Below are 56,841 nucleotides of genomic sequence, written 5' to 3' on the forward strand. Positions count from 1 at the left end.
CCGCTTTTTCATGTCGCGCCAATTGTCGGCAAGCGCGCCGAGATCGACGGTCAGCCTCAGCGGCGCATGTTCGAAAGCGTCGGTTTCGTGTTCGGAAAATGTGTCTTCGAAGTCGTCTGTCATGCCATGCGTCCGGTTGATTTGGAACCGGTTCGGACCCTAGCACTTTTGTTCAAGACGGTAATGACCGATTGGTTTAAAGTCGTTCTATGCACAATGTTTCGCAGGAACAGGCCATAGACGTCATGCCGGTTGCAGCGGCGGAAACGACGCGTTTCTGGCGCGACCCGCGTTTTGGCGGCATGGAATGTCTGAGCGCGACGTTCCTGACACATGAATATTCGCCGCACGCGCATGATACCTTCTCGATCGGCGCGATCGAAAGCGGCTCGCAGATTTCCACCATTCAGGGCACCAGGGAACAGACCGGGCCGGGGCATCTCTATCTCATCAATCCGGACGAGATTCACGATGGTGCGCCGGGTGGCGGCGGTTATCGTTATCGGATGATCTATCCCGACGCAGCGCTGCTGCGTGATATTATCGAGGATGTGACGGGCAGAGCTTTCCACGGAATGCCGTCCTTTCCAAGGTTTCTGCCGCGTGATCCGCAGATGGCCGCTGCTTTTCAGATGGCGCATCGCAGGCTGGAGGCCAAGTCCGGCGCTCTTGAGGCAGACGAGGGGATGTTCTCGGTTCTGGCGGCACTGTTCGGCAGGCATGGCAGCGCCATTATCCTGGCCGTTGAAACCCGCGAGAAGACGGCGGTCCATACCGCCCGCGACTATCTCTCCGATAATTACGAGACCGATATCGGCCTTGAGGAATTGGCGTCCATCGCTGGTCTCAGCCGCGCGCATCTCATCCGGGCCTTCCGCAAGGAGTTCCACATCACCCCGCATGCCTATCTGACGGATGTGCGCATAAGGCGCGCGCGCCGTCTTCTGCGTTCCGGCGAAATGCCGGCCGAGGTGGCTGCGCTGTGCGGTTTTGCCGATCAGGCGCATTTTACGCGGCATTTCAAGGCGCGCACCGGTGTCACGCCGGGACAATTCCGGACAGCGTGATTTTGGTGGCCATTCCGAAGCGCAACGTCACTTTCATTCAAGACTGGAAAAACTTGCAGGCGTAATCGCATCTCTCTGAAAAGGAGAATGCAATGTCCGTACTGGAAAAACGTGCAGAGCTTGGCGCAGGCCTGAGAGCTGCGGCACCCCTGCTGGTCGCCATGGTGCCGATCGGCGCCGTGTTCGGTGCAGTCGCGGTCGGCAAGGGATTGTCGCCGCTGGAAGCCTCGCTGATGTCGATTCTCGTCTTTGCAGGTGGCTCGCAATTCGTCGCCCTGGATCTGTGGACCCATCCGGCAAGCTGGAGCGCGCTCGGTTTTGCCGCGCTGCTGGTCAATCTTCGCCATGTGCTGATGAGCGCTTCCATCGCTGGCAAGCTCGATGATTTTACCGGCTGGCGAAAATATGCGGCCATGCTGGTGCTGACGGACGAATCCTGGGCGCTATCGGAATTCAGGGCAGTTGCCGGCAGGCTGACGGCCGCATTTTTCACCGGCGCTGCGCTGCCAATCTACCTCGTCTGGAACATCGCCACGCTCACGGGCGCGCTTTTAGGCTCGGTGATGGGCGACATGACGGTCATCGGTCTGGACTTCGCTTTTCCGGCCGTGTTCATCGTGCTGCTGATGGGGTTCTGGAAGGGCAGGGAAACGGGCCTGGTGCTGCTGGCAAGCGCTGCCGCCGCCTTTGTCACGCACGCGCTGGTCCCAGGCGCCTGGTACATAGCCGCCGGTGCGCTTGCGGGGCTTTCCGTCGCAGCCTTCGGCTGCGAGGACGAGGCGGAGCAGCCTGCATGACGCTTGATACGAACACCCTGCTGGCGATCCTCGCCATGATGGCGGCCACCGTTGCTACGCGTCTTGGGGGTCTGCTGCTGGTCAACCATTTCACCCTGACGCCGCGTCTGAAAAAAGCGCTCGGCGTGGTTCCGCCTGCCGTCTTGATGGCTGTGGTGACGCCAACGGCATTCTCAAGCGGAATGGCGGAAACAATCGCCTGCGCGGTGACGGCAGTCGCGGCGCTCCGCCTCAGCCTGCTCCCAGCCGCAACGCTCGGCGTCGTCACCGTGGCGCTTTTGCGCGGAATCGGATTGTGAGGCAATCCCGCCAAAGTTCTGAAAAGATTCTGCTTGCCCCGATCGCTAAAAGCCCGATCCCCCGCCAATCTCTTTTGTGCGTCATATTAAATATAAATCAACCTCCCTGAGACTGGGTTGAGAAGGGAGTGTCGAGCCGCTATCCAATGCGCGTAACATCTGTCAGGCAGCGCGGGCGGGAGAGAGTGATGACGGGCAATCGCGAAGTTGCATTCGGACCGCTTTCCCGCATCTATGCCGAAGATCTGAAGACGTCATGGCCGTCGATCATCTTTCTGCTGCTGACGATCCTGCTCGGGTCGCTTCTTACCACCGTCGGCCCTCTCGTGTTTTCCCGCCTGATCGACGATATGCCAGACGCACCGCTGCAATGGATGCTTGGATTTTCGCTTTATGCGGCCCTTACGGCACTGGCGACCGGCATTCAGCGCTCCACGCAATATATGTCGGTCATTCATTCGGAGCGGCTGGAATATGTTGCGACGACCCGCTTCTTCGAGCGTATCGTTCACAAACATCCCTCGTTCTTCAACGATCATAATCCCGCGGAAATTCAGTCTGCGCAGACACGCGGTGCTTCGGCCGCCTCGATGATCATGCAGATCGGCCTTATTTATTTCGTGCCCGGAATTGCCACGTTTCTGTTCAGCACCCTTTTATTGGGAGCGATCCTCAGTGTGGATCTGGTCGCCATCGTCATTCTCTATGGGGCGGCCTTCATCTCGCTTACGCTCGCCTCGAACCGTCTGACTTCGCCTTTTCTCGAAAAGGCCATCGAAGCCGGGCAGGAAAATGCCGGTTTTGTAGGAAACGCCATCGGCATGATCGAGCCTTTGCGGCATACGGGCAGCACGGCCTGGATGAAGCGCCGGTTTGCGGACAATGCGGGAGTGATCTACCGTAACTGGCGGGTTTATTCACTGCGCCGGATCGGTTTCGTCTTCACCATCTCGCTTGCACTCACGGCACAGATGATCATTGGCTTCTATCTCCTTTTGCCGCGTTATGAGGCGGGAGACTTGTCGATAGGCGATATCGTTCTGTTCAACACGCTGCTGCTGCAACTCAACATGCCTTTCGAACTGATCGGACAGTCGATCAGCGAGGCGATTCGGTCCTTCGCCCATTTCGCGCCCTATGCCCGCATGTGGAGTGCGCCGGAAGAGGAAGAGCCGCCGCATGTCAACCGCCTACGGCTATCGGGTAAAGAGATTGAATTCGATCATGTGGGTTTTCGTTATGAAAACGGTCGCGGCGTTGAAGGAGTTTCTTTCACGGCGGCGCCAGGACGCCTGACCTTCATCATCGGCGAAACCGGTTCCGGCAAATCCACACTTTTCCGGCTACTGCAGAAAACCATGGCGCCGCAATCCGGCCGCATCACCATCGACGGAATCGATCTGACTGCAATCGACCGGGAGGACTGGTTTGCCGCCGCTGGTATCGTTCCGCAGGAAGTGCAATTGCTAAACGATACACTGCGCAGCAATATCGTGCTCGGGCGGGTGCTAGACGAGGAAAGGCTGCGCCGCTCCGCAGAGCGCGCCGCCATACTCGACCGGATTCAGGCAATGCCGGAAGGGTTCGATACCGTCGTCGGCGAAAGGGGGCTGAAACTCTCCGGCGGCGAGCGCCAGCGGGTGGCGATTGCCCGCGCGCTTTATGGCGAACCATCCATTCTGCTCCTCGATGAGGCTAGCTCGGCGCTGGACGAGGAAACGGAGCGCGAAATCATGGATCAGCTAAGACGGGTCGACAGCGATATTACCATCATCGCCATCACCCATCGCCAGAGCAGCATCCGCGCCGGCGATCAGGTCATCGCGTTGCCGAGCGTAATAATCAATGAGTCGCATTCTGAAATTACAGCCCCAAACCCCTGAAAAGATTCAGCCTCATCCTGAAACAGATGGGGCGTAATTTATCAGCGATTGCTGGCGCGGTCGCGCGACAGCGCGGTCAATGCTCTTCGTACTGGCTGAAGCTCGGGTCGGCCAGATCCGCGAAGCGGGTGAATTCGGACTGGAAGGCGAGTTTCACCGTGCCGGTGGGTCCGTGACGCTGCTTGGCGATGATGACGTCCGCGGTGCCTTTCACCTTGTCGAACAGGGCCTCCCACTCGGCATATTTCGGATCGGAAATATCGCGCGGCTCCATGTTCTTGACGTAATACTCTTCACGGAACACGAACAGCACCACGTCGGCGTCCTGCTCGATCGAGCCCGATTCACGCAGGTCGGAAAGCTGCGGGCGCTTGTCTTCACGGCTTTCCACCGCACGGGAGAGCTGTGAAAGCGCGATGATGGGAACATTGAGTTCCTTGCCGAGCGCCTTAAGGCCCGTGGTGATCTGGGTGATTTCCTGCACGCGGTTCTCACCGCTTTTGCCGGCGCCGGTCATCAGCTGAATATAGTCGACCACCAGGACGTCAAGACCACGCTGGCGCTTCAGTCGACGTGCACGGGCGGAAAGCTGGGCGATGGAGATACCACCGGTCTGGTCGATGTAAAGCGGCACCTTCTGCATCATCTGGGAGCAGGCGACGAGCTTCTCGAAATCGGCCTCGGTAATGTCACCGCGGCGGATTTTCGAGGAAGACACTTCCGTCTGCTCTGAAATGATACGGGTTGCCAGCTGTTCGGACGACATTTCGAGCGAGTAGAAGCCGACGACGCCGCCGTTTTTCGCCTTGAACGAACCATCAGGCTGTACTTCCTGATCGTAGGTCGCGGCGATGTTATAGGCGATGTTGGTGGCAAGCGAGGTCTTGCCCATACCCGGACGACCGGCAAGTACGATAAGGTCGGAACGCTGCAGGCCGCCCATGCGGGCGTCGAGCGAGTGGATGCCGGTGGAAATGCCGGAAAGATTGCCGTCACGCTCGAAGGCGGCGCCCGCCATGTCGATCGCCAGCGCCACCGCATCGTTGAACGACTGGAAGCCGCCATCGTAGCGGCCGGTTTCCGCCAGTTCGAACAGGCGGCGCTCGGTGTCTTCGATCTGCGCCTGCGGCGGCATGTCCAGCGGCGCATCATAGGCGATGTTGACGACATCCTCGCCGATCTGGATCAGCGCGCGGCGCAGCGCCAGATCGTAAATCGCCCGGCCGTAATCTTCCGCATTGATGATCGAAACGGCTTCTGCCGCCAGACGCGCCAGATATTGCGCCACCGTCAGGTCGCCGACCTTATCGTCTGCGGGCAGGAAGGTCTTGATGGTTACCGGATTTGCGGTCTTGCCCATGCGGATGATGTCGCCCGCCACTTCGAAAATCTTGCGGTGCAGCGGTTCGTAAAGATGCACGGGCTTCAAGAAGTCCGACACGCGGTAATAGGCGTCGTTGTTAACGAGGATGGCGCCCAGCAGCGCCTGTTCGGCCTCGATATTGTTCGGCGCCTCGCGGTAATGCGGTTCCGCCGGTTGCGCGGGGGTGATCTTTCTCACAGCGTCGTTCATGGTTTGCACGATCTCCCTTTGCCTTGCCACTACACTTCGGGTTTGGCTTCCTTGGCCATGGCAGTCAATGATATTGTTGCAACACTCTATGGCAGCCTGACGTCCTGTCTGCGAAGCTGGATCACATCTTCAGTTGTCCCCAGCAATCCACAGGCGGGTGGGGACAAGGTGCGGGAAATTCCCGGCAACGTGATTCGCTGCCATGAGTTTATCGCATGGCAGACCCGACGTGAAAGAAACTTGAAAATCGGCAGGCTTCCAAATAAATAGGCAGAAAATAAGTAGTGTGCTAATTATAAGGCTTGCTGACATGTCCCGCGAAACCGACAAGGAACAGCTTCTGGACGAGGTGTCCGCCTTCACCCGCAAGCTGCGCGCATTTTTTGACGCGCGGGTAGGGGAAAGCGGCCTGACTCTGGCGCGTGCGCGTGCGCTTTTCGCGCTGTCGCGACGTGGGCCGCTGACCCAGACGGAGCTTGCCGAGGAAATGGAAATCGAAACGCCGACGCTGGTGCGCGTGCTTGACGGCATGGAGAAACAGAACCTCATCGAGCGCCGCTCCGACGAAACCGACCGCCGTGCCAAACGCATCCACATGACGGAGGAGGGCGAGAAAACCTCCGAAACGGTGCAGGCGGTGGCAAAATCGCTCCGTTCTGAAATCGCCGCCGATGTTTCCTCGCAGGATCTGGCGATGGCGCTGGATGTCATGCGCAGGCTTTCGGCCAATCTGCAAAATCTGGCAAGCGGGAGGGCGCAATCGTGAGTACCGTGGTGCCGCAAACGGCAGATGAGACCGCCTCTGAAAATGCCGACGTGACGGTAAAGCCGGCGGGCGCGCCGGAATCTGCTGCTGCGGCCGCCGCGCCGCAACCGGTGGAGCGGCCAGTGTGGCTGCGGCTGTGTTTCATCTTCGCGGGCCTGGCGTTCTTCATCACCCAAGGATTGGGCATGAACCTCGTCATGGCCAATCTATACCAGTTGCAGGGCGAATTTTCCGCCACGGTGGCCGAGGTCGCCTGGCTTTCCGCCGCCTATATGGCCCCCTATGCCACGTTTTCCATCGCGCTGTTCAAGGTGCGAACGCAATATGGCCTGCGGCCCTTTGCCGAACTTTCGATCATCGTCTTCGTCGTCGCCTCATGCCTCAACCTGTTCGTGACAGATTTGCATTCGGCGATCGTCATCCGCTTCCTCAGCGGCATGGCGGCGGCACCTCTTTCTTCGCTCGGCTTTCTCTACATTCTGGAGGCCTTTCCGCCGGCACGGAAATTCTCGCTGGGCTTCAGCATCGCGCTCACCGGAACCTTGCTGTCTGCACCGCTCGCGCGCATCGTCTCGCCTTCCTTGCTGCAAATCGGCGGCTGGAATGCCCTCTACACGATGGAAATGGGCTTCGCGCTGATCTCGCTCGCCTTGATCTACCTGTTGAAAGTCACGCCGCCGCCGCGGGCGAAAGTCATCGAGCGCACGGATATTCTGAGCTACCTTCTGTTTGCGGGTGGCCTTGGCTGTCTTGCGGTCATGCTCACGCTTGGCCGGTTTTACTGGTGGTTCGAAACATGGTGGCTGGGCGTGCTTCTGGCCACGTCGATCACGCTTCTCACGCTGATGGTCGTCATCGAGTTGCCGCGCAAGAACCCGCTGCTTGACCTGCGCTGGATTTTTTCGAAAACCAACCTGCATGTCATAGCGGTCCTTCTCATCTACCGTGCAGTTTCCTCCGAGCAATCCTCGACGGCGGTGAGTTTCTACCAGCAGCTTGGCCTTTTGAACGACCAGACGATCACGCTTTATGCTCTGGTGCTTTTGGCGACGGTTCTCGGCGGTGCGGCCTGTGCTTGGCTGATGCTGACGAAATATGTCGATACCGCTCATGTGATTGCGCTTACCCTGATTGCGGCCGGCGCTTTTCTGGACAGCCAGTCCAACAATCTGACGCGGCCAGCGCAGATGTATCTGAGCCAGATGATGATCGCCTTCGGTGCGGCCATGTTCCTGCCGCCCGTTATGGCAAAGGGGTTCGCTGCCGCACTTGCGCGCGGAGCGCCCTATCTGGTGAATTTCATCACCATCTTCCTGTTCACCCAGATCACCGGATCGATGTTGATGACCGGGCTGCTCGGCAGTTTCGTGACGCTGCGCGAAAAATTCCATTCCAATATTCTGGTGGAAAATATCCTGCTCACCAACCCATTGGTCGCCCAGCGCGTGTCGCAACTTTCCGGCGCCTACAGCCACGTCATCACCGATCCGGCGCTGCTGAAGGCCGAGGGGCTTTCCCTCCTTGGCCAGCAGGTTACCAAGGAAGCCTATGTGCTCGCCTATAACGATACGTTCCTGTTGATTTCCACCGTTGCGGCGCTGGCGCTCATGGCGCTTTTGCTCCACCTTGCATGGCTGCGCATCCGTCCCCGCTTTTTCCGGGACAATGTCGATGCCGCGCCGGCGCCACAGTCTTGAACCTCCAAGAGTGATAATATGCTGAAGAAGATTTTTACCCCCGTTTCCATTCTCGTTCTGCTCGGTGGCCTCGCCGGCGTCGCGCTGGTGCTCTATGCATGGCGCCTGCCGCCATTCCTTTCCACCGTCGAAATGACCGACAACGCCTTCGTGCGTGGTTACGTGACGACGATGAGCCCGCAGGTGAGCGGTTATGTCGTGGATGTGCCGGTGAAGGACTATCAGGAGGTCAAACAGGGCACGTTGCTGGCGAAGATAGACGACCGCATCTACCGCCAGAAGCAGGCGCAGGCGGGAGCCGCGCTGGATACGCAAAAGGCGGCATTGGACAATTCCCGCCAGCAGGAAAACGCCGCCAACGCCAATATCCGTTCCAGCGAGGCGGCTGTCGATAGCGCGCAGGCATCTCTGAAACAGGCGCAACTGGCATCAGACCGTCAGGACAACCTCATCAAAAGCGGTGCCGGCACCTCCAGCCTGCAGGAAGAGGCGCATGCTGCGCTTGAAAAGGCGAGGGCATCGCTCTCGCAGGCGAAAGCGGCACTTGAGGTCTCGCGGCAGGATTTGCAGACGATCATCGTTAACCGCAGTTCCCTGCAGGCCGCTGTCGCCAATGCCGAGGCTGCGGTCGAACTCGCCAGGATCGATCTCGACAATACCGAAATTCACGCGCCGGTGGACGGCAGGCTCGGCGAAATCGGCGTGCGCACCGGTCAGTATGTGACGGCCGGAACGCAGTTGATGGCGGTTGTGCCGCATGATGTCTGGGTCATCGCCAATTTCAAGGAAACCCAGCTCGCGGGCATGCAGGTCGGCCAGCCGGTGACGATCTCGGTGGATGCCCTGCATCGCCGCAAGCTCAACGGCCGCGTCGAGCGGTTCTCGCCCGCAACGGGATCGGAATTCGCTGTCATCAAGCCCGACAATGCCACCGGCAATTTCGTGAAGATCGCCCAGCGTCTCGGCGTGCGTATCGCAATCGACGCCGATCAGCCGCTGGCAGCGGATCTGTCGCCGGGCATGTCGGTGGTCGTGCATGTGGACAAGAGCGTGGCGCCTGAGGGGGCGGAGACGGCGGCGAGGTAGTCTGGCTATTGGAGTATGCCGAGAGGCGCCCCCTCTGTCCTCCCGGACATCTCCCCCACAAGGGTGGAGATCGAATTGTGGCTTGCGCTCGACAACCTCAACGTTGCGGCTATTAGCGATGTGGGATCGCCCTGCTGATCTCCCTCCTTGTGGGGGAGATGCCCGGCAGGGCAGAGGGGGGGGTAACCTCTCCGCACACTCCAGTCACAAAACCAAAAAAACCCCGGATGTCGCCATCCGGGGTTTTCCTTATGACCACAAGGCCAAATCTTATTCGTCGTCGTCGTTGCCGTCAGCTTCCGGATCGAAGAAGTCTTCCGGACGCAGGGCGTCTTCGTCAACGCCGTAGATGGCGTCGGCGGAGGTGAGGCTTTCGCCCTTGGACTGACGCTCGGCTTCTTCGGCAGAACGGGCAACGTTCAGCTCGACCTGAAGCTCGACTTCGGCGTGCAGGTGCAGGGTAACGTTGTGCAGGCCGATGGTCTTGATCGGCGTGTTCAGTTCAACCTGGTTGCGGCCGATGTTGAAGCCTTCGGCGCCGAGGATTTCAACGACGTCGCGAGCAGCAACAGAACCGTAAAGCTGACCGGTTTCGCCAGCCGAGCGAACGACGATGAAGGACTTGCCTTCGAGTGCTTCGGCAACCTTCTGGGCTTCCGACTTGCGCTCCAGGTTACGGGCTTCAAGCGTTGCGCGCTCGGTTTCGAAACGGGTCTTGTTGGCGGCGTTGGCGCGCAGCGCCTTGCCCTGCGGCAGCAGGAAGTTACGTGCGTAACCGTCGCGAACCTTTACGGTTTCGCCCATCTGGCCGAGCTTGTTGATGCGTTCGAGAAGAATAACGTCCATCTTCTTGATCCTTTCTATGTGTTGGTTTCGTTCGTATTGTCAGTTTTCCGCGTTGGGGTGAGGGAGATCGTGCTGCGCACGTCGCTCAATCCCAAAACGAGAATGATAAGCAGCGGGAAGACAAAGACCGCCGAGAGATAGGCGAGGATGAGAACCGGCAGACGCCAGTCCTTTCCACGCGCGCGTTTGTGCAGCGAGGCGTAACCCGCCATCAGGAAGCCCGCACCGAAGGTGCCGCAGACGACTGCGCCGACCATCGCGGCGACGCCCCCGAAGAACATGGCGACGATGCCACAGAGAAAAACGAAGATGGCGTTGCGGTGCATGCGCAGTGCGGAAGGAATGTCCTCGCGTGGGCGAAGACCCTTGCCGAAGGAACCGACCAGCCGGGCCGCGAAATAATAGGCAGCAAACAAAAGGATGACCCACAGGCCGCCTCTGAACGATCGGCAGCATCAGAACCAGCAGCGACTTCGTCTGCGCCAGTGCCTCGACATTGGGTTCGAACAGCGGTTCGCGGCTCTGCACGGAGGTCATCATCAGATCGACCATGCGCGCGACGAGATCGGGACCGTAACCGATCATCCAGCCGAGAATGACGACGGCAACCGAAACCAGAAGGCAGAGATGCAGGACGATGCCGGACAGCGGATACCAGGCAAGCAGGTCATCCGGGCCGCCGAGTTCCGAGGCCGGGCGCGCCAGATTGGCAAGATGCGAAAGCCAGCCCGCCGGGATCAGCGTGAAGATCGCAATGGTCAGCGAGAAAAGCGGCGATATGACGAGCGCGCCGATGATAGCCGTGGTGATGATCGCAACGACGGCTGCGCGATTGCCCCAGCCCATGCCGGCGATGAAGATGGGCATGGCGGAACCGGCGTAAAGCAGGAAGGAAAAGGACGACTGTGCCGTTGCGCCAAGCGTTAGAAACGCGGCGCATATGCCGGCGAGAACGCCGGTGATCAGCACTGTCTGGTTCAACTTTTGCACTTCGCTGTCCTGCTGGAAACTTGAGCAGTTAGAGGACCGGTCCAATCAGGATCGTCGTCCCCAACATGGGTTTTATGGTATCGATCCGCGCCCAACGCGGAAGGATTTGAACTCGCAACCTACTGATTAAAAGTCAGTTGCATCGTGGAAGACGAGGCCGCGCCAAAGCGCGGCCTCGTTTCAAATCATTACGCTACGACGTAAGGCAGCAGGCCGAGGAAACGGGCGCGCTTGATCGCCTGGGCGAGTTCGCGCTGCTTCTTCTGGGAAACGGCCGTGATGCGGGAAGGAACGATCTTGCCGCGCTCGGAAATGTAGCGCTGCAGGAGACGAACGTCCTTGTAGTCGATCTTCGGAGCGTTTGCGCCGGAGAAGGGGCACGTCTTGCGACGGCGGTGGAACGGGCGGCGTGCCTGGGAAGAGGATGTATCAGCCATTGGTCAATTCTCCTTATGCACGGTCTTCGCGCGGACGGCGCGGACGGTCTTCGCGGTCGCCGAAGCCACCTTCGCGCGGTGCGCGGGGACCACGATCTTCACGCGGGCCACGATCCGGACGGTCGCCATCGCGGCGCGGACGGTCGTCACGGTCGCGCTTCTGCATCATCGCGGACGGGCCTTCTTCGTGGGCTTCGACGGCGATGGTCATGTAGCGAAGAACGTCTTCGTTGATGCGCATCTGGCGCTCGATTTCGTGGATCGCAGGCGCCGGAGCGTCGATGTCCATGAGAGCGTAGTGAGCCTTGCGGTTCTTCTTGATGCGGTAGGTGAGGGACTTCAGACCCCAGTTCTCGACGCGTCCGACTTTACCGCCGAACGATTCGATAACGCCCTTGTACTGCTCGACAAGTGCGTCGACCTGCTGGGCAGAAATATCCTGCCGGGCAAGGAAGATGTGTTCGTAAAGAGCCATTTAAGCTTTGCCTTTCTTGCGTTTCGTCCTTCACCCGGCAACGGCGCTAAGCCTCAACGACTGCTCCTGGTTAGGCTGCGAAGCCTTAAAGCAAGAAAAGCGTTGTTCGAGACGGTCGAGAGCGGAGACACGGGAGGCCGGAAAAACCTTATGGTTCCTGCTGTTTCGTTACCGAAACCAGCCCTCCGTTCAGCCACCAGCCAATTGGACCGGGTGTTGTGAACAGCGCGCTTATATCCATTTTTGCCCGGAATGCAAGGACCGGAGGCGAAAAAGCGCGCTGCGCTGTCGTCAGATCGGCATCGGATACTGCCGATGGATCGCCGCGATGCCTTTCAGGACGTCGTCGGACAAGGCGACATCGGCTGCTGCGATATCCACCTTCAGCTGCTCCATGGTCGTTGCGCCGATGATGGCGGAGGCCATGAAGGGGCGTGTCAGGCAGAAGGCGATGGCGAGCTGTGCCGGATCGATGCCGTGTTGTGCGGCTAGCTCAAGATAGGCCTTGACCGGCGCTTCCTGATGCGGCTGCAGGCGACCGCCGAGGTCCTTGTTGATGGTGCCGCGCGAGCCCGCAGGGCGTGCGCCGTTCTGATACTTGCCGGTGAGCAGCCCCGCCGCCAGCGGCGAGTAGGCCAGCAGGCCGACATCTTCGTGATGGGCGACTTCCGCCATGTCGAGATCGAAGCTGCGATAAAGCAGGTTATATTCGTTCTGGATGGTTGCGACGCGCGGCAGGCCACGGGCCTCGGCAATATCGATATATTTCTGTGTACCCCAGGCGCTTTCGTTGGAAAGGCCGATAGCGCGGATCTTGCCGGCCTTTACCAGCTCGCCGAGCGTGTCGAGCTTTTCGGTTATCTCGGCAAGCGTGCGCTCCTTTTCCTGACCGGAAGCATCAAAGCTCCAGGCGCCGCGGAAGTGATAGGTGCCACGGTTCGGCCAGTGGATCTGATAGAGGTCGATGTAATCCGTTTTCAGGCGCGTGAGGCTGGTATCTACTGCCTCGCGGATGGCGCTCGCATCGATATCGCGCCCCGCCGCGAATATAGTCACGCCCGGAACCGGCGACCTTGGTGGCGAGCACGACCTGGTCACGCTTGCCGGTCTTTTCGAACCATGTGCCGATATAGTCTTCCGTCCGTCCCTGCGTTTCGGCGGAAACGGGGGTGGTGGGGTAAAGCTCGGCCGTATCGAAGAAATTGACGCCGTTCTCCAGCGCGTAATCCATCTGCGCATGCGCTTCGGCTTCAGTGTTTTGCGTGCCCCACGTCATTGTGCCAAGGCAAATTTCGGACACGGAAATGCCCGTGCGGCCCAATAGTCTCTGTTTCATGGAAATGTCCCGGTGCTTGGCCAGATATTTTGAAAGGTGGCATGAAAGTAATGGGGAATTGCCGCAGTGCAAGAAAAAATATGATGAAAAGAAAGGGGAAAATAGATCGGCAAAACCGCGTCGATGGGGTGCCGAAGGGCTTCAAGCCTTGACTCCGCAGGCCGGAATGTGAATGGAAGTCGAAAAGAATAAAGGCAAGGCCAGACAAGAAGGACCACATCCCATGGGTATTGCATTCACATTTCCCGGTCAGGGAAGCCAGGCCATCGGCATGGGCAAGGAACTCGCCGATACCTATCCGGAAGCACGGGCTGTGTTCCAGGAGGTCGATGACGCGCTCGGCCAGAAGCTTTCCGACATCATGTGGAATGGCCCGGAAGAAACGCTGACGCTGACGGCCAATGCCCAGCCGGCGCTCATGGCGGTGTCCATGGCGGTCATGCGGGTTCTGGAAGCGCGGGGTCTGAAGCTCTCCGACGCCGTTTCTTATGTCGCTGGCCATTCGCTCGGTGAATATTCCGCGCTCTGTGCTGCCGGCACCTTCTCGGTTGCCGATACCGCACGGCTTCTCCGCATCCGCGGCAATGCCATGCAGGCTGCCGTGCCGGTGGGCGAGGGCGCGATGGCAGCGATCATCGGGCTGGAGCACGATGCTGTTTCGGCAATCTGTGAAGAGGCTTCCATTCTCGGCGTCTGCCAGATTGCCAACGACAATGGCGGCGGCCAGCTGGTCATTTCCGGCGGTAAGGCGGCTGTCGAGAAGGCGGCTGCGATCGCTTCCGAAAAGGGCGCCAAGCGCGCCATCATGCTGCCGGTTTCCGCGCCCTTCCATTCCGCGCTGATGGCGCCGGCGGCGGAAGCCATGCGCGAGGCGCTGGCGGCTGTCGAAAAGAATAACCCGGTCGTGCCTGTTATCGCCAATGTGCGTGCCGCCCCCGTTTCCGACGCCAATGAGATCGCCGCTTTGCTGGTCGAGCAGGTGACGGGCCAAGTGCGCTGGCGCGAGACGGTGGAATGGTTCGCCGCCAACAATGTGACGCAGCTTTACGAGATCGGCTCGGGCAAGGTGCTGACGGGTCTTGCCCGTCGCATCGACAAGACGGTGAACGGCGTTGCCGTCAACGGCGCTGCCGATATCGACCAGCTTCTCGCCACTCTTATCGGCTGAGACGGGCTTCGCCCCGCATCGGCTTTTTGTTTTACGGTAATTCCCGATGCAATTCCGCTAAAAGGCTTTTTGCGGAATTGCTCTAAAGAAGGAACGGAACATGTTTGATCTGACAGGCCGCAAGGCTCTCGTAACCGGCGCGACCGGCGGCATTGGCGAGGAAATCGCCCGCCTTCTGCACAGCCAGGGCGCAACCGTCGGCCTGCACGGCACGCGCGTTGAAAAGCTCGAAGCCCTGGCGGCGGAACTTGGCGACCGCGTCAAGATTTTCCCGGCCAACCTTGCCGATCGTGCCGAGGTCAAGGCTCTGGGCGAAAAGGCCGAGGCCGAGCTGGAAGGCGTCGACATTCTTGTCAACAATGCCGGGATTACCAAGGACGGCCTGTTCGTGCGCATGAGCGACGAGGACTGGGACAACGTCATCGAGGTGAACCTGACCGCGATGTTCCGCCTGACGCGTGAACTGACGCATCCGATGATGCGCCGCCGTTTCGGCCGCATCATCAACATCACCTCCATCGTCGGCGTCACCGGCAATCCCGGTCAGGCGAACTACTGCGCCTCCAAGGCCGGCATGATCGGTTTTTCGAAGTCGCTGGCACAGGAAATCGCCACCCGCAACGTCACCGTCAACTGCGTGGCGCCCGGCTTCATCGAAAGCGCGATGACCGGCAAGCTGAACGACAAGCAGAAAGACGCCATCATGGGTGCCATTCCCATGAAGCGCATGGGAACGGGCGCCGAAGTCGCTTCGGCCGTACTTTATCTGGCTTCCAATGAAGCTGCTTACATGACCGGCCAGACCTTGCACGTCAATGGCGGCATGGCGATGATCTGACGCCACCTGAAAGGCGTCTTGAAACGATTGCGGCGCTGTTTCTGCACCTTGTTTGGTGTCGGGCGCCGCAAGACCCTCCATGCCGGTTTCCGGCGAAATTGCCTGTCATACGTTGTGCTTAGCGCGTTTTCAGGCTTTTCGACCGGTTGAAACCGTGTTAATCGGGCCAAGACTGTGAACAGTCGTCCCGGAGAGACAGGAAGCCGTTGCGATTTTGCGCGACGATGTCTAGCTTGGACCGGGTTGAACGGGTTTGCCAGCAGTGCCGGATTTGAACGGCGCATGAGGGCTTCTAACAGGGCAGGGTGCCGTAAGGCATTCCCTTCAAAATAAAGGTCGAGGAAACCGACATGAGCGATATCGCAGAACGCGTAAAGAAAATTGTAATTGATCATCTGGGCGTCGACGCCGACAAAGTTGTTGAAGGCGCAAGCTTCATTGACGATCTGGGCGCTGATTCGCTCGATACCGTTGAACTGGTCATGGCTTTCGAAGAAGAATTCGGCGTCGAGATCCCAGACGACGCAGCTGACTCGATCCTGACTGTTGGCGACGCTGTCAAGTTCATCGAGAAGGCCCAGGCCTGATCGACCTGTATTGGGGAGGTGTAACAACCTCCCGTCTTGGCCCGGCTTGTCCGGGCCAATATTTTATCGTGAAACAGAACGCGCCCGAAAGACGTGCGTCCTGACGAATGCATAAGTTTCCGAACCGGCTCCGGCCTGCGGAAGATTATGCGGACATTCAAAATGGTGCAGCGCCTGTTCCCGCCATTCCATGGTGTGTGGCGTTGCAAAAAGACCGATGATTTGGATAAGGGCGGAGCGTTGGCGATGAGGCGTGTCGTTATCACCGGTACCGGCATGGTATCTCCTCTTGGATGCGGAACGGAAATCACCTGGGAACGGCTGCTTGCCGGCCAGAACGGTGCCCGTCTCGTGACTGAGTTCGAAGTCGAAGACTTGCCCGCAAAGATTGCCTGTCGCATTCCCGTCGGCGATGGCTCCAACGGCACGTTCAATGCCGATGACTGGATGGAACTCAAAGAGCAGCGCAAGATCGATCCGTTCATCCTTTACGGTGTGGCCGCCGCCGACATGGCGCTTGCGGACGCCGGCTGGCATCCCGAAACGGACGAGGACCAGATCGCCACGGGCGTTCTGATCGGCTCCGGCATCGGCGGTCTGGAAGGTATTGTCGAGGCGGGTTATACGCTGCGCGACAAGGGGCCCCGCCGCATTTCTCCATTTTTCATTCCCGGCCGTCTGATCAACCTGGTTTCCGGCCACGTCTCAATCCGTCACAAGCTGCGCGGTCCGAACCACGCCGTAGTGACGGCTTGCTCGACCGGCGCGCATGCCATCGGCGATGCTGCCCGGATGATTGCGTTCGGCGATGCCGAGGTCATGGTCGCAGGTGGCGCCGAATCGCCGGTCTGCCGCATCGCGCTTGCCGGCTTTGCCGCCTGCAAGGCGCTTTCCACCCAGCATAACGACGATCCGCAGAAGGCATCGCGTCCCTATGACCGCGACCGTGACGGTTTCGTCATGGGCGAAGGTGCCGGTATCGTCGTTCTGGAAGAGCTGGAACATGCCAAGGCGCGCGGCGCAAAGATTTATGCCGAAGTCGTCGGTTACGGCCTTTCCGGTGATGCCTATCACATCACCGCACCGTCAGAAGATGGCGATGGCGCGTATCGCTGCATGGCGATGGCGCTGAAGCGCGCCGGCCTCACGCCTGACGATATCGACTACATCAACGCCCACGGCACGTCCACCATGGCCGATACGATCGAGCTTGGTGCGGTCGAGCGGCTGGTTGGTGACGCGGCGTCGAAGATTTCCATGTCTTCCACAAAGTCGGCCACCGGCCATCTTCTCGGAGCAGCTGGCGCTATCGAGGCGATTTTCGCCACGCTTGCGATCCGCGACAATATCGTTCCGCCGACGCTGAACCTCGACAATCCCGACGTGGAGACGAAGATCGATCTGGTGCCGCACAAGGCGCGCAAGAGGCAGGTCAACGTCGCCTTGTCGAACTCCTTCGGGTTTGGCGGCACCAACGCCTCCCTCGTACTGCGTCGCTACGAAGCGTAAATCACGACGAAAACCCGGTGCCGCAAACCGCCTAAAGCGGTGCGGCTCCCTCCCGCCGGGTGCCTGAGAGCGCTCTTCTTTGAAGAACGCATTGCGGCTTGCGAAAGCCATTTCGATTTTCGCGCCGATATTGTAGTCGTTTACGGAAGACGGTTTGCCGGTTTCGGAATGATTTCCTGCTGCGGGTGAATTTCCCGCCGCAGATGGCTTTCCTTGACCGGCTTTGCCGGAAACGACGATTCGTGAAGGAGGACAATGAGGTCTTCACGATGTCTCTATGTGGTGCAGGAAGGCATTCCGAACCTGTTTTTGCCGCATTACCTGCGCAAAAAGCGCTGACAACGCCGAACTGAAAAGGACCGACGGTGAGCGACACGAACCAGAACAGCCAGGGACCATACGGACGAGACGGCGCGGGTGAGGGCAATCGCGGCCCGATCATCCCGAAATCCCCGACCGAAGCGCTTCGGCCGGAAAAAGTGCCGGCTCCACCGAAGCGTTCCCGCAAGGCCCATGGCCAGCTGGTGATCTTCCTGAATTTTCTGATGACGCTTGCGGTTGCCGTCTGTGTGCTTGCTGTCGCAGCCTTCTATTACATGATCAATGCGTTCCAGGAGCCCGGTCCGCTTCAGACGAACACACATTTCACCGTGCGCAACGGCGCAGGCCTCATCGAGATCGCCAATAATCTCGAGCGCAATGACGTCGTATCCAATGCCCGTGTCTTCCGCCTGATGACGGGCAGCTACCTGCAAAAGGACCAGACGCTGAAGGCGGGCGAATACGAAATCAAGGCCGGCGCATCAATGAAGGATATCATGATGCTCTTGGAGTCGGGCAAATCGATCCTTTATTCCGTATCGTTGCCGGAAGGACTGACCGTCAAACAGATGTTCGCGCGGCTTGCCGCCGACGAGGTGCTGGACGGCGAATTGCCCGCCACCCTGCCGCCGGAAGGCAGCCTTCGCCCCGATACCTATCGCTTTACCCGTGGTACGAAGCGTGAGGAAATCATCAACCAGATGAGCGCGGCGCAGGAGAAGCTGATCGACATGATCTGGGAACGTCGTGACCCAGACCTGCCGATCAAGACGGTCGAGGAATTCGTGACGCTCGCCTCGATCGTGGAGAAGGAAACCGGCAAGGACGACGAGCGCGCCCATGTCGCTTCGGTGTTCTACAACCGGCTGAAGAAGGGCATGCGCCTGCAATCTGACCCGACGATCATCTACGGTCTCTTCGGCGGCGACGGCAAACCGTCCGACCGTCCGATCTACCAGTCGGACCTGCAAAAGCAGACGCCCTTCAATACCTATGTCATCAAGGGCCTGCCACCGTCTCCCATCGCCAATCCGGGCCGGGCCGCACTCGAGGCGGTTGCCAACCCGTGGCGCACCGATGACATCTACTTTGTTGCCGATGGCACCGGCGGCCATGTGTTTGCAAAGACGCTGGACGAACATAACGCCAATGTGCGCCGCTGGCGCAAGATCGAGGCCGAAAAAGCGGCTTCCGGCGCCAATCCCGATGTTGTCGTGGATGGTCAGCCCGGCGGCACCGAGGCGGAAAAACCGGCCAATAACTGATAGTTCTGACCGGGCCTTGTCATCGCAAGGCCCGGTTTTTTGCACGGCATGATGGGGGCTTTCTGAATATGACATTGCAATCGATGACCGGGTTCGCGCGCAGCGAAGGAACCTCCGGCCGTTACCGCTGGGCGTGGGAATTGCGCTCGGTGAACGGCAAGGGGCTCGATGTGCGCCTGCGCCTGCCAAACGGTCTGGAAGCGCTGGAAACGGGCCTGCGGGAAATCGCGGCACAGCATCTTTCCCGCGGCAATATTCAGGCGGGATTGACGCTGGCGATTGCGGAAAACCGGCTGGAAGCGGTGATCAACCGCGATGCTCTTGCCGCAGTTCTCGCTCTCAAGGAAGAACTGGGCGACGTCGTCGACGACAAGCCGCTGAGCTTCGATACGCTACTGTCGCTGCGCGGGCTCGTCGATTTTCGCGAGGCGGAAGATGACGCCGAGGCGCAGGCCGCGCGCAACGCCGACGTGCTTGCGGGCTTTGCCGCCGCCGTCGAGAAGCTGAAGGACATGCGCGAGCGGGAAGGGGCGTCCCTGTTTGCCATCCTGTCCGGGCAGATCGACAGGATCGAGCAACTCGTGAACCTCATCGAAAACGATCCTTCCCGCCAGCCGGAACAGATCGCTGCAAGGCTTGCCCAGCAGATTGCCCTTATTGGCGATGGCATGCACGGGCTCGATCGCGACCGTCTGCACGCCGAGGCCGCACTGATCGCTACCAAAGCGGATCTGCGCGAAGAGGTCGACCGGCTACACGCACATGTCCAGGCATCGCGCGAACTTTTGGCTCATGGCGGGCCAGTTGGCCGCAAGCTCGATTTTCTTGCACAGGAATTTAACCGCGAGTCGAATACAATCTGTTCCAAATCGAACGCCAGTGCGGTAACCGCAGCAGGCATAGAGCTGAAAGTGGTTATCGACCAGTTCCGCGAGCAGGTCCAAAATCTGGAGTAGACCCATGGTTCCGGTGAACAATTCCCCTGTTACGATTGCCCGCAGAGGGCTGATGCTGGTGATTTCATCGCCATCGGGCGCTGGTAAATCCACGATAGCGCGCAACCTGCTCGACAAGGACAAGAACATCAGCCTGTCCGTCAGCGTGACGACGCGCCCGCGCCGCCAGAGCGAGATTGAAGGCATCCACTACCACTTCATCTCCAAGCGCGACTTCGAACGGCTGCGTGACAGCGATGAGCTTCTGGAATGGGCCGAGGTTCACGGCAATTTTTACGGCACGCCGCGCGAGCCGGTGGAAGTGGCGATGGCGGCCGGACGCGACATGCTGTTCGACATCGACTGGCAGGGCGCCGAGCAGCTTCAGGACAAGATGAAGGCCGACGTCGTGTCGATCTTCATCCTGCCGCCAACCATGACCGAGCTGCAATCGCGCCTGCACCGCCGCGCCGAGGACACCGAAGCGGTGATCCAGACCCGGCTTCTCAATTCCCGCGCCGAGATCGAGCACTGGCGCGATTACGACTACGTCATCCTCAACGACGACCTGCAGGCGGCCTTCGAGGCCGTAGAAGCGATAGTCAAGGCCGAACGTGTGCGCCGCGACCGCCGCCACGGCATGTTCGATTTCGTGCGCGGACTGCTTGCGGAAGAACCGCAGCTCTGATTTGGCAGTTAAAGCGGCGTGTTATCTCTAATGCTGACGTAGCCATTGCCGGGACACGCGCTCGTCTGCCGCGTCTGTTGCCCAGCCGTGGCCTGTGTCGAGTGTCTCCAGTACCACATCCGCGCCCGCAATCGAAAATTGATCGGCCAAATGGGGCGCATCATCGCGATGCCGCCGCTCATCATGTGCACCTGCAAGCAGGAGCGCAGGATATCCGGTGAGCTTCGGAAAATGCTCGTTATTGCGTGGGGATAGTGGCCGAAGCAGAATGGCACCCCTCGACAGATGACGATCCTGGCAGATTGTTTCAGCCGCGATGATCGCACCGTTTGAATATCCCACGAGAAAGGGTCTTTGCCCCGTCTGCTGAAATACGAATTCGATAAACCGGCAAAGCCCGGCGGCTTGATGTTTCAGGTCGTCGATATCGAGTTGTCTATCGGGCTTTCTGCGAAAAAACGCAAAGCCATTTTCCCATGGCACAATGCCTCTCGGAGCATACAGAATGCCGTTGGGAAAAACGGTACGGCCAAACGAAGCGAGATCTTCCTCCGTTCTTCCCGAACCGTGTAGCAACACGACTGCGCAATCAGGCGATCCGACGGGCATGTGTAGCTTGTAGTGAAAACCGGCACTCTCCACGCGCTTGTCCTCTAATTCTGTCACCCGCGTTAGAAGTGCCGAAACGTCGCCTTCAATTACAGGCAGTTCGCCAGCGTCACAAATTCCTCGACCGACAGCGTTTCAGCCCGTCGTGTCGCGTCGATGCCTGCCTTTTCCAGCAGAACTTCACCGCCAAGGCTTTTCACGCTCTGGCGCAGCATCTTGCGGCGTTGGCCGAAGGCGGCTTCCGTTACCTTTTCGAGCTTCGCGACATCGCAGGGCAGCGGCTTTTCCTTTGGCAGCAGATGCACGACCGTCGAGGTAACCTTAGGCGGTGGGCTGAAGGCCTGCGGCGGGACGTCGAAGGCCATTTCCGAAACCGTGCGCCAGCCGGCGAGAACGCCAAGGCGGCCGTAATGGTTGTCGCCTTCTTCTGCCACGATGCGCTGGCCGACTTCCTTCTGGAACATCAGCGTCATGGAGAGCCAGAAAGGCGGCCATTCTTTCGGCAGCAGCCAGTTGACCAGCAATTGCGTGCCGACATTGTAAGGCAGGTTGGCAATGATCCGCACCGGTTCGCCAGCGGGAACCAAAGCCTCGAAATCGGTCTTCAGCGCATCACCCTCGATGACCTCAAGACGTCCGGGATAATGCGCTTCGATCTCCGCAAGTGCCGGCAGGCAGCGGCTGTCCCGCTCAATGGCGATAACCTTTTTGGCACCGAGCGATAGAATGGCGCGGGTGAGGCCGCCAGGCCCGGGGCCAACCTCAATGACCGTCACGCCGTCAAGCGGCCCAGCGGTTCGGGCGATCTTCTGGGTGAGATTGAGATCGAACAAGAAGTTCTGCCCGAGCGACTTCTTAGCGTCTAGCCCATGGCGCTGAATGACATCGCGTAGCGGCGGCAATCCGTCAATCGCGGCCATTATGCGCCGACCCGGCTGCGAAGAGAAATCTCCGCCGCCATCTTCAGCGCTGCGACAAGGCTCGTTTCGCTGGCAATGCCCTGGCCGGCGATGCCGAAGGCGGTGCCGTGGTCGGGCGAGGTCCGGATGAAGGGCAGGCCGAGCGTGACATTGACGGAATCGTCAAAGCCAAGCGCCTTGGCCGGGATAAGGGCCTGATCGTGATACATGCAGACGGCGACATCATAGCGCCTGCGGGCGGCATCGTGGAACATCGTATCGGCGGGCAGGGGGCCGAAAGCGTCGATCCCGTCTTTCCGCAACCGTATGGTCGCAGGGTGAACCACATCGCGGTCCTCCGTGCCCAATGCCCCGTCTTCACCCGCGTGCGGATTGAGACCGGCGACCGCCAGTCGTGGTGCCTCGATGCCGAATTTCTGCCGTAGATCAGCATCGATAATGCGGCAGGTCGTAACGATCAGCTCTTCCGTCAGCGCCGAAGGCACGTCTTTTACTGGGATATGGATCGTTACCGGCACGACGCGGACCTTGGGTCCGGCAATCATCATCACCGGCATCACCTGTTTGCCGGTCAGGCGTAAAGCCAGATCGGCGAGAAATTCCGTGTGACCGGGAAAACCGAAGCCTGCTTCGTAAAGCACGGATTTCGCAATCGGATTGGTGACGACGGCGGAAGCCTTGCCCTCGACCGTCAAGGCAACGGCGAGCTCGATCGCCTTGATCGTCGCATGAGCGGCTCCGACATGCGGCTGGCCGGCCTGAACCTCGAAACCGACGGGAAGAGGAAGAACGGGAAAAGCACGGTCGAACACGCCGACGGCATCCGCCGCTTCGCAGGTCTCGATATTGACCGGTATGCCAAGCAGCGCCGCACGGCTCGCCACCACATCGGGATCGCCGATGAAGATGAAGGGCGCCACGCCGTTCTCCCGGCGCTTGGCCCAGGCGGCAATGGCGATATCAGGGCCGATACCGGCTGGATCTCCCTGTGTCAGGGCAAGCGGCAGGGATGCATGTGTCACGGAAAGGCCGGCTCTCGTATCAGGTGTTGACGATCTGCGCCTTCTTGCGCAGCTCATCCATATATTTCTTCTCGTTCGGGTTTTCGCCACCCTTGGCCTTCATCAGGTCTTCGGACTTGAACACCATTTCCGCCGCGTAATCGTCGGAAACCTGACGCTGCTTGCAGATTGCCAGATATTCGACGCCCTTTTCGGTCACACGTGTTCCTGTGGTGCCGCCTTCCTTGGTCTTTTCCACGAGAGGCTTCCACTCTTCCGGCAGTTCGGGCGCCAGAATCCGTCCAAGATCCTTGATCGCCACGTCCCGCATGGTGGCCGCGAAAGTCATGGCCTGGTCGCAGCCCGGATAACGCTTGCGCGAGGCTTCAGCCTCGGCCTTGCGCTTGCCGGTGATGGCATTGCGCTTCGATTCCGGAATGACAAAGATCACCTGTTGCAGGAAATATTCCGTCGTTACCGGCTTGTCGCCGCGTTCCCTCAGGCGGGTGACGAGGTCCTGGTTAGACATCTTGCCACGCGCACCATAACGGGCGTTCACAAGGCGCGGCCAGCTCATCTGCACGGCGATGAAGGATTTGAAGTGGTCCGCACCGACACCGGCCTTGGAGAGGATCTGCGTCAGCTGTTGCGGGTTCATCTTGTTGTTTGCAGCAAAGCGCGCAAAAGCCGCATCGACTTCTTGGGTGCTGACGGACATTTTCACCCGGCCGATTTCTTCGCGCTTCAGCGCCTCATCAACTAGCTGCTCGCGCGCTTTTTCGGCGAGATTGCCAGATTGACGCTGCAACTTCAGAAAGGCGACGCGCTTGGCAATATCATCATTGGTAATGGGGGTCTTGTTGACGACGATCTTGACCGTGCTGTCGGCGAAGGCCTGGCTGGCAAAGGGCGCAACGGCCATGGGAACGGCGAATATCGCAAAGGCGAAAGCAGCGCCACGCAAAGCCGTCTTTCCGAAATTCATCATATCCTTCTCCCTTTCGTCGGGCGGGGGTCTGTTTCCCCGTCCCGCCAATCTGTTCTGTCTGCCAATGGGGAATATTCCTTACCCCGGCTTCTCAGATCTGCACCTGTGCATCCGCACCGCGAATTTGCCACGTATATATCATCGCGATCTGCAAGACGGCAATGTGTCGGTTTGTTGAAAGAAACCCGATGGTTCTATACCGGACGGACCCTGGCGCGTTGTTGCGGCAAAACCGTGACTTTTACTGGCTGGATGGCAAAAAGGCAGGCCACGATGCTGTATGGCCTGCCTTTAAACTCAGTAATTGTTCGGTTTCCAGCCGATATCCATATCGGCCCAGTCCTCGTTTGCGGAACCGATGCTGACATCGCCGAGCGTGCGGAATGCCAGACGGGCATTGATCGACCAGTCATTGGCGGCCTGCCGGCTGGAATTGATATTGCCCTCGTCGGAGTAGCTGACCGTCAAGATCGTGCATTCATCCTGATATGCGATGCCAATACGGCGCTCGGCGGCAAATTTTCCGTTCAGATCGTAGTTGATCGAGCCGAACAGCGACCAGTTGTCGTCCATGCGCAGCGTACCGGACGCCTGAACGATATCGCGGTCTTCATTGTATCCGTACTGCGGCTGCGCCTTGACCTGCGTATAGCTGAGCTTGCCGGTGAGGCGGCGGTCCGAATAGCTGACGCCTGTCTCGGAACGGTTGATCTCGAGATTGTCCTTGTCGAAGCGCAGGCTCGACGACAGCGAAAGACCGATCGGCGCATCGAAGGCTGCCATGGCGACGTAGTCCGACCGGTCGGATTCGAGACCGGAATTGGCACCAACATTGAGCAGATCGTAAGAGGCGAAGGAATTGTCGCCCGCCAGATGGAAAGACTGGCCGGCAATGGCGCGAATGCCGTAGCCATTGTCAAACGTGCCGTTGTAGCGCAGACCGATGTTTGCGCGCGTGCCGCCTTCGATCCGGTCGAAACCGGAGAACTTGTCACGTTCGAACAGGTTGGTCGCGTCGAACACGAAAGCCTGCGCATCTTCATTGGGAAAGCGGCCGGCATATTGTTCGTTCGGACGCACGAAAATCTGCGCAATCGGCTCGATCACATGGTTGCTGTTTAGCGCCGTGAACAGCCAGGGGTAACGCACTTCCAGACCGCCGGTTACCATGCCGCGCAACGCCGCATCGTCCTGCATCATGCCCTGATAGGCATAGGACGTGCCACCCGATGTAAAGCTTGCCGCCGACATATCCGTCCACAGCGCATCGCCACGGGCGGCCAGGATCGGCGTGATCTGCAGGCCGCTATCCATCGTGAAGGTGCGCTTCCATTCGGCTTCGGTGGAAAGACGCGTATAGTTTCCTTCAAGCCCGTTGAACCGCGAATAGCCTCCAAGCGCGTAGGCATCCTGTTTCTGGCGGGTGATGCTGGTCAGGTTGGTGGTCAGCGAAAGTTCGCCGCCATAGATCGGATCCGGTACGAAATAACGGTAGTCGACAACCGGATGAACGATGGCCTGCTTGCGTTCGTTGGATTCGTTGTTGTCCGTATCCTGAACGTTGAAATAATAGCCGCGGGCATCGAAGCTGTTCCGCTCGCCTGTGCCGGCCAAATAAATCTGATTGGTCTGGACGTCGTTCTTGTAACCCTTCAGCCCATAGGTGCGCGAAAAGTTGTTGTCGGTCTGCACCATGGCATCCCAACCGAACGCCCAGCGCGGATTGATGGAGAAGTTACCCTTGCTGGCAATCATGCCGCGATTGTCGTTGAGGGCGTCACTGGTTCCGGCAGTAAATGTATCGGACTTCAGCTGGCTGATGCCGGCGACAGTCACGGTGTGCATGCCGGTTTCGAAACGCTGGCGCAGTTCCGCCTGCAGAAGCAGACCCTGCGTCGTGTAATAGGTCGGGGTAACGGTCACATCCGAGGTGTCGGACAGAACCTGGAAATAGGGCACGCCGATGCCGAAACCGAGGTTGTCGGTAATGCTCATCTGCGGAAACAGGAATCCGGACTTCCGCTTCACCGTATTGTCCGGAACCGTCAGGAACGGGACGTATGCGATCGAATGGCCGAAAAGCTGCAAGCGGGCTTTTTCCAGCCGGATCGTATGGGTCTTGCCGTCCTGAATGACACGTTCAGCCTTGACCTGCCACAGCGGCGCCTTTTCGGGCCGTTCGGCGCAGGGCAAACAGGCGGTATAGACGCCGTTATTGAGGACCATGCGGTCGCCTTCGAGCCGTTCGGCGCTTTCACCCGCGATGCGGGTATTGTCCGGGGTCTCGACGCGCAGCGCATTGACGAAGCCCTGACCGAAATCGTCAGTGACATCCATCTCGTCGGCATAGATCTTGTTGCCGCCGGGCTCGATCAGCTCGATGTTGCCGTGCGCAATCACGCGGCCCGTCTGCTGATTATATTCCACTTGCTGGGCCACCATACGGTAGCCCGAATAATGCATGCGAACCACACCCTTTGCGATGACACGCTGGGAATCGCGATTATAGGTCAGTTCATTTGCCGTAAGCAGGAGTTTCGAATCGTCTTGGCTTCCGGGCGCAAGCAAACCACCCTGGCCGAAAGCGACCGGGCTGGATGCCAAATATGCGCACACAGCGGCACCTGTCAGAAGGGCCGTCCAAAGCCGCCTGATATTCCCGCGGTCATATACCGCCACTAGCCGTCCTCCTGATGAAGCAGAATGGTTGCCCCCAAAGCCAACGCCACGATGACTGGAACCCAGACCGCGACGGTGGGAGGGACAACGCCACCACTCCCGAATGCCCTTACGAGCACGGTTACTACATAAAGCACGAAGCCGGAAACGATTCCACCCAGAATCACGGAGCGCGACTGGGCGAAGCGGCTGAAACTTTAATGAAACTGTCGCGGCGATCAAGGTCATCGCAACCAGAAGCAGGGGCGTCGATAGCAGGAAATGATACTGCGTCTCAAGCGCTTTCGACGACAGTCCAAAAGACTTTGCAACTTCGATCTTGTGAGAAAGATCAAAGAAAGCAACGGTTTCCGTCTGCGTCATACGTTCCTGAACGAATTCCCGTCTCAGATTGGTACTGATCCGCGTGCTCTCTTGCCGAACTGGCACATGTCCCGCACGGGTTTCCGCGACGCCGTTAAGAAGCCAGTAACCATCTTCCAACTTTGCCGACTTCGCGTCCTGCCGGGAGACAATGTTTCCGTCCTTGTCGAGGTGGATCAGAACCACATCGAGAAGCATCGTTCCGTTGTCTTCGAAGCTCTTGGCGCCGATAATGGTGTCCTGGCCGCCGCTCGACTGGCGCATCCATGGAATGATGTCCTGCTGGCGTCCGCCGCTGCCTTCGTTACGCCAGCCCGCTTCCATCGACAGCGAGCGGTTCTGGCCCCATGCAGCGATTGGGTTGAGGACGAGGACGGACAGGATGCCGAGAAACACCGCACCAAGGACAAAAGGAAGGATGAATTGCCAGGCGGAGACGCCCGCCGCACGCGTGACGACGAGCTCGTAACGCCGGTTGAGCGAGATCAGCGTCGTCATGCCGACGAAGAGCGCGATGAAGGGAATAGTCTGCTGCAGGATCAGCGGCAGGCGAAGCGCGGTGAGGCCAAGTGCTCCTGGAACAGAATAGCCTGGCACGCTGGACATGCGCCGCGCCGTTTCGCTGAAATCGGCAAGATAGATAATTGCCGATACGCCGAGCAGGAACCAGATGGCCGTGATCAGATACCGTTTGAGGAAATACCGGGCGAGGGTGCTGAAAATCATGCGTTACCGCTCCCCGAGCTTCGCGCCAGCCGGCTGGAGAAAAGACGGCGCAGACGGCTGGCCGTATCCGTGATGATCTTCGGCATTCTCGGCTTGCGACCCGTGATGAGAATAAAGGCGGCGGCGGCGCCGCTGAGGCCCGGCACGGCATAGACCAGCGGAATGAAGGCCGCGCTCTGCTTCACCTGGTTGGTGACGTAGAAACCGAGCCAGCGCAGCATGAAGGCCGTCACCAGCGCAGCGACCATCGGATGCATCCGCGCTTCACGATGCGAGCGTGCATCAGCGGCTATGACCAGCGATATCAGTGCGAAGGCGAAGGCGAACATCCAGTCCGACAGGCGCTTGTGCAACTCACTGCGGAAGCTTTCGGGAGACCGCTTGTAACTCGCGTTGTTCTCGTCTGGCGAGAGAAGGAAACCGAGGCTCGCATCGCCCGGAGAAAGCGACGGTTCGGAAGTCTGCTTTTCCGACATGGTCGAAAGGTCGAAGGCATAGGACAGGAACTTGACGATGGAGACCTTGCCATCAGGTGTTTTCTGCTGGACTTCGCCGTCGCGCATCGTCAGCGACGTGCCGCTTTCATCGATCATGCCTTCCTTGGCGTAATAGATAAGATCGAAATTCGGATCGCGGCGATCGGCGACGAACAGGCCCTTGAGGATACGGCCCTGACGTTGGGCGATCTGCACATAGAGGCCGTCCTGAACAGCGCGGAAGGTCTTTTCCTCGATCACCGACGAGAGGAGGTCGGCATAGGCAGCCGCCACCATCTGCCTGGCCGAATTTCGGGCAGGCGGCTCGATGAAGTTGGTGATGGTGAAGGAAAGCGCACTTAGAACGGCAGCCAGAATGATAACCGGGCGAAACATCACAGAGCGCGACGATCCGGCCGCATCGATGATGGCAAGCTCGGAATCGTTGTTCATCGCCGTGAATGTCTGGGTGATGCCAATGACGAGGGCGAAAGGCAACACGACGGGAATCAGCGTCGGCAGGATCATCGTCGCCAGCGCCATGAAGGAGCCCATCGACTGGCCGGTATCGGTGACGAGGTTGATTCTCTGGAGAACCTGGATGGTCCAGATGATGGCCAGCACCGGCAGCAGCGCGACCAGAAACATCTGCGTTGTCCGTCGCAGGATATAGTTCTCGAGAAGCTTCATACTGCCCTTGTCGACATTGTTTTTCTGCGCGATCGCTCGCCGGATTTCCGCCTATCTAATCGCATCGTTTGCAATTGGCTATTCCGGCACGCTCACAAAAATGTTTTGCACGATGATTTTTCCACCGCCTGTGTCTTTTTGTGGAACAAGCTGTCGGTTTCATGACGCGATCGGCCATTCCACAAAAATGCCTTTCCTTTAGCGAATGTCGGCCTTTAAAGAATGTGAGCCTTTAAAAATGCAGGGTTGCGCCGGGGGCCGAAAAGGCCATGATCGGGCGCACACGCAAGTTATCCACGAAGAGCAGGAAAACATGTCCGCCAAATTCGATATTTCTTTCGCCAATTCCGCCTCGCTTGAAAATACCCTTGCCGTTGTGCTGCAAGCCTCGGGTGAGGCGCAGGCAGCTGCCGGCGCATCGGAAGCCGATCCGGGTGGCGTGCTTGAACGGGCGGCAAAGATTTCGGGCTTTTCCGCAAAGTCCATGACCACACTCGACGTGATTGCGCCGCAGGGTTCGGGCGCCGACCGGCTTCTCGTCATTGGCCTCGGCAAGCCGGCGAAACTTGTCGCCCATGATTGGTTGCGTGCCGGCGGCACCGCTGCCGCCAATTTCAGGAAGGCGGACAAGGTTGCCGTCTATCTAGATGCCCCGGGCGTCGATGTCGGTGCGCAGGCGGCTGCGGATTTTGCGCTTGGCCTGCTGCTGCGTGCCTATAGCTTCGATGCCTATAAGACCAAGAAGAAATCCGATGATGAGAAGTCGCCGAAGAAAGTAGAAATCGTCATCGTGACGGCAGTCCATCAGGAGGCGGAAAAGGCCTTTGCCGTGTCGGAGGCCGTCGCGGGCGGCGTTGTCCTGGCGCGTGATCTCGTCAACCTGCCGCCGAATGTTCTCGGTCCTGTCGAGTTCGCTGAAAAGGCGGAAGAGTTAAAGAAGCTCGGTGTCGAGGTCGAAATTCTCGGCGAGAAGGAGCTGAAGAAGCTTGGCATGAACGCGCTTCTCGGTGTGGCGCAGGGTTCGGCGCGTCCGCCCCGGCTTGCGGTCATGCAGTGGAACGGCGGCTCCAAGAAGGACGAGCCTATCGCCTTCGTCGGCAAGGGCGTTGTGTTCGATACCGGCGGTATCTCGCTGAAGCCCGGCCTTAACATGGAAGACATGAAGGGCGACATGGGTGGCGCTGCCGCCGTGACCGGCCTCATGCACACGCTCGCGGCCCGCAAGGCGAAAGCCAATGTGATCGGCGTCATCGGTCTGGTGGAGAACATGCCTGATGGTAACGCCCAGCGTCCCGGCGATATCGTCACCTCCATGTCCGGCCAGACCATTGAGATCATAAACACCGACGCCGAAGGCCGGCTGGTTCTCGCCGATGCGCTCTGGTACGCCAAGGAGCGTTTCAACCCGAAATTCATGATCAACCTCGCCACCTTGACGGGAGCGATCACGGTTGCACTCGGCAATCTTCAGGCTGGCCTTTTCTCGAATGATGACGAGTTGGCTGCACGTCTTTCGCAGGCAGGCGATGTTACGGCGGAAAAGCTGTGGCGCATGCCGCTGGGCAAGGATTACGACAAGATTATTGATTCCAAATTCGCCGACATGAAGAACAGCTCTGGCCGTCTGGCGGGCTCTGTCACCGCCGCTCAGTTCCTCAAGCGTTTCGTGGGCGAAACACCCTGGGCGCATCTCGATATCGCCGGCACCGCCATGGGTTCGCCGTTGACCGAGATCAACCAGTCCTGGGGATCCGGCTACGGTGTGCGGTTGCTGAACGAACTCGTTCGCGCCCACTACGAAGATTGATGCGACCGGAGCTGCAAGTCCGCAGATGACTGAAATCCTGTTCTACCATCTGACGGAATCGAAGCTGGAGGATGCATTGCCGCCCTTGCTCGAAAAATCGCTGGAACGCGGCTGGAAGGTCGCGATCCAGACGGTGGACGAGGAGCGCCGCGATTTCCTCGACACGCATCTGTGGACCTTTCGTGACGACAGTTTTCTGCCGCACGCAACGGATAGCTCTGCCGCGCCGCAAAACCAGCCGATTCTTTTGACGGCGTCGAATGCGAACGGTAACGAGGCGAGTGTGCGGTTTCTCGTCGACGGTGCCGAACCGCCGGCGGTGGAGGGCTATGAGCGGATAGTGTTCATGTTCGACGGATATGATGCCTACCAGCTGGAAATGGCGCGGAACCACTGGAAAAGGCTGAAGACCGAAGGTCATGCGCTGACCTATTGGCAGCAATCGCCGGAAGGCCGCTGGCAGAAGAAAGCCTGATCACAGTTTCCCACACAAAAAGACTGGCAAAAATTCGCATGTGGCGCAGCCTGCCGGTTTTCGCATTATGAGCCGAATCAGACATAGCTGTCTGATCCGGCCGACAGGTGACGGACGGTGGCGGCTGCCACAGACCAAACAGCAGAAGGACATCATCATGGGACAGGCGATTTCACGGCCCGACGGGGAAATAGAGCGTCTGGTCGCGGTGCGGTCAATCATGTCCGTCAAGAATGCCGAGATGCCGGAACTGGAAGTGCTGTCTCGATTGGGGCAGGGCGTCTTTGACGTCCCGCGTGCGGCCGTCCATATCGTCGATGAGGACTGGCTCCATATTGCCGAACAGGCGGGAATGCAACTTTCGGAATGCCCGCGCGATCTGTCGATATGCAACCGAGTAATTGCCAGGCAGGATGTCGTGGTCATTTCCGATCTGACCCAGCATCCGGATTTCCGCTTCATGTCCTATGTGAAGGGCGGTCCCGGATTGCGTTCCTATGCTGGCGCGCCGATCGAGCTGGAACCGGGTCTTGTGGTCGGCGCCTTTTGCCTTGTCGATACGGTGCAGAGAAAATTCTCTCAAAGCGAAATTGACAATCTGAAGCACTTTGCGCTGCTGGCGGCCGCACTCCTGCGTTTACAGAAGGCCAATTTCACAATGAGTCTGGCGGAGCGTGAATTGCGGGATGCGGTGATGACTGATCCGTTGACCGGCTTTTACAATCGCAAGGCGCTGGAGGCGATTGTCGATGGCCAGCTTGGCGCGGCTCTGCGTGAGAACGAGGCCTTCGGCGTGCTCTATCTCGATCTGGACGGTTTCAAGGCGATCAATGACACGTTCGGCCACCCGGCGGGTGACAGGGTGCTGACCGCTGCCGCCGACCGCATTCGCAATTCGATCCGCAGCGAAGATACGGTGGTGCGCATGGGAGGCGACGAATTCGCCATTTTCATACCCCGTCCCAGCAGGTCTGAGGTGATGAACGGACTGGCAGACAGGCTTCTGGCAGCCTTCCGTGAACCCTTTGATGTTGACGGGCAGGCGGTCGGTGCGCGTCTCAGCATTGGCGGCGCCATCGCCCCTCAGGCCGGTGCTGACCGCGCCACGCTTTTGCGCAGCGTTGACGAGGCACTGTATCAGGCAAAAAAGTCAGGGCGCGACCGTTTCGTCAGCCGCGCCCTTTGATGCACCTGTCTTCCGGAAGGCTTCCAAAAGCCTTTCGGGCTCCTCAGTCGTAGAAGGAATCCACGAATTTGTGGCGGCCGAGCAGGAAGGCATCGGCCACATGAGTCAATGGCGCAAGATCGACATCAGAGCGTCCGGCCTTGATGATTTCCGCAAAACGCTCGTAGAGCGCCGGATATTCCCGCTCGGGTTCCGACACTGCCTGCTCGCCATTGATGGAGAGCTTCGCGCCGCCTTCCGAAAGCACCATCTGCCCGGCCGCCGTTTCGGCAACGATATCCCAGCTCTGCTTGCCGGTCTGGCGCCAGTCGAACTCGGCGCGCACGGGCATTTTCGTAACGTCGGAAAAATGCAGCTCGGCAGCGATGGGCGCGTCGCGGTTTTCCGGGAACTCAAGCGTTGCCTTGGTCAGGAACAGCGCGCGGGGCAGGATGTGGGTGATGATCGACAGCGCGTTGATGCCGGGATCGAACACACCGAGACCGCCCGCCTGCCAGATCCATGCCTGGTTGGGGTGCCAGTGGCGCACATCCTCTTTCCAGATGACATGCACGCTGTCGATTTTTGTCGAGGCGAGAAACGCCTTTGCAGCTTCAACGCCCGGCGCATAACGCGAGTGCCAGCTTGCAAATAGCGAAAGACCCTTCGAATCCGCAAGGCGAACGAGATCCTGAACTTCCGAAAGCGTTGCGCCCGGCGGCTTTTCGAGGAAAACGTGCTTGCCGGCATTCAGCGCCGCATATGCAGCCTCGTAACGGTACTGCGGCGGCATGCAGAGCGATACGGCCTCGATATCCTCGACGGCCTCCAGCATGGTCTCGATGGTGCCGTAAGAAGCGACGCCATCCACGGTACCGTGGCGGCTGGCCGTGCAGATCAATTCAAAATCCGGATTGCCTGCGATGGCGGGAAGGTGCTGGTCGCGAACGATTTTGCCGACGCCGACGATGGCAAGCTTGGTGGCTGACATGAAGTGGGACCCATTTGTATGATGCGTGGGATAAAGTGTGACTTTACGAGTTTTTTAACAGAAACGCTCAAAGGAGCAAGGCGATCGTCCTTGCAGGTCTCGTCTTTTTTCGGTGCGTAACGGCATGGCAAAAATCGGTATGCATATTTTATGTTGCCTAATATTTGAAATATGAAAATATTGTTTCAAATTTAAAAGTATTGATTTTTATAACTTAATGCTTTTAAAATTCGAACTCGAAGTTAAGTTCCGAAATATTAATGTATATTTTATATGTAAATCAATTTCATTATTAAATGTATTATATTAAGTATTTAAAATAAATATTTATATGGATTTTTTAATTATTTAAACGAAGGCAATTGTCAACTAAATACATACAGCGTAATTCTTGCGTCTTTATCTACGCTAAGTTCTTTGGTGTCGACGTAAAATTCGTTAGTTAGACTGTCTCGATGGTTTTTTCGTTCGGTTGTTGGTTGGCGCTTCGCTTCGTTGCTTGATTTTCCTGCTCGGCATTGTGCGACGCCGGCGGTGAGGAGGTACTCGAACTCGTGTCTTGTAAGTCGCTTGCTGTTGGCACCTGTCCGGCGATTTCGCCGGGGGCAGCCCGCGGTGGAGCGACAGGTCGTGTGGAGCGATTGGCTATATGTACTGATTTTCCTGCGTAAACGCGGAATTTGTGAAGGTCAAACGCCGGAACCACGGCAAAAGAATAGTAATGACCGGGGGACATGCAGAGATGATGGAATTGATCGCCGCCCAGGCGGCCGCGGCAGCCGCCGAGTTGCCGTTCCTGCTGCTCCAGGCTGCGGCCCTTGTCGGCATGGTGTCGGTGCTGATCCTTCTGCAGCGAAACATTGCTCTCGATGACGCTCGTTATAAAATCTTTTACGGCATCATCTTCGGGGTTACCGGTTTCTTGCTGACGCTACTGGTATCCGAGTTCATCAAGCTGCCTTCCAAGCCCTATATCCGCTCTGACCTGCTGTTCCTGGCTGGCGTGTTGGGGTCCTGGCAAGGCGGCTTGATAAGCCTGGCGCTCGTCTCCGCAGGGCGATTTTTGTTTGGTGGTCCGGCACTCTTTGGGGCCGCTTTTCTGGATATGAGCATTATCTCGGCTTTCGGGATGGCAATGTATGGCTGGATGCGCCGGCGCAGTCTCACTGAACTCGGCGTCCGCGAGGTCTTCGGCGTATTCGCGGTCAGGATTTTTGCGGCGTTGTTCGCTGTTTGCGTGACCTATAGTCTCAGCATGATAAATCAGGACGTTTTTCTCAGTAACGTCGGACGGCGCATCTTCGGCTCGTTGGTTGGGTTGCCGATGATCGCCTGTCTGTTTCTGTTGCTGCGCAGCGAGGCGCGGGCGCGTGAAGAGGCAAGGAAACGCGATGCTGCGGCGCGGACGGATTCGTTGACGGGCCTTCCCAACAGGCGCGCCCTCAAAGACCATATCGAAGTCGTGATGCGGCAGGAGCCGGCCGTTCCGCACGCTCTCCTTCTCATAGAAATCGTCAATATGGCCGATGTCGCCGCCTGCCAAGGCGAGGATTGGGGCGATCTTTTCTGGCCGAGGCTGGCACAGGAAATCTGCAACGATGACAACGGTCTGCTGTCGAGTTCCAATGCACCGCGCAGCTTCATGTTCGGCGATACCACGCTTGCAGTCGTCATGTCCGGGATTTCGCTCGAGAAGTCGGAAAGCACAAGGCTGATAATGCGTCTCCACGACGGGTTAAGTACATTTTCACGGTCTGCGGATCCAGAACCGGTGCCGCATCTGAAAATCGGTGCCGCTAATCTGGATAAGCTTTCCCGGCAGAACGTGGCTTCCTTCCTCCGGCAGCTTAGTCTTGCGCTGCGAGGAAGCGAAAATCCGGTGCAGATATTCCCCTTCTCCTTCGCCGATAAGGCCACGCGCGACGAGGGGGTGCGCCAGATGCTGGTCAACTGGATCAGATCCGGCAAGCCGCCGATATTTTATCAGCCGAAATTCGAAATGCACAATCGCCGCATGATTGGCGCGGAGGCTCTTTTACGGGCGGTGGATGCGTGCGGACAGCCGCTTTCGCCCTATTATGTGCTGGAGATTGCCGAGCGTCACCGGCTGCTGGTGGAGTTTGAATGGTCGACGATCGAAGCCGTCGTCCGCGACCTCATCGACCTGCGGGGTCTCGACCCGGACTTTCATCTGGCGGTGAACATTTCCGCATCGTCTTTTGCCACTGCGGGCTTCGGAGAGCGGGTTGTGGCCTTTTTGAACGAGATGGGGGTCCCGGCGCACCGTCTGTCGATCGAAGTGACGGAGATGAGCAGGATACCGGCCATCGACATGGTGCAGCAGAATTTCGACAGGCTGAGCGAAGCGGGCGTGCGGCTGGCGCTCGATGATTTTGGCACCGGTTATGCGGCACTCACCCTGCTTGCGCGGTTCCCCTTTGAGGAGGTCAAGATCGATCACTGGATGACGTCCCGGCTTGAACAGTCGCGGTTCCGGGAGGCCATCGCGCTCGCATTCGAAAGCGCCGAACGTTACGGCGCCACGCTGGTGACGGAAGGTATAGAAACGGAAGAGCAGAGCAGGCTGCTCATGCAGATGGGAATCCGTTTCGGTCAGGGCTATCTTTATTCGCCCGCCGTACCGCTCGAGCGGCTACAGCCTCGCAGGGAATGCGCTTAGATTTTCGCACCAGCATCATGACGCCTCACTGCGTCATCGCATCCTCATATTCGCTCGAAAGCATCAGCCACTGCTCCTCGGCGTCCGAAAGCTTGCTCGCGGCTTCGCCACGCTCTTTGACTTTCTGCGCGGCCTTGGCAGGTGCCTTTTCGTACAAAGCAGGGTCCGCCAGTTCCTTGTCGAGCGACTGAATCATTTTCTCAAGCTTCGCCGTCAAAGATTCGATTTCATTGATCTTTTTCTTCAGCGGCGCAAGCTGGGCGCGTTTTTCGGCGTTGGCCTTGCGCTGGTCGGCTTTCGATGTCTGGTCGGCGGCGGCTTCTGTCTTCTCTTCCTTCTTTTTTCCGGAAGAGACGACGAGGTCGCGATATTCCTCCATGTCACCTTCAAAGGTCTTCACCGTGCCGTCGGCCACCAGCCACAGGCGGTCGACAGTTGCCTCGATGAGATGCCGATCGTGCGAGATGAGGATGACTGCGCCGTTATAGTCGTTCAGCGCCTCGATAAGCGCCCGGCGACTGTCGATGTCGAGATGGTTGGTCGGTTCGTCGAGGATGAGCAGATTTGGCGCATGGAAGGCCGCAAGTCCCATCAGCAGCCGGGCCTTTTCACCGCCGGAAAGGTCTTTCGCCGCCGTCGCCATCTTCTCCGTCGCAAGTCCCATCTGCGCAACCCGCGCCCGCACCTGCGCTTCAGACGCCAGCGGCATCAGCTTGCGCACGTGTTCGACCGGTGTCTGGTCCGGCACGAGATCGTCCAGCTGATGCTGCGCAAAGAAGCCGATCTTCAGGCCCGGGGCGATGCGAAGATCGCCCGCTTGCGGCGCAAGCCGACCGGAGATGAATTTCGCAAAGGTCGATTTGCCGTTGCCGTTGGAACCGAGCAGCGCGATGCGGTCGTCATTATCGATGCGGAGATTGAGCTGCTTCAGAATGGATTTGCCCGGCTCGTAACCCACGGCACCGCCATTGATGGCGACGATGGGTGAGGCGGGCTGCTTTTCCGGCTCCGGGAACGTGATCGGCTGGACGTGATCCTCGATCACGGCGGCGACGGTGCCCATGCGCTCCAGCGCCTTGATACGGCTCTGCGCCTGGCGCGCCTTGGTGGCCTTGGCGCGAAAACGGTCGATGAAGCTTTGCAGATGTTTGCGCGCGGCCTCGTTTTTCACCTTCGCCTTCATCTGCAATTCGTCTGCTTCGGCTTTCTGGCGCTCGAACTGGTCATATCCGCCGCGATAGAAGGTCAGTTTCTTCTGGTCCAGATGCACGATGGAATTGACGGCATTGTTCAGCAGATCGCGGTCGTGGCTGATGATGATGACGGTATGCGGATAACGCCGGATATAGTCTTCCAGCCAGAGCGTGCCTTCAAGGTCGAGATAGTTGGTCGGCTCGTCGAGCAGCAGGAGGTCGGGTTCGGCAAACAGCACGGACGCGAGCGCCACGCGCATACGCCAGCCGCCGGAGAACGAAGAGGCGGGGCGAAGCTGCGCCTCGTGATCGAAGCCAAGACCGGCAAGAATGCTGGAGGCACGGGCTTCGGCCGAATGCGCGTCGATATCGACCAACCGCACCTGAATTTCCGCGATCCGGTGCGGGTCTGTTGCGGTTTCCGCCTCGGCCAGCAGCGCGCTGCGCTCCTTGTCGGCGGAAAGCACGATGGAAATCAGCGATTCTTCCGTTCCCGGCGCTTCCTGCGCAACCTGGCCGATGCGCGCGAGTTTCGGGATCGTTACCGAACCGCTTTCCGCTGAAAAGTCACCGGTGATGACCCGGAAAAGAGTGGATTTGCCGGCGCCGTTGCGGCCAACGAGGCCCACCTTCACGCCAGCCGGAAGCGTCACGCTGGCGTGGTCGAGAAGCAGGCGCCCGGCGATGCGGGCGGAGAGATCGGTAATCGTAATCATGGCGCCGTTTTGGCCGAACTGCGTGGCCAAGGCAAGAGCGCGCGCGCCACACCAGATCAGATATGCAGCTTCAACAGCCGAGCTGCGCCAGATAGCTGCTGCGGCTGCGTTGAGCCACGTCCCGGGAGTATCCTATGACGCAATTGCGCGTGCCGCAGCGTGCGGACAGCAGGGCGAGCTCGGCATGGCTGAAAAATTCGGCTGATGTCGCGGTGCAGTCCACTGCCGCAACGCCGATCGAGACGGTCAAATGCTCGCCGTCGCCCTCACTGGTGACGAAACGCAGCGCCTCGACGTTCTGCCGCAACCGCTCTGCAATTGCTTCAGCTGTATTTTGCGAGACGCCGGCGAACAGAAAAGCGAACTCGTTTCCGCCGATGCGGGCAACGAAATCGTCCTTCTTGATCGTCTTGCGGAAAAGCGCTGCCAGCCGGCGCAGCGCCTTGTTGCCGGCGGTGGGGCCGTATTTGCCGTTGATTTCGCGGAAATGGTCGATGTTGAGCAGCACAAGCGATGTGGCTGATGCCCCCTGAGCGCCCGAAAACAGGTCGGCGAGCTTCTCGAGGAAAGCCGCCCGGTTGGGAAGCGCCGTCAAGGCATCACGCAGGGAATTCCTCTGAAGATCGGTCCTGCTTTTCTCAACCTCGCGGATTTTCATCAGCCCCATGGAAACGAAATGCCGGAGACTCGTTTGTTCCTCGTGAATATCGCCCATCAATTGCGCAAGCCGCTCCGTTGCAGGCAGCTCGGAGTGATCTTGCCCGGAAAGACTGGCAATAAATGTTTCGGTGCGTTGCAGGCCGGCTTCCAGTCGCGCGGAAATCTGCTTCAGCGTCTCGAAGGCCGTCGCTGCCATCTGCTCGGCCTCGATCTTCGAAAAACCCGGCAGATTGTGTCTCTGGCCGACAATATCGATTTCATGCTGTTGCGGCGCGTTGCCAAGGGCGAGAATATCGCGTCCCATCGCCGGGTTATGCCCCGACAATATTTCGTAGATCAGTTCGTAGTTTCGCGGCAGCGGTGCAATATTCATCTTGTCGATGAACTGAGCAATTTTTGTAAAGACGAGACCGTTCCTTGCCTTCTCGCGTTTTTTATCGCCCGCCGTTGACGTCACTGACAGCCCCAATACCAATAAATTATGAATGCACCGGTGATAACCGATTGTTGAACGCGATTATTCTTACAAGCAACGGTTTAAAATAGGCTAAACCTGACGAGGTTTTCATTGCCGTGAGACCCCAATTCTCGTGGAGGGGACGGTTGAGCGCCGGATGCGTTTTTTGATCAGTAGTATGACAAATCCTGATTTGATTTCAGGCGGCGGTCGTTTTTATATCGCATCATCGATGTAGCAGAAGAGGGTGCAGCCTATGACGACCTCCAGAACCTTATATTCACTTTGCGGAAGCGATAGCGCACGGCCGTTTTCTCCCCATTGCTGGAAAACCGTGCTTTCGCTTGCGCATAAGGGGCTGGATTTCGAGGAGCGTCCCTTGCCCTTCACGGTCATCCCGACGGTGGAGGACGGTTTTTCGAGGACCGTGCCGATCCTTCGTGATGGCGACCAGCTGGTGAGCGACAGTTTCGAGATCGCCCTTTATCTGGATGAGGCCTATCCGGAGCGGCCGTCGCTGTTTAACGGGGAAGGCGGCAAGGCGATGGCGCGTTTCGTTGAAAGCTGGTCGCAGACGGTGCTGCACCCGGCCATCACCCGCATTGCCGTGCTCGATATCCACAATATGCTTGATGAGCCTGACCGCCTTTATTTCCGCGACAGCAGAACGAAGGCGCTCGGCCGGACGCTAGAGGATGTGGTGGCGAACCGTGAGGCGGAAATCGCGGCCTTCCCAGCGCTCCTGGCGCCGATCCGCCGCATGCTGGGCTTCCAGCCTTTCATCGGCGGCTCATCGCCGCTGTTTGCGGATTACATTGTTTTCGGTGCGCTGCAATGGGCAAGGATTACCACCGGAGCGGATCTGTTTTCCGAAAACGACCCCGTCCGTGACTGGTTCGAAGGCTGCCTAGACCTCCACGACGCCAGAGGCCGCAGTGTGACAGCGGCGTGAAATGTCTGCAGCCATCGTCGCAATGTGGTTGATCCCCCTTGTTTTCGGGCCTTTGGGCGGGTAAAGACCGCCCACTTTCTCTATAGGAAAAGGAAACGGACACATGGCGATTGAACGCACATTTTCGATGATCAAGCCGGACGCAACCAAGCGTAACCTGACTGGCGCGATCACCAAGGTATTTGAAGACAACGGTCTGCGCATCGTCGCCTCCAAGCGCGTCTGGATGAGCAAGCGCGAAGCCGAAGGCTTCTACGCCGTTCACAAAGAGCGTCCCTTCTTCGGCGAACTCGTTGAAGGCATGACCTCCGGCCCGACCATCGTTCAGGTTCTGGAAGGCGAAAACGCTATCCTCAAGAACCGCGAAATCATGGGCGCAACCAACCCGGCCCAGGCTGCTGAAGGCACCATCCGCAAGAGCTTCGCGCTTTCCATCGGCGAAAACTCCGTTCACGGTTCGGACGCTCCTGAAACCGCCGCACAGGAAATCGCCTACTGGTTCGCCGAAACCGAAATCGTTGGCTGATTCAAAATATCAACGGCTTGAATCGCCCTCTCAGGCGATGGCATGAAGCCGCTGAAAAGACTCGATGAAACGGAGCCGAAAGGCTCCGTTTTTTTTGTTTTATTGCCGATAGAAGTTTACGCCGAAGCCATCCCCACGGGCCTGAGTCCTGTGACGAGCCCATAGACGAGGGAAGGTTTTCACGACGCCGGACACCCCTCGACAGGACGCATATCCGTCGTGCCGTCCGCTTTGAACACGTCCGGATTGGGTGTGTAGAGCGGGCCGACCGTCAGCGGTTTGGCGGGAAGGAGCGACTGGTCGGTGTCCGAGCGGATGGTGGTCTCTATCGTCTGCAATACATCGCCTTCCGGCCCTTTGATGCGGATCGTGACCTTGTAGGGGCGGTCCTGCTTGACGCATTCGACCGGCGGACTTTGAACGGCGATCTTTTCATCTGCCGGGAAAATCTTCTCCCTGGTCGTCAGCTCGGTGCCGCCGCGGGGATTTTCGAAGGTCGCTTCCAACGTGCTGCCGTCGCGGATGGGGGCGATGCGCTGCAAGGTCACGAGATAGGTGGCAATCGCCACACGGTAGTTGAAGACGAACATGCGGCCGGAAACCTTCGCGACATCGCGCGGCTCGTCCCGCTGACAACCGGAAAGACCGAGCACCGTAGTGATCGCCAGCAACGGAATGGTTATTCCTTTCATGCCTGCGCTTCCTTCTTGCGGTGATAATGCCGGCTGGCTTTCTGCCGGTTGCCGCACACCGTCATGTCGCACCAGATGCGGCTTCTGTTCTTGCTGCGGTCGACGAAAAGCCAACCGCAATTGCCGCAAATCCGCAGCCGTTTCCGCGTCTCCGCCGCAAGCAGCGACAGAGCTGAATGGGCGGTCGCATTGGCAAGGCTCTCTCGCAGAGGAAACAACCTTAGTGCCGTGCCGCAAGCGAAGAGAAGCCCTGCCAGCCGGCCGTCGTCATCGTCGTCATTCGTCATCGAAGAGCGGAAATAATCGTCGATCGCCTCGCGAAGATCGAGAAATACCTGCCTCATGTCCGCTTCGGGCGCGATGAGTGCGGGAAACCTGTCGCGCTCCGCTCCGAGTCGAGTCGACGCCTCGGCAAAGGTGGCGATCTGCTCAGGCACAGCAAAACGGTCGACCGATTTTGCCGCGTCCGCGCGCAGGATGACGCTATTGGCGACATCGAGGGCCAATGCGCCGCCTGCGAAACGATGTTCTGTCCAGCGAAATGTCATGGCGACATTATAACTATCAAAATGGATTTTAACAGTTATAATGCGATGGGGAGGACGGATTGGCTTATTTCCTGCAACAATTGCTGAATGCCGTACCGGTAGCCTCGCTTTATGCGGTTCTGGCGTTCGGCTATGCCATCGCCTTTTCGGTCACGAAACGGGCCGATGTCACCTATGGCGCGATCTTCGCTTTCGCCGGTCAGACCTGTCTGCTGTTTGCCGATTTTGGCTGGAACCGGCTGTGGCTGATCTTGCCTGCAACACTCGCGCTTGGGGCAGGGGCCGGTCTTTTCGGCGGTCTGTGGGCGGCGGCTTTCATCGGCAGGGCGGTGATGCGGCCCCTGGCGAAAGCCTCCCCCAATGCGGTGACGGTCGCCTCCATTGGCGTGCTGATCGCGCTCACCGAAAGTGCCAGACTTGCCGCCGGCACGCGACAATTATGGCTGCCGCCGCTTTTGTCCGAACCGGTGCGATTCTGGGCCGATGGAAGCTTCGCCGTCACCCTGACGTCGATGCAGATGCTGAACACGGCTGTCTTCTGCCTGCTCGTTCTCACAGGCACTTTCTACCTCCAGCGTTCCGGCTTTGGCAGACGCTGGAAGGCGGTGTCGGACGATGCTTTCGCCGCGTCACTGTGCGGGGTAAATGCAGGCAGGGTGTTCCTGCTGTCCTACTGTGCAGCGGGTCTGCTTGCCGCCATCGCCGGCGTCCTCGCCACGTTTTATTACGGCACCATGGATTTCGGTGCCGGTCTGGTGTTCGGCCTGAAGGTCGTGCTGATTTCGGCAGCGGGCGGTTATGCAAGCCCGCTCGTCTGCGCGCTCGGGGCTGCTGCCGTCGGGTTCGCGGAAACGCTATGGGTCGGTTACGGCCCGGTTATCTGGCGTGATGCGGCGGTTCTGGCGCTTCTGGTTGGCTGGCTGATCGTCATGCGCAGCAGAGTGGAAGCGCCCTAGAGCATTTCCAGGAGGGGTGGCGTCCGGTTTTCGTCCGGAAGTGCGGGAAAACACAACGCGTTACCGCCATTTGTCCTTGGCCGTGTCGTCGGTCGTCTTTGCGGCAACCCAGTCGCCCTTCGTGCCATCCTTGCCGTGTTCCTTTTTCCAGAATGGGGCGGACGTCTTGAGGTAGTCCATCACGAAATTTGCGCCGTCAAAAGCGGCCTGCCGGTGCCGGGAAGCAGCAATGACGAGGACGATATTCTCGCCGGTGGCGATCTTGCCATGGCGATGAATGGCGGTGAGGCCGAGGAGATCGAAGCGTTCGATGGCGAGCTGCGCGATGCGGGTCATTTCCGCTTCGGCCATGCCGGGATAATGCTCGAGTTCCAGCGCCGCGAGCGTGCCGCCATCATCGCGACAAAGCCCGGTGAAGGCCACCACCGCGCCAATGCTCTTGTCGCCTTCCGTCAGCCTGCGGGTTTCTTCCGCAGCGTCGAAATCCTGTGCCTGCACGCGGACCGTCGGCTGCATCCGGTTATCCCCCCGTCATGGGTGGGAAAATGCCGATCTCGCGCGCACCGGCAACGCTTTCGTCATGTTCGACATGTTCCTGATTGACCGCAACGCGGATCACGTCTGGAAATTCGAAGGCGGCTTCGTAGTTTTCACCAAGGGTTGAGAGATAGGCGATCAGCTCACCGGCCGTGGTAACGGAGGAGGGGATATCCAGCTCCTCTTCCGCCGTGCCGATCTTTTCCCGAACCCAGGCGAAATAAACGATCCGCGCCATCATTCTTCGTCCACGATGTGCTTGAGACCCGCCTTGAAGTAGTCGTAGCCGGTGTACATGGTCAGCGCTGCTGCTAGCCAGAGAAGCGTAATTCCCATCTCGGTCGTGTAGGGCAGAACCTTGTCGCCCGCGGGACCGGCGAGAAGAAAGGCGATGGCCACCATCTGGATGGTGGTCTTCCACTTCGCGATGCGGGTGACGGGAACGCTGACCTTCAGCGCCGCCAGATATTCACGCAGGCCCGAGACCAGAATTTCGCGGCAGAGAATGGTGATGGCGGCCCACAGCGACCAGCCGGCAATGGTGCCGTCCGCTGCCATCAAGAGCAGCACTGAGGCGACCAGCAGCTTGTCGGCGATCGGGTCCAGCATGCGGCCGATATTGGAGGTCTGATTCCAGATACGCGCCAGATAACCATCCAGAAAATCGGTCAGCGAGGCGACGATGAACAGCCAAAGTGCCGTCCAGCGCGCAAAATCCGAGCTTTCCAGCTTTCCTTCGATGTAAAAACACAAAACGATGACGGGAACCGCCAGAATGCGGGCATAGGTGAGAAGGTTGGGAATGCTGTATGCGCGCGAAGCCATGGGAAACCTGTCAGTCTGGATAAGCTGCCTTGATGCCGCCCCTGACGCATAGGGTCAACACGTTATTATGTTTTTTTAGCAGTTCGTTGCGACAGTGCGCCTTCAATCGCCACTGCTCTCATGGAAGTGATTGTAGATTTGCCGCGCTACGGCTTCTGAAATGCCGGTAACATTCATCAGATCGTTGAGGCCTGCGCGTGAAACCGCCTTGGCGGTACCGAAATGCTGCAACAGCGAGCGCTTGCGTCCTGGGCCGATCCCCGAAATTTCATCCAGCGGATTGCGCACCATTTCCTTCTTGCGCCGCGCCCGGTGTGAGCCGATGGCAAAACGGTGGGCCTCGTCGCGCATGCGCTGGATGAAGTAAAGCACGGGATCGCGCGGCGGCAGGGAAAAATCGCTGCGGCCATCCGCAAAGAAGCGCTCGCGGCCCGCCTCGCGGTCCACACCCTTGGCGACGCCGATGGCAATCACGCTGTCGCGAATGTCGAGCTCATCGAGGATGGCACGCACCGCCGTCATCTGTCCCTGACCACCATCGATCAGGATAACGTCCGGCCAGGCGGGGAAGGGCATGTCCGCGGCTTCCTCGGGTGTGGGCGTCAGCGTCTGCGCGCGGTCAGGCTTGCCCTCTTCCTTCAACAGGCGCGAGAAGCGGCGGGTCATGACCTCACGCATCATGCCGAAGTCGTCACCGGGAGTGATGTCGGTCGATTTGATGTTGAACTTGCGATACTGGTTTTTCACGAAGCCTTCCGGCCCCGCCACCACCATGCCGCCCACGGCATTGGTGCCCATGATGTGCGAGTTGTCGTAAATCTCGATCCGGCGCGGCACGTAAGGAAGGTTGAAGGTTTCCGCGAACCCCTTCAACAACCGCGCCTGAGACGAGGTTTCCGCCAGCTTGCGGCCATGCGCCTCGCGGGCATTGGCAAGAACATGGTCGGTGATGTCCTTCTTCTCGCCGCGCTGCGGCACGCTGATCGTGACCTTGTGTCCGGCTTTTTCGCCGAGAGCAGCGGCCAGCAATTCCTGTTCCTCTACGGTTTCGGAAAGCAGGATCTGCTTCGGCACCGGTTTGTCGTCGTAAAATTGCGCCAGGAACGCATTGAGGATTTCCGAGCCGGGCAAGGACGGGTCGGCCTTCGGGAAATAAGCGCGGTTGCCCCAGTTCTGGCCGGTGCGGAAAAAGAACACCTGGATGCAGGATATGCCGCCCTCGTGATGGATGGCGAAAACATCCGCCTCCTCGATGCCGGCCGGATTGATGCCCTGATGGCTCTGGACGTGCGAGAGCGCTGCCAGCCGGTCGCGATAGACGGCGGCGCGCTCGAAGTCGAGATCCTCGGCCGCCTCGTTCATCTGCCGGGCAATCGCGGTCTTGACGCTCTGGCTCTTGCCGGACAGGAAATCCTTGGCTTCCTTGACGAGTTCCGCATACCCCTCATCGCTCACCTCATGTGTGCAGGGGCCGGAACAGCGTTTGATCTGGTAAAGAAGACAGGGACGCGTGCGGGTTTCGAAAACGCTGTCGGTGCAGGTGCGGATCAAGAACGCGCGTTGCAGTGAATTGATCGTGCGTCCAACGGCTCCGGCAGAGGCGAAGGGCCCGAAGTAGTCGCCCTTGCGCGCCCGCGCACCCCGGTGCTTGAAAATCGCCGGTGCACGATTGTCTGCTGTGATCAGGATATAGGGAAATGACTTGTCGTCGCGCAAAAGCACGTTAAAGCGCGGCCGCAAGCGTTTGATGAGGTTAGCTTCCAGGAGAAGCGCCTCGGTTTCCGTGCGGGTGGTGACGAATTCCATATGGGCGGTCAGCCGCACCATCTGCGCAATGCGGTTGGAATGCACGCGACCCTGGGCATAGTTGCCGACGCGCTTCTTCAGCGAGCGCGCCTTGCCGACGTAAAGAACGTCGTTCGCCTCGTTGAACATGCGGTAGACACCCGGCGAGTTCGGCAGGTGTTTGACGAATTCGCCGATCAGATCCATGCCCTTCAGGCCGGATTCGTTTTTCCAGCCGGCATTCCAGTCCATGCCGGCAACGTCGCGCGGTGCCTCGACCGCGTCTGTCGCGGCAAGGTTTGCATCGTCGTCTTCGTCATCGGTTTCATCGAAGAGAATACCGCCGTCAGGCAGCTTCTTTCCGTTCATTCAGGTATCTCCGCCACATCAGGGGTTTCCCAGCCAAGATGCTGGCCGCCATCGAGCGCGATCATTTGTCCGGTGATCGACGGCGTATCAAAAAGAAAGCGAATCGTCCGCCCGAACTCGTCGGGTTCCGGACCGCGCTTTAATATAAGGCCGTCGATCTGCGCCTGAAAGTCCTCCTGCGCCTGTCTTTCGCTTTTGAAGGAGGGACCCGGCCCGATGGCGTTGACGCGCACCCGCGGCGCAAAACTCTGCGCCATCGTCCGTGTGGCTGTCCAAAGGGCCGATTTCGAAAGCGTATAGGAGTAAAAACGCGGCGTAAGCGCAAGTACGCGCTGATCGATGATGTTGACGATCAGTCCGGATTTATCCTGAGGCAATTGCTGAACGAAGGCGGCCGCGATGAGGGAAGGCGCCCGCACATGCACGGAAAAATGCGCGTCGAAGATTGCCGGATCGGGCGTTTCTGCCGAATCGTCCAGAAAAATGGATGCATTGTTGACGACGACGCCTATCGGGCCGAGCGCCGAAGATGCCTGTTCGACAAGCGCCATTGTTGGCGATGATTGTGTCAGATCCGCCTGAACGGCAACGGCCTTGCCGCCTTTTTGCCTTATTTCGTTAGCGAATTCCTCGGCTTGCCCCATAGAGGCATTGGCGTGGACGGCAATCGCAAAGCCATGCGAGGCCAAATCCGTGGCGATCGCCCGCCCGAGCCGCCGGGCGGCACCCGTTATCAAGACTGTCTTCGGTATATTTTCTTTCACAGCGGACCTGCATTTGCTCATACACGCCCTATTTGCTGGATATAATCGCAAATCGCAAGCTGTCCGTGGGCCGTAAAAGAATTGTGTGGATTTTTATTGGTAATGTAATTTAAATTTAATTTGAATATAACTAAGTTTAAATTCGATATATTGGAAATTAAGTTTCCGGTAGGGTTAATAAAACCCTTGTGGCAATTAGGCAACGTCTAATTCTAGTCACGTGTCTGCCCCAAACAATTCACATTTTGGCTCTTTGATCTCCGCATTCTCCCATCAAATTCAATTTTCAGAGGGGCGATTAACCCGACGAATTTACCGCGTCTAAAAACAATGTTTTGAGTACGGCGCGGTCCTGAAAGGAGAATAACATGCGTATTTTCGTAGCAACCATTATGGCTTCGACCATTGCAGCCGCCGGTTTCTCGGCTGCTCACGCCGCTGACGCCGTAAACGACGTGCCGCAGGCACCGGTAGCCTACGACCAGCCCGCTCCGGTCAAGAACTGGACCGGCGCTTACCTCGGTGGTACCGCCAACTACGATTGGGGCCGTTTCAGCTCCAGCAACGACGGCCGTGACGCCAAGGGCGCCGGCGGCGGCATCTACGGCGGTTACAACATGCAGAACGGCCAGATCGTTTACGGTGCCGAAGCAGACGTTAACCTCGGCCGCGAGCGCGGTTCCGCTGGTACGGTTGGTGGTAACGCCGTCGAAGGCAAGCAGGGCGTCAACGGCTCGCTGCGTGCCCGCGTCGGTTACGACATGAACCCGTTCCTGCTGTACGGTACGGCTGGTCTCGCAGCCTCCGACAACAAGGTACGTGACGCGACCTCCAAGGACAGCGCAACCGCCCTCGGCTACACCGTTGGTGCCGGCGTTGAAGCCATGGTTACGGACAACATCACTGCCCGTCTGGAATATCGCTACAGCGACTACCAGAAGAAGGACTACAGCCTGGACTCCGGCGCGTTCTCGCGCGGCTTCGACGACCACTCCGTCAAGGCCGGTATCGGCGTCAAGTTCTGATCCTTCAAGGATCGGTAAAGAAAAGCCGGGGTTTACGCCCCGGCTTTTTTGTTTTTGCCATCAGTTACAGCATCCATGCCCGGCGATCAGGCCAGGCATGGCGCTCACATTGGCGTCAGGCGGCAGCCCTCATGTCCTTATAGGCTTGGAAACGCTTGCCGAATGTTTCCGGCCATTGCGCCAGCGCCTCGTGCCCTTCGGCCCATTCACCTGCAAAACGCAGATCGAGATAACCGATCAACGCCGCAAGGGCGAAATGTCCGCCATGCAGCTTCTTGCCGGTTTTCGGCAGGTTGGCGTTGAGATGATCCAGACCCTTCACCGCCTTTTTCCACTGCTTGTCGATCCATGGCTGGTGAACTCTGTCCTCCGGGCGGGAACGGCGCTCGTAAACGATGGCCAGCAGGCAATCCATGATGCCGTCGCAGAGCGCTTCCAGAATTTCCGCTTCGGTGCGCTTGCCGTTCTTTTTCGGGTAGAGCTTGCCGCCCGAAAGGCGGTCTAGATAGTGCATGATCGCGACGCTGTCATAGACCGAGCCGCCATCGTCCAGAAGCAGGACCGGAATTTTGCCGAGCGGATTGTTGTCAACCAGCGTCGCGGGCTCGGCATTGGTGTCGACGGCGACGTTGGTAATGTCGATGCCGAGATGGCGGGCGGCCATGCGCACCTTGGCGGAGTAGGGGGAAGTGACGGAATAAAGCAGTTCCATAGTCGGGTCCTGACATATGTTGATGTGTGGGTATTAGCGAATGGGGACGATTTCGGTAGCGCTGACGCGGCAGCCCTTGCGGTCAAGCTCAGGGCAATCGCGGAATGTCATGTCCTTGTTGAGGCAGATACGGACTTCCTCAAGGCGTTTTCCGTCACAGCTGATCGAGACGCCGCGTTTCGACATGCCGGGGTTGGCGTCGGTGAAGGCGGTTTCGATGGCGTCGGCGGAAAGGGTGGCGCCTTTAGCGCCCGAGGCAATCGTCTCCGGCAGCTTGACCGCCTCGAAGGCGGTTCGTGTTGCCGAAAAATAATCCTTCTGCGAAAGGCCGGAGCAGGCGCCGTGCTTGCGCCACTGGTGGCCGATCAGGCCCATGGAGGGCATGATGTCGAACATCATGCGGCCGATTGCGTCGGGCACACGGTCCGGCTCGCTGCTCGTGCAGAATTCGGGGTATCCGGTTTCGTTTTGCGGCCAGAGCCCGTGTACGACAAAACCGTACCGCCTGTCGCTGCCGCATTGCTGGCGATTGCCGGAACCTTCGGAGCTGGCGCAGAACGCCGGCGACCAGGAGAGCGAAAGCACATAAAAATCGAAGCCTGTTCCGGCGGGCACAGGGCTTTTGCCCGTGTCTCGTCGGGCAATTTCCGGCTGGGATATTTCGGGCCTGGAATTGCCGGCGGGCTGCGTTTGGGATTGGGTCTGCCGGTTGGTTGCAGAACCGGTCGGGGCCGGATTTTCCCGCGAAAACCAAAGGGCCGCAAGCGACAGAAGACCGAGGGCGATGAAACCGGCATAACGCTTCATTTCGTGCACGTTCTCCGGAAAATGGACGACCTCGTATCGCCCGCAGACGACAAAGCGGTCTTACATAAATTTGTGAACGAGGCAAACGGGCAAAAAGGTTGAAAGCTTCGCCGCATAACGAATAGAGTCGAACGAATCTTCTGCGGAGTGCGGAAATCGGGTTGGGGTGAAGCTGGGGGAAATAGGCGGGCATGACCGCATGACATTGAAGAAATACATCTGGCCCGTCATTGGTCTGGCAACGATCGGTTTTTCGGCCTGGCTGCTCTATCACGAGCTGCGCGGTCTTTCACTCGATGATCTATGGGAAAGCCTCACGGCCATTCGCGCGCGGGACTGGGTGTGCTCCGGCCTGTCGACGCTTGTCGCCTATGCCGCCCTTGCAGGTTACGACCGCATCGCTCTCCAGCATCTCGGCCGGAAGGTAAACTGGTTCTTCATCACGCTCACCTCCTTCACCACCTACGCGCTTTCCCACAATGTCGGGGCATCCGTGTTTTCCGGTGCCGTCGTCCGATACCGGGCCTATACGTCCAAAGGGTTGAGCGCTGCCGAAGTCGGCATTCTCGTCGGCCTTTGTTCTTTCACCTTCATCATCGGAACGATCATGCTCATCGGTCTGGTGCTGGTCTACGAACCGGACATTACCGAGCGCTTTACCGGCATCCTGCCCGTGGAAGCATCAACGACAACCGGCGTCCTGCTGCTCGCCATCGTCGCACTTTATGTGCTCGGCAGTCTTTTGAAGCTGCGGCCGCTGAAAATCGGTTCGTTTTTTCTGCCATATCCCGTGCCGAAACTGGTGGCGCAACAGCTTGTCATCGGTCCGATCGAACTGATCGGAGCCGCAGGCATCATCTATTTCGCGCTGCCGGAAGCCGGAAATCCCGGTTTCATGATCATTCTCGGGATTTTCCTGATTTCCTTTTCCGCGGCGCTCATCTCGCACGCGCCGGGCGGGCTTGGCGTGCTGGAGCTGGTGTTCGTCACCGGCCTGCCTGATATGAACCCGGCTGACGTGATTGCGGCGCTGCTGGTGTTCCGGCTGTTCTACCTCATCATCCCGTTCATCATGGCGCTGTTCGTGATCCTGTTCTTTGAGCGATCGCAGCTTGCACAGGCGCGGAAGGGGTGAGGTAAGCCCTCAATCCTCTTCCGGCTTTTCCTCGCCGCGTAGCCAGAAGGCGCGGTGCGAGGCGTATCTGTCCTGCGCCATCACCGTCTTCAGGAATGGCAGCAGCGTGTGCAGCTCGTCCTTCAGCGTGTAGGGCGGGTTGACGACGATGAGGCCTGAGCCGCTCAAGCCTTCCAGCCGGTCGCTTTTCACGGAAAGTTCCGCGCACAGCATCTTCGGAATGTCGAAGGATTGCAGCCGCTCGTGGAAATCCTTGATCGGTGCTCCTTTTTTGAGCGGATACCACAGGCAATAGGTGCCGGTGGAGAAACGCCGATATGCCTTGTTCAACCCATCCGCCAGCCGCTGATATTCATTTTCAAGCTCGAAAGGCGGATCGACGAGGATGAGGCCGCGTTTTTCCTTCGGCGGCAGATGCGCGCCAAGCGACAGCCAGCCATCGAGCTCCGTCACCCGAACTTGATAATCCCCCTCGAACAGACGCGCCAGCGCGCGTGCGTCGTCCGGGTGCAGTTCCATGGCCGAAAGCCTGTCCTGCGGGCGGAACAGCATGCGCGCGAGCTTCGGCGAGCCGGGGTAGAACTGCATGCCGCCTTCGGGGTTAAGCTCTCTCACGGTGGAAAGATAGGGTTCCAGCAATTCGGCGACAGGGGCCGGCAGATCGGCGTCCATCAGCTTGCCGATGCCGGTCTGCCATTCGCCTGTCTTCTGCGCCTCTTCCGACGACAGGTCGTAGAGGCCGATGCCGGCATGAGTATCCAGCACCCGAAACGCCTTGTCCTTGTTCTGCAGGTAACGGACGAGACGGGCGAGAACGGCGTGTTTGAGGACATCCGCGAAATTGCCGGCGTGGTAGATGTGGCGATAGTTCATGGGATGTGTCTCGCTTCCCGATGGGGATGATGAATATTCTTGATGGACGTCACTTCGGCCTTTTTGCCGCGTCGCTGATGCAATATAGAAAAGACATGAACCTTGCGACCCCGATTTCCGCTAAAAACGCCACCCCGAAAGCCGAAAGTGCCACGCGCATCGGCCACACGGTCTGTCCGCACGACTGTCCGAGCGCCTGCGCGCTGGAAGTGGACATCAATGCCGATGGCAGCATCGGCCGCGTGCGCGGCGCCAATGCCAATACATACACTGCCGGCGTCATCTGCGCCAAGGTGGCGCGTTACTCAGAGCGTATCTATCATCCCGGCCGTCTTTTGACCCCGAAGCGCCGCAAGGGCGCGAAGGGTGCCGGCGACTGGCAGGAGATATCCTGGGAAGCGGCACTGGACGAGGTTGCTGACGCCTTCGTCAAAGCCGAGGCAAAGCACGGCGCCGAAGCCATCTGGCCTTATTTCTATGCCGGAACCATGGGACAGGTTCAGCGCGATTCCATCGAGCGCCTGCGTCACGCCAAGAAATATTCCGGCTTTTTCGGATCGATCTGCACCAACATGGCCTGGACGGGTTATGTGATGGGTACAGGCGCGCTTCGCGGGCCAGATCCGCGCGAAATCGGCAAGGCCGATGTCGTTGTCATCTGGGGCACGAATGCTGTCGCCACGCAGGTCAACGTCATGACCCATGCGGTAAAAGCCCGCAAGGAACGTGGCGCGAAGATCGTCGTCGTCGATATCTATGACAATCCGACCATGAAACAGGCCGATATGCGCATCGTCCTGCGTCCCGGCACCGATGCGGCGCTCGCCTGCGCCATCATGCACATTGCCTTCCGCGATGGTTATGCCGACCGCGATTACATGGCGCGCTTCGCTGACGATCCGGCGGGACTTGAAGAGCATCTGAAATCGAAGACGCCGCAATGGGCGTCCGAAATCACCGGTCTTTCCGTGGAGGAAATCGAGGATTTCGCAAGGCTCGTGGGCACGACGAAAAAGACGTTCTTCCGGCTCGGTTATGGTTTCGCCCGCCAGCGCAACGGCGCGGTCGCCATGCATGCCGCCCTTTCGATCGCCACCGTTCTTGGCTCCTGGCAATATGAAGGCGGCGGCGCCTTCCACAATAACGGCGATATCTTCCGGCTCAACAAGGCGGAACTGATGGGCACAGCCTATGCCGACCCCAACGTGCGCCAGCTCGACCAGTCGCAGATCGGCCGCGTGCTGACGGGGGATGCGGAAGCGCTGCGACATGGTGGCCCGGTGACGGCGCTGCTCATCCAGAACACCAACCCCGTCAATGTCGCACCCGAGCAGCGGCTGGTGAAACAGGGTTTCCTGCGCGACGATCTTTTTGTTGCCGTGCATGAGCAATTCATGACGGAGACGGCCGAGTTGGCCGATATCGTGCTGCCGGCCACCATGTTCCTTGAACATGACGATATCTACCGCGCCGGTGGCCAGAACCACATTCTGCTTGGCCCCAAGCTGGTGGAGCCGCCGGAAACCGTGCGCACCAATCTCTTCGTCATCGAAGAACTGGCGAAACGTCTTGGTATCGACCATATGCCGGGCTTCGGTCTTTCAGCTCGCGACCATGTCGATCATATGCTGAAAGTCAGCGGCTGGGGCGATTTCGATACGTTGGCGGAAGAAAAATGGATCGATGCGCAGCCCTCTTTCGAGGTGGCGCATTATCTCGAGGGTTTTGGTTATGGTGACGGAAAATTCCGTTTCAGCCCCGAATGGGCGACAGGGCCGTCTCCAAACAAACCGCCGAAAAACATCGGCGTGATGGGGCCCGTTGCGCAATTTCCGAAATTCCCGGATCAGGTAGATGTCATCGAAACCGCCGACGGAGAGCATCCTTTCCGACTGGCGACATCGCCAGCGCGCAACTTCCTCAACTCCACCTTCGCGGAAACGAAAACCTCCGTGCAGAAGGAAGGCCGTCCGGAAGTGATGATCTGTTCCGAGGACGCCACCCGCAACGGTATAGCCGATGGCGACATCGTGCGTATCGGCAATGGCCGCGGCGAAGTGCGCCTCCATGCGAAAATCGTGGAGGGTGCGAGGCCCGGCGTTCTGGTTGCCGAAGGGTTGTGGCCCAACAAGGCGCATCTGGACGGCGAGGGTATCAATGTTCTGACGGGCGCCGATGCCGTCGCCCCCTATGGCGGCGCGGCTTTCCACGACAACAAGGTGTGGCTCCACCGCGACGACGAAGCCTGAAAGGCTTGATATTGCACCGCAACAGGGCCAAGCTGAACACTTCCGCGACAGGCAAGGGATATCCGGTGACACAGACGCAAGCGAAAAACGTTCCGGCCGACACTGATTCCGGTAGGGTCCGGCTGGTGGAAAAGGAAACGGTGTGGAAGGGCTTCGTGCATATGCAGAAGCTCATTTTCGATCAGCGCATGCCGGATGGCAAGACAATCCGCATCATCAGGGAAGTCCACGATCACGGCAGCGCCGCCGCCATCCTTCTATACGATGCCAAACGCGACAGCGTGGTGATGGTGCGCCAGTTCCGCCCTGCCGTCTTCGTGAACGGCGATCCAAGCTTCATGATCGAAGTGCCAGCGGGGCTCCTCGATGACGACAATGCGGCCGACGCCATTCGCCGCGAGGCGATGGAAGAATCTGGCTACGCGGTGGAAAAGGTCGAATACCTGTTCGACATGTATGCCAGCCCGGGAACGCTCACCGAAAAAGTCAGCCTCTTCGTCGCCCGCATCGATCTCGACGTGCAGGCTGGCAGCGGCGGTGGTCTGGAAACCGAAGGCGAGGATCTGGAGGTTCTGACCTACGGCCTCGACGAAGCCTTCGCGATGATCGCGTCCGGCGAAATCACCGATTCCAAGACGATTATTTTGTTGCAGTGGGCGATGTTGAACCGCGCGGCTCTACGCAAACCTTAAGCGAGCGCAACGTTTTCCAGCTTTGCCGCAGCCGCAAGCTTCCTGTCATGTGTTGCTAAAGGCACATTGTGCGAAATCGCAAGCGAGAGGTAGGCAGCATCATAGGCGGGAAGCGCATGTTTTGTGCCAGGCGGATGATAGAGACGTGATCGGCGATTGTGCCGTCCTCGTCAGACGGGAACCAAGCCGCGACTACCGAGGCGTCCACGACAAAGGCCATTACTTGCGGCCTTCTTCTTTCCACGCCTTGACCTCATCCAGAGTTGTCTTTTTTCGTTGCGACCGTTCTGTCCGCATCGCAGAGATGAGGTGTCGACGAGATTGAGGATCGATCGCTTTTACGAGGCATGCCACAGCTTCGTTCTGCGTGCGATAATAACATCTTCTCCCGCCTCAACCGGAAGCCTTCAACTCAGAATCTGCCCTTTACGCCGGCCCCAACGAAAAGCGACTGCATATCGCCGCCCGCCGTATCTTTATAAAACAGGCCGGTAGTTCCGCCAGTCGGTGTGAGGGTTTTGTCACCGCGACCGAAGCTCGTATATTCGTATGCGCCATCCAGGTAGAGGGAGGCATTCTCAGTCAGGGCATAGGCGATGCCCGCTTTCGCTCCGAACATGCCGCCAACATGGAATTTGTCGGTGAAGCGGATTGAACGCATCCAGTGATCGTCCGTGGCTTTCGCATAGATCATTGCGCCGCCTTCGAGGCCGGCATTCAGCGACCAGTTCCCGAATTTGCGCCCACCGGTCACATTGCCGTAAAATACGGGGATTTGCTGCCGGTAGGTGATAGCTTTTTCGCTATTGTTGAACTCACCGACATTATTGCGAAATCCTCTCCAACTGTAGATGTAGTCACCGCCATAGGCGGACCACTGCACGTCGGTATAGCGAAAGCCGATACCGGCACTGAGGTGCTGCAGCGGGTCTTCCAGCAGTGTTCTGTTGAGTTCGATGCTTCCGGTCAGGTAGTGGTCGAGGCGGGTATCGCCGTGCTGTGAGCGGTCGCTCCATCCAGTTTTCGATGTATCCCTGTAATAGGGAGGCAGCCAATCGTAGTCGGTCATGTAGCCATCGCCAGCAAAGCCGATTCGACCTTCCGTTTTTATGCGCCACTCGGGCGACAGCTCAAGTCCAAGCGATCCGCGTAACGCCATGGCATTTGTTGTTTTCCAGTCGAGTTGACTGTTTTTGTGGCTTCCGTTGTAAAAGGTCTCGGTGGCCTTGATGTTTAGAACACCGGCATCGAGCGAAGCGGTGATGCCGCTTTGCTCGGCGGCGAGCGGCAGGCTCGTGCCCACCAGTAAAACGGCCGAAAGCGGCAGGGAAAACCTCGAAAATAGCATAATCGCTCCTGAATGACCGGAGGGCTCCAAAATGCGGGGCCGTTGCGGGCATTAGAGGTAATTATCGTAAACGTTCGGTTTATTTTATAGGAAATACCACTTTAAGTATCTTTGTACTTTAGTGAAATATTTATCAGTAAACAGAAATCAGGCTGGGATACTCGGATTTACTTGCGTCGCCGCTGGAAATGGCTTTTCCACCTTCCATCCGCACCTTGCCTTCCGCAAGCTGCTTCAGGGCAAGTGGATAAAGCTGGTGTTCGACGGTGAGTATCCGCGCTGCCAGCGTCTCGGCCGTGTCGTCGGAAAGAACCGGCACCGCGCCCTGCGCGATCGTCGGGCCTTCGTCCATGCCTTCGGTTACAAAATGTACGGTGCAGCCGGAAATCTTCATGCCGCTGTCGATGGCGCGCTGGTGGGTGTGCAGGCCGGGGAAAAGCGGCAGCAGGGAAGGGTGGATATTGATGATGCGGCCTTCGTAGGGGGCGATGAAATCCCCTGAGATCAGCCGCATGTAACCGGCAAGACAGATAATATCAGGCGCAATCTCGCCAAGTGCGGCCAGAATGGCGCCCTCATGCTCGGCTTTGCTGGCATAGGTCTTGCGCTCGAAAACGAGCGTGGGAATAGCGAACGCCTGTGCCTTTTCCAGCCCGCCTGCCGACGCCTTGTCCGAAATTACACAGGCGATCTCGGCCGGAAAATCCGTCTCCTGACAGGCCTTGGCAAGCGACACCATGTTGGAGCCGCTGCCGGAAATGAAAACGACGACACGTGCGCGGCCAGATCGAGAGGCGGCGCTCATCATAGGCTAAGGGCGCCCTTGTAGATCGTGCCGTGCGCACCCTCTTCGCGGGCGACCATGCGGCCGAGCGGGAACACGGTCT

The 56,841-nt window shown here is 58.7% G+C and carries 52 protein-coding genes and 4 pseudogenes (2 of these 56 running past the window's edge); 26 read left to right on the top strand and 30 right to left on the bottom strand.

The genetic code is table 11. The annotated features are described in order from the left end of the window. Positions 1-123, bottom strand: partial view of an alanine racemase gene (gene alr, locus QE432_RS18210; protein WP_112154967.1) — the start only. 1,053 nt of this gene lie to the left of the window's left edge; the window shows 123 of its 1,176 coding nt (coding positions 1-123); it begins with the start codon at positions 121-123; the stop codon falls past the left edge of the window. 86 nt (positions 124-209) lie between these two features. Between alr and QE432_RS18215 the strand changes: the two genes are divergently transcribed. From QE432_RS18215 to QE432_RS18230, 4 genes are all read left to right on the top strand, one after another. Next, a complete protein-coding gene (locus QE432_RS18215; RefSeq protein WP_306625202.1) occupies positions 210-1,067 on the top strand; it encodes an AraC family transcriptional regulator in 858 nt (285 codons plus the stop codon). A gap of 92 nt (positions 1,068-1,159) precedes the next feature. After that, complete coding sequence (locus QE432_RS18220) at positions 1,160-1,864, top strand: AzlC family ABC transporter permease (protein ID WP_112154966.1); 705 nt, start codon at positions 1,160-1,162, stop codon at positions 1,862-1,864. Continuing rightward, a complete protein-coding gene (locus QE432_RS18225) occupies positions 1,861-2,163 on the top strand; it encodes an AzlD family protein (RefSeq protein WP_003512357.1) in 303 nt (100 codons plus the stop codon). Before QE432_RS18220 ends, QE432_RS18225 begins: the two co-directional genes overlap by 4 nt. Positions 2,164-2,351: 188 nt before the next feature. Then, positions 2,352-4,046, top strand: a complete 1,695-nt coding sequence (locus QE432_RS18230) for an ABC transporter ATP-binding protein (protein WP_306625205.1) — start codon at positions 2,352-2,354, stop codon at positions 4,044-4,046. A gap of 76 nt (positions 4,047-4,122) precedes the next feature. Here the strand turns inward: QE432_RS18230 and QE432_RS18235 are convergent, their stop codons facing one another. Next, complete coding sequence (locus QE432_RS18235; protein ID WP_003512358.1) at positions 4,123-5,619, bottom strand: replicative DNA helicase; 1,497 nt, start codon at positions 5,617-5,619, stop codon at positions 4,123-4,125. Between the two features lie 57 nt (positions 5,620-5,676). Between QE432_RS18235 and QE432_RS18240 the strand changes: the two genes are divergently transcribed. Genes QE432_RS18240 through QE432_RS18255 form a run of 4 tightly spaced genes read left to right on the top strand, consistent with a single transcriptional unit; the run spans position 5,677 to position 9,168 of the window. Continuing rightward, positions 5,677-5,889 (top strand): hypothetical protein, encoded by a 213-nt coding sequence (locus tag QE432_RS18240; protein WP_127966030.1) that lies wholly within the window; start codon positions 5,677-5,679, stop codon positions 5,887-5,889. Between the two features lie 40 nt (positions 5,890-5,929). After that, positions 5,930-6,385: a MarR family winged helix-turn-helix transcriptional regulator gene (locus tag QE432_RS18245; protein WP_003512359.1), complete on the top strand. Its 456-nt coding sequence runs from the start codon at positions 5,930-5,932 to the stop codon at positions 6,383-6,385. Next, positions 6,382-8,082 carry an MFS transporter gene (locus QE432_RS18250; RefSeq protein WP_162632957.1) on the top strand — a complete coding sequence of 567 codons (1,701 nt, stop codon included), beginning with the start codon at positions 6,382-6,384 and terminating at the stop codon, positions 8,080-8,082. The genes QE432_RS18245 and QE432_RS18250 overlap by 4 nt, the downstream gene beginning before the upstream one ends. Before the next feature lie 18 nt (positions 8,083-8,100). Further along, entirely contained in the window at positions 8,101-9,168 is a 1,068-nt protein-coding gene (locus QE432_RS18255) for an HlyD family secretion protein (protein ID WP_003512361.1), read from the top strand. Positions 9,169-9,438: 270 nt separating this feature from the next. Here QE432_RS18255 and rplI read toward each other — a convergent pair whose 3' ends face one another. The 5 genes and pseudogenes from rplI to QE432_RS18280 form a co-directional block, all read right to left on the bottom strand. Continuing rightward, positions 9,439-10,014 carry a 50S ribosomal protein L9 gene (gene rplI / locus QE432_RS18260; RefSeq protein WP_003512362.1) on the bottom strand — a complete coding sequence of 192 codons (576 nt, stop codon included), beginning with the start codon at positions 10,012-10,014 and terminating at the stop codon, positions 9,439-9,441. Positions 10,015-10,028: 14 nt separating this feature from the next. Beyond that, a pseudogene (locus QE432_RS18265) lies at positions 10,029-11,004 on the bottom strand (DUF2232 domain-containing protein). A 188-nt stretch (positions 11,005-11,192) separates the two neighbouring features. Then, on the bottom strand, positions 11,193-11,441 hold the full coding sequence (gene rpsR / locus QE432_RS18270; protein ID WP_003496832.1) for a 30S ribosomal protein S18: 249 nt from the start codon (positions 11,439-11,441) through the stop codon (positions 11,193-11,195). Positions 11,442-11,454: 13 nt separating this feature from the next. Next, positions 11,455-11,916, bottom strand: coding sequence for a 30S ribosomal protein S6 (rpsF, locus tag QE432_RS18275; RefSeq protein ID WP_003512373.1), 462 nt, complete (start codon positions 11,914-11,916; stop codon positions 11,455-11,457). A gap of 291 nt (positions 11,917-12,207) precedes the next feature. After that, a pseudogene (locus tag QE432_RS18280) lies at positions 12,208-13,252 on the bottom strand (aldo/keto reductase). A gap of 223 nt (positions 13,253-13,475) precedes the next feature. Between QE432_RS18280 and fabD the strand changes: the two are divergent. From fabD to gmk, 7 genes are all read left to right on the top strand, one after another. After that, the gene (fabD, locus tag QE432_RS18285) at positions 13,476-14,420 is read left to right on the top strand and encodes an ACP S-malonyltransferase (RefSeq protein ID WP_111789458.1); all 945 of its coding nucleotides are present in this window, start codon (positions 13,476-13,478) and stop codon (positions 14,418-14,420) included. A gap of 100 nt (positions 14,421-14,520) precedes the next feature. Then, positions 14,521-15,258, top strand: coding sequence for a 3-oxoacyl-[acyl-carrier-protein] reductase (gene fabG / locus QE432_RS18290; RefSeq protein ID WP_003512379.1), 738 nt, complete (start codon positions 14,521-14,523; stop codon positions 15,256-15,258). A 350-nt stretch (positions 15,259-15,608) separates the two neighbouring features. Further along, positions 15,609-15,845 (top strand): acyl carrier protein, encoded by a 237-nt coding sequence (locus tag QE432_RS18295; protein ID WP_003502080.1) that lies wholly within the window; start codon positions 15,609-15,611, stop codon positions 15,843-15,845. Positions 15,846-16,091: 246 nt separating this feature from the next. Beyond that, a complete protein-coding gene (gene fabF, locus QE432_RS18300; protein ID WP_065661575.1) occupies positions 16,092-17,354 on the top strand; it encodes a beta-ketoacyl-ACP synthase II in 1,263 nt (420 codons plus the stop codon). Between the two features lie 365 nt (positions 17,355-17,719). Continuing rightward, positions 17,720-18,940, top strand: a complete 1,221-nt coding sequence (mltG, locus tag QE432_RS18305; RefSeq protein ID WP_003512383.1) for an endolytic transglycosylase MltG — start codon at positions 17,720-17,722, stop codon at positions 18,938-18,940. A 68-nt stretch (positions 18,941-19,008) separates the two neighbouring features. Then, entirely contained in the window at positions 19,009-19,896 is an 888-nt protein-coding gene (locus QE432_RS18310) for a YicC/YloC family endoribonuclease (protein WP_003512385.1), read from the top strand. Between the two features lie 4 nt (positions 19,897-19,900). Beyond that, a complete protein-coding gene (gene gmk / locus QE432_RS18315) occupies positions 19,901-20,563 on the top strand; it encodes a guanylate kinase (RefSeq protein WP_003512388.1) in 663 nt (220 codons plus the stop codon). A gap of 27 nt (positions 20,564-20,590) precedes the next feature. Here gmk and QE432_RS18320 read toward each other — a convergent pair whose 3' ends face one another. From QE432_RS18320 to QE432_RS18350, 7 genes and pseudogenes are all read right to left on the bottom strand, one after another. Continuing rightward, entirely contained in the window at positions 20,591-21,205 is a 615-nt protein-coding gene (locus QE432_RS18320; RefSeq protein WP_306625226.1) for an alpha/beta hydrolase, read from the bottom strand. Between the two features lie 56 nt (positions 21,206-21,261). Beyond that, entirely contained in the window at positions 21,262-22,092 is an 831-nt protein-coding gene (rsmA, locus tag QE432_RS18325; RefSeq protein ID WP_013635841.1) for a 16S rRNA (adenine(1518)-N(6)/adenine(1519)-N(6))-dimethyltransferase RsmA, read from the bottom strand. Then, positions 22,092-23,114 carry a 4-hydroxythreonine-4-phosphate dehydrogenase PdxA gene (gene pdxA / locus QE432_RS18330; RefSeq protein ID WP_025592978.1) on the bottom strand — a complete coding sequence of 341 codons (1,023 nt, stop codon included), beginning with the start codon at positions 23,112-23,114 and terminating at the stop codon, positions 22,092-22,094. The genes rsmA and pdxA overlap by 1 nt, the downstream gene beginning before the upstream one ends. A gap of 19 nt (positions 23,115-23,133) precedes the next feature. Then, positions 23,134-24,081, bottom strand: coding sequence for a SurA N-terminal domain-containing protein (locus tag QE432_RS18335; RefSeq protein ID WP_019565400.1), 948 nt, complete (start codon positions 24,079-24,081; stop codon positions 23,134-23,136). A 297-nt stretch (positions 24,082-24,378) separates the two neighbouring features. Continuing rightward, entirely contained in the window at positions 24,379-26,760 is a 2,382-nt protein-coding gene (locus QE432_RS18340; RefSeq protein ID WP_111783174.1) for an LPS-assembly protein LptD, read from the bottom strand. Continuing rightward, a pseudogene (gene lptG / locus QE432_RS18345) lies at positions 26,760-27,849 on the bottom strand (LPS export ABC transporter permease LptG). The gene QE432_RS18340 and the pseudogene lptG overlap by 1 nt, the downstream one beginning before the upstream one ends. Next, positions 27,846-29,015 (bottom strand): LptF/LptG family permease, encoded by a 1,170-nt coding sequence (locus QE432_RS18350; protein WP_111795917.1) that lies wholly within the window; start codon positions 29,013-29,015, stop codon positions 27,846-27,848. Before QE432_RS18350 ends, lptG begins: the two are co-directional and overlap by 4 nt. Positions 29,016-29,328: 313 nt before the next feature. Here QE432_RS18350 and QE432_RS18355 point away from each other — a divergent pair, with 313 nt between their 5' ends. The 3 genes from QE432_RS18355 (at position 29,329) to QE432_RS18365 (ending at position 32,483) form a co-directional block, all read left to right on the top strand. Further along, complete coding sequence (locus QE432_RS18355) at positions 29,329-30,822, top strand: leucyl aminopeptidase (protein ID WP_065704783.1); 1,494 nt, start codon at positions 29,329-29,331, stop codon at positions 30,820-30,822. 25 nt (positions 30,823-30,847) lie between these two features. After that, positions 30,848-31,297, top strand: coding sequence for a DNA polymerase III subunit chi (locus QE432_RS18360; RefSeq protein WP_003512404.1), 450 nt, complete (start codon positions 30,848-30,850; stop codon positions 31,295-31,297). A 157-nt stretch (positions 31,298-31,454) separates the two neighbouring features. Then, positions 31,455-32,483 (top strand): sensor domain-containing diguanylate cyclase, encoded by a 1,029-nt coding sequence (locus QE432_RS18365; RefSeq protein ID WP_306627087.1) that lies wholly within the window; start codon positions 31,455-31,457, stop codon positions 32,481-32,483. A gap of 43 nt (positions 32,484-32,526) precedes the next feature. Here the strand turns inward: QE432_RS18365 and QE432_RS18370 are convergent, their stop codons facing one another. Further along, positions 32,527-33,453 carry a Gfo/Idh/MocA family protein gene (locus QE432_RS18370; RefSeq protein ID WP_003512408.1) on the bottom strand — a complete coding sequence of 309 codons (927 nt, stop codon included), beginning with the start codon at positions 33,451-33,453 and terminating at the stop codon, positions 32,527-32,529. A 742-nt stretch (positions 33,454-34,195) separates the two neighbouring features. Here QE432_RS18370 and QE432_RS18375 point away from each other — a divergent pair. Continuing rightward, positions 34,196-36,133 (top strand): EAL domain-containing protein, encoded by a 1,938-nt coding sequence (locus tag QE432_RS18375; protein WP_306625229.1) that lies wholly within the window; start codon positions 34,196-34,198, stop codon positions 36,131-36,133. Positions 36,134-36,158: 25 nt separating this feature from the next. On the opposite strand, the gene QE432_RS18380 is transcribed toward QE432_RS18375, so the two are convergent. After that, complete coding sequence (locus QE432_RS18380) at positions 36,159-38,042, bottom strand: ABC-F family ATP-binding cassette domain-containing protein (RefSeq protein ID WP_306625231.1); 1,884 nt, start codon at positions 38,040-38,042, stop codon at positions 36,159-36,161. A 70-nt stretch (positions 38,043-38,112) separates the two neighbouring features. Next, the gene (locus QE432_RS18385) at positions 38,113-39,159 is read right to left on the bottom strand and encodes a GGDEF domain-containing protein (protein ID WP_306625233.1); all 1,047 of its coding nucleotides are present in this window, start codon (positions 39,157-39,159) and stop codon (positions 38,113-38,115) included. Between the two features lie 256 nt (positions 39,160-39,415). On the opposite strand from QE432_RS18385, the gene QE432_RS18390 reads away from it, so the two are divergent. Beyond that, the gene (locus QE432_RS18390; RefSeq protein ID WP_038490568.1) at positions 39,416-40,111 is read left to right on the top strand and encodes a glutathione S-transferase family protein; all 696 of its coding nucleotides are present in this window, start codon (positions 39,416-39,418) and stop codon (positions 40,109-40,111) included. Positions 40,112-40,214: 103 nt separating this feature from the next. Continuing rightward, complete coding sequence (gene ndk, locus QE432_RS18395; protein ID WP_003502118.1) at positions 40,215-40,637, top strand: nucleoside-diphosphate kinase; 423 nt, start codon at positions 40,215-40,217, stop codon at positions 40,635-40,637. 179 nt (positions 40,638-40,816) lie between these two features. Here ndk and QE432_RS18400 read toward each other — a convergent pair whose 3' ends face one another. Together QE432_RS18400 and QE432_RS18405 are read right to left on the bottom strand one after the other, a co-directional pair. Next, positions 40,817-41,329, bottom strand: coding sequence for a hypothetical protein (locus QE432_RS18400; protein WP_003512417.1), 513 nt, complete (start codon positions 41,327-41,329; stop codon positions 40,817-40,819). Continuing rightward, entirely contained in the window at positions 41,326-41,877 is a 552-nt protein-coding gene (locus tag QE432_RS18405; RefSeq protein WP_003512419.1) for a CGNR zinc finger domain-containing protein, read from the bottom strand. The genes QE432_RS18400 and QE432_RS18405 overlap by 4 nt, the downstream gene beginning before the upstream one ends. A gap of 59 nt (positions 41,878-41,936) precedes the next feature. On the opposite strand from QE432_RS18405, the gene QE432_RS18410 reads away from it, so the two are divergent. Then, positions 41,937-42,833 carry a branched-chain amino acid ABC transporter permease gene (locus tag QE432_RS18410; RefSeq protein ID WP_003512428.1) on the top strand — a complete coding sequence of 299 codons (897 nt, stop codon included), beginning with the start codon at positions 41,937-41,939 and terminating at the stop codon, positions 42,831-42,833. A gap of 60 nt (positions 42,834-42,893) precedes the next feature. On the opposite strand, the gene QE432_RS18415 is transcribed toward QE432_RS18410, so the two are convergent. From QE432_RS18415 to QE432_RS18435, 5 genes are all read right to left on the bottom strand, one after another. After that, on the bottom strand, positions 42,894-43,349 hold the full coding sequence (locus QE432_RS18415; RefSeq protein ID WP_013635855.1) for a molybdenum cofactor biosynthesis protein MoaE: 456 nt from the start codon (positions 43,347-43,349) through the stop codon (positions 42,894-42,896). Between the two features lie 4 nt (positions 43,350-43,353). Then, on the bottom strand, positions 43,354-43,608 hold the full coding sequence (moaD, locus tag QE432_RS18420; RefSeq protein ID WP_112959020.1) for a molybdopterin converting factor subunit 1: 255 nt from the start codon (positions 43,606-43,608) through the stop codon (positions 43,354-43,356). Beyond that, positions 43,608-44,195, bottom strand: a complete 588-nt coding sequence (gene pgsA, locus QE432_RS18425; RefSeq protein WP_003512433.1) for a CDP-diacylglycerol--glycerol-3-phosphate 3-phosphatidyltransferase — start codon at positions 44,193-44,195, stop codon at positions 43,608-43,610. The genes moaD and pgsA overlap by 1 nt, the downstream gene beginning before the upstream one ends. Positions 44,196-44,297: 102 nt before the next feature. Then, a complete protein-coding gene (gene uvrC / locus QE432_RS18430) occupies positions 44,298-46,349 on the bottom strand; it encodes an excinuclease ABC subunit UvrC (protein ID WP_162705198.1) in 2,052 nt (683 codons plus the stop codon). Next, positions 46,346-47,134, bottom strand: coding sequence for an SDR family oxidoreductase (locus tag QE432_RS18435; RefSeq protein WP_113157606.1), 789 nt, complete (start codon positions 47,132-47,134; stop codon positions 46,346-46,348). Before QE432_RS18435 ends, uvrC begins: the two co-directional genes overlap by 4 nt. A gap of 347 nt (positions 47,135-47,481) precedes the next feature. On the opposite strand from QE432_RS18435, the gene QE432_RS18440 reads away from it, so the two are divergent. Then, positions 47,482-48,138, top strand: a complete 657-nt coding sequence (locus QE432_RS18440) for an outer membrane protein (RefSeq protein WP_003512439.1) — start codon at positions 47,482-47,484, stop codon at positions 48,136-48,138. 115 nt (positions 48,139-48,253) lie between these two features. On the opposite strand, the gene QE432_RS18445 is transcribed toward QE432_RS18440, so the two are convergent. Both QE432_RS18445 and QE432_RS18450 read right to left on the bottom strand, forming a co-directional pair. Then, entirely contained in the window at positions 48,254-48,850 is a 597-nt protein-coding gene (locus tag QE432_RS18445) for a glutathione S-transferase (RefSeq protein WP_111783170.1), read from the bottom strand. A gap of 33 nt (positions 48,851-48,883) precedes the next feature. Further along, complete coding sequence (locus tag QE432_RS18450) at positions 48,884-49,657, bottom strand: ribonuclease T2 family protein (protein WP_112650383.1); 774 nt, start codon at positions 49,655-49,657, stop codon at positions 48,884-48,886. A gap of 199 nt (positions 49,658-49,856) precedes the next feature. Here QE432_RS18450 and QE432_RS18455 point away from each other — a divergent pair, with 199 nt between their 5' ends. After that, complete coding sequence (locus QE432_RS18455) at positions 49,857-50,792, top strand: lysylphosphatidylglycerol synthase domain-containing protein (protein ID WP_019565412.1); 936 nt, start codon at positions 49,857-49,859, stop codon at positions 50,790-50,792. A gap of 9 nt (positions 50,793-50,801) precedes the next feature. Here QE432_RS18455 and QE432_RS18460 read toward each other — a convergent pair whose 3' ends face one another. Beyond that, positions 50,802-51,665 (bottom strand): 23S rRNA (adenine(2030)-N(6))-methyltransferase RlmJ, encoded by an 864-nt coding sequence (locus tag QE432_RS18460; protein ID WP_003512446.1) that lies wholly within the window; start codon positions 51,663-51,665, stop codon positions 50,802-50,804. A 29-nt stretch (positions 51,666-51,694) separates the two neighbouring features. Here QE432_RS18460 and QE432_RS18465 point away from each other — a divergent pair, with 29 nt between their 5' ends. Continuing rightward, the gene (locus QE432_RS18465) at positions 51,695-53,914 is read left to right on the top strand and encodes a molybdopterin-containing oxidoreductase family protein (RefSeq protein ID WP_162686630.1); all 2,220 of its coding nucleotides are present in this window, start codon (positions 51,695-51,697) and stop codon (positions 53,912-53,914) included. Between the two features lie 65 nt (positions 53,915-53,979). Further along, positions 53,980-54,606, top strand: coding sequence for an NUDIX domain-containing protein (locus QE432_RS18470; protein WP_025593009.1), 627 nt, complete (start codon positions 53,980-53,982; stop codon positions 54,604-54,606). 412 nt (positions 54,607-55,018) lie between these two features. Here the strand turns inward: QE432_RS18470 and QE432_RS18475 are convergent, their stop codons facing one another. From QE432_RS18475 to purM, 3 genes and pseudogenes are all read right to left on the bottom strand, one after another. After that, positions 55,019-55,954, bottom strand: a complete 936-nt coding sequence (locus QE432_RS18475; RefSeq protein ID WP_038490592.1) for an omptin family outer membrane protease — start codon at positions 55,952-55,954, stop codon at positions 55,019-55,021. Positions 55,955-56,087: 133 nt separating this feature from the next. Continuing rightward, positions 56,088-56,762: a phosphoribosylglycinamide formyltransferase gene (gene purN / locus QE432_RS18480; protein ID WP_112681878.1), complete on the bottom strand. Its 675-nt coding sequence runs from the start codon at positions 56,760-56,762 to the stop codon at positions 56,088-56,090. After that, positions 56,759-56,841: pseudogene (gene purM / locus QE432_RS18485) on the bottom strand (phosphoribosylformylglycinamidine cyclo-ligase); it runs 992 nt beyond the window's last position. Before purM ends, purN begins: the two are co-directional and overlap by 4 nt.

This window comes from Agrobacterium sp. SORGH_AS_0745, assembly GCF_030818995.1.
GTDB lineage: Bacteria > Pseudomonadota > Alphaproteobacteria > Rhizobiales > Rhizobiaceae > Agrobacterium > Agrobacterium tumefaciens.

Coding starts and splice junctions, on each gene's coding strand:
- moaD (WP_112959020.1), bottom strand. CDS start 43,608: ATGGCGCGGATCGTTTATTTCGCCTGGGTTCGGGAAAAGATCGGCACG.
- QE432_RS18310 (WP_003512385.1), top strand. CDS start 19,009: ATGACATTGCAATCGATGACCGGGTTCGCGCGCAGCGAAGGAACCTCC.
- QE432_RS18375 (WP_306625229.1), top strand. CDS start 34,196: ATGATGGAATTGATCGCCGCCCAGGCGGCCGCGGCAGCCGCCGAGTTG.
- QE432_RS18450 (WP_112650383.1), bottom strand. CDS start 49,657: ATGAAGCGTTATGCCGGTTTCATCGCCCTCGGTCTTCTGTCGCTTGCG.
- gmk (WP_003512388.1), top strand. CDS start 19,901: ATGGTTCCGGTGAACAATTCCCCTGTTACGATTGCCCGCAGAGGGCTG.
- QE432_RS18475 (WP_038490592.1), bottom strand. CDS start 55,954: ATGCTATTTTCGAGGTTTTCCCTGCCGCTTTCGGCCGTTTTACTGGTG.
- QE432_RS18355 (WP_065704783.1), top strand. CDS start 29,329: ATGTCCGCCAAATTCGATATTTCTTTCGCCAATTCCGCCTCGCTTGAA.
- rpsF (WP_003512373.1), bottom strand. CDS start 11,916: ATGGCTCTTTACGAACACATCTTCCTTGCCCGGCAGGATATTTCTGCC.
- QE432_RS18435 (WP_113157606.1), bottom strand. CDS start 47,134: ATGAGCAAATGCAGGTCCGCTGTGAAAGAAAATATACCGAAGACAGTC.
- QE432_RS18445 (WP_111783170.1), bottom strand. CDS start 48,850: ATGGAACTGCTTTATTCCGTCACTTCCCCCTACTCCGCCAAGGTGCGC.
- QE432_RS18460 (WP_003512446.1), bottom strand. CDS start 51,665: ATGAACTATCGCCACATCTACCACGCCGGCAATTTCGCGGATGTCCTC.
- rpsR (WP_003496832.1), bottom strand. CDS start 11,441: ATGGCTGATACATCCTCTTCCCAGGCACGCCGCCCGTTCCACCGCCGT.
- rsmA (WP_013635841.1), bottom strand. CDS start 22,092: ATGGCCGCGATTGACGGATTGCCGCCGCTACGCGATGTCATTCAGCGC.
- QE432_RS18235 (WP_003512358.1), bottom strand. CDS start 5,619: ATGAACGACGCTGTGAGAAAGATCACCCCCGCGCAACCGGCGGAACCG.
- fabG (WP_003512379.1), top strand. CDS start 14,521: ATGTTTGATCTGACAGGCCGCAAGGCTCTCGTAACCGGCGCGACCGGC.
- pgsA (WP_003512433.1), bottom strand. CDS start 44,195: ATGGCTTCGCGCGCATACAGCATTCCCAACCTTCTCACCTATGCCCGC.
- QE432_RS18215 (WP_306625202.1), top strand. CDS start 210: ATGCACAATGTTTCGCAGGAACAGGCCATAGACGTCATGCCGGTTGCA.
- QE432_RS18415 (WP_013635855.1), bottom strand. CDS start 43,349: ATGCAGCCGACGGTCCGCGTGCAGGCACAGGATTTCGACGCTGCGGAA.
- QE432_RS18380 (WP_306625231.1), bottom strand. CDS start 38,042: ATGATTACGATTACCGATCTCTCCGCCCGCATCGCCGGGCGCCTGCTT.
- QE432_RS18255 (WP_003512361.1), top strand. CDS start 8,101: ATGCTGAAGAAGATTTTTACCCCCGTTTCCATTCTCGTTCTGCTCGGT.
- QE432_RS18400 (WP_003512417.1), bottom strand. CDS start 41,329: ATGAAAGGAATAACCATTCCGTTGCTGGCGATCACTACGGTGCTCGGT.
- fabD (WP_111789458.1), top strand. CDS start 13,476: ATGGGTATTGCATTCACATTTCCCGGTCAGGGAAGCCAGGCCATCGGC.
- QE432_RS18230 (WP_306625205.1), top strand. CDS start 2,352: ATGACGGGCAATCGCGAAGTTGCATTCGGACCGCTTTCCCGCATCTAT.
- QE432_RS18455 (WP_019565412.1), top strand. CDS start 49,857: ATGACATTGAAGAAATACATCTGGCCCGTCATTGGTCTGGCAACGATC.
- QE432_RS18370 (WP_003512408.1), bottom strand. CDS start 33,453: ATGTCAGCCACCAAGCTTGCCATCGTCGGCGTCGGCAAAATCGTTCGC.
- QE432_RS18440 (WP_003512439.1), top strand. CDS start 47,482: ATGCGTATTTTCGTAGCAACCATTATGGCTTCGACCATTGCAGCCGCC.
- QE432_RS18220 (WP_112154966.1), top strand. CDS start 1,160: ATGTCCGTACTGGAAAAACGTGCAGAGCTTGGCGCAGGCCTGAGAGCT.
- ndk (WP_003502118.1), top strand. CDS start 40,215: ATGGCGATTGAACGCACATTTTCGATGATCAAGCCGGACGCAACCAAG.
- purN (WP_112681878.1), bottom strand. CDS start 56,762: ATGATGAGCGCCGCCTCTCGATCTGGCCGCGCACGTGTCGTCGTTTTC.
- QE432_RS18240 (WP_127966030.1), top strand. CDS start 5,677: ATGGCAGTCAATGATATTGTTGCAACACTCTATGGCAGCCTGACGTCC.
- QE432_RS18225 (WP_003512357.1), top strand. CDS start 1,861: ATGACGCTTGATACGAACACCCTGCTGGCGATCCTCGCCATGATGGCG.
- QE432_RS18390 (WP_038490568.1), top strand. CDS start 39,416: ATGACGACCTCCAGAACCTTATATTCACTTTGCGGAAGCGATAGCGCA.
- QE432_RS18350 (WP_111795917.1), bottom strand. CDS start 29,015: ATGAAGCTTCTCGAGAACTATATCCTGCGACGGACAACGCAGATGTTT.
- uvrC (WP_162705198.1), bottom strand. CDS start 46,349: ATGAACGGAAAGAAGCTGCCTGACGGCGGTATTCTCTTCGATGAAACC.
- QE432_RS18465 (WP_162686630.1), top strand. CDS start 51,695: ATGAATATTCTTGATGGACGTCACTTCGGCCTTTTTGCCGCGTCGCTG.
- QE432_RS18335 (WP_019565400.1), bottom strand. CDS start 24,081: ATGATGAATTTCGGAAAGACGGCTTTGCGTGGCGCTGCTTTCGCCTTT.
- QE432_RS18365 (WP_306627087.1), top strand. CDS start 31,455: ATGGGACAGGCGATTTCACGGCCCGACGGGGAAATAGAGCGTCTGGTC.
- fabF (WP_065661575.1), top strand. CDS start 16,092: ATGAGGCGTGTCGTTATCACCGGTACCGGCATGGTATCTCCTCTTGGA.
- QE432_RS18245 (WP_003512359.1), top strand. CDS start 5,930: ATGTCCCGCGAAACCGACAAGGAACAGCTTCTGGACGAGGTGTCCGCC.
- QE432_RS18405 (WP_003512419.1), bottom strand. CDS start 41,877: ATGACATTTCGCTGGACAGAACATCGTTTCGCAGGCGGCGCATTGGCC.
- rplI (WP_003512362.1), bottom strand. CDS start 10,014: ATGGACGTTATTCTTCTCGAACGCATCAACAAGCTCGGCCAGATGGGC.
- QE432_RS18295 (WP_003502080.1), top strand. CDS start 15,609: ATGAGCGATATCGCAGAACGCGTAAAGAAAATTGTAATTGATCATCTG.
- QE432_RS18360 (WP_003512404.1), top strand. CDS start 30,848: ATGACTGAAATCCTGTTCTACCATCTGACGGAATCGAAGCTGGAGGAT.